Origin of the sequence: Flaviaestuariibacter flavus (genome assembly GCF_004337505.1) — a bacterium.
Lineage (GTDB): Bacteria > Bacteroidota > Bacteroidia > Chitinophagales > Chitinophagaceae > Flavisolibacter > Flavisolibacter flavus.
Genome location: NZ_SJZI01000050.1, coordinates 294,853 through 352,523 on the forward strand (window position 1 = coordinate 294,853; position 57,671 = coordinate 352,523).

The following is a 57,671-nucleotide window of genomic DNA, read 5'->3' on the forward strand; positions in this document are numbered from 1 at the left end:
CCGCGCGGCTCCTTTTTATTTTATCGTTTGCAGCATCAGATCATCTGAACGCTGCGCTCCACGAAGGCGGTAAGGTCGGCGCCCTTGAGCATGCCCTGCGACAGGAGCGCAAGGTCGAAGGCCTGGCGTGCCAGCTTCGTTTGCTCGTCGCCGCCGGCCTGCAGGATGCGCTCAATGAGCTTGTGGTTGGCATTTACGGCCACCTTGTAGTTGTCGGGCAGCGAGCCGTAAAACTGCATGCCGCCACCACCGAGCTTCGCCATGTCTTTCATGCGGCGCATCCATTCGTCCATAGTGATGGTAACGGGCAGCTCGCTGTCGCCCAGCGCTTCTACTTCTACCTGCATCGACGGGTTGCCGATGGCTTTTTCAAACACTTCCTTCACGCTTGCGCTTTGCTCCTCGGTGAGGCTGTGCGTTTTGCTGTCGTCTTTTACGATCAGCTTGTCGAGCACATCGGAATCAACGCGCTTGAACGAGGTCTTTTCAAGCTTCATCTCCAGGTGCTGCATGAAGTGGTTGTCGAGCGGGGCATTCATCAGCAGCACATCGTAGTCGCGCTTGCGGGCCGCCTGGATAAAGGCATCCTGGCGGTCGGCGTCATTCGTATAGAGGTAAATCAGCTTGCCATCTTTATCGGTCTGGAAGTCCTTCACTTTCGCGTTGTATTCTTCCAGGGTGTAACGCTCTTTCTGCGTATTCTCGAGCAACACAAAATCTTTCGCCTTCTCATAGAACTTCTCATCGGAAAGGGCGCCGTACTTGACGAAAATGCTGATGTCATCCCACTTCTCTTCGAACGACTTGCGGTCTTTGCGGAACAGCTCCTGCAGCTTGTCGGCCACCTTCTTGGTGATGTGCGCGTTGATCTTCTTCACGTTCGAGTCGGCCTGGAGGAAGGAGCGGCTCACGTTGAGCGGGATGTCGGGCGAATCGATGACACCATGAAGCAGCATCAGGAACTCGGGCACGATGTCCTTCACCTCGTCGGTGATGAATACCTGGCGCGAGAAGAGCTTGATCTTGTTGCGCTGCAGCTCGAAGTCGTTTTTGATCTTGGGGAAGTAGAGCACGCCCGTCAGGTTGAAGGGATAGTCTACGTTGAGGTGGATCCAGAAAAGCGGGTCTTCGGAAAGCGGGTAGAGCTCGCGGTAGAAGTTGAGGTAGTCCTCGTCTTTCAGCTCCGAGGGCGCCTTCGTCCAGATCGGGTTCGTGTTGTTGATGATATTCGGGATCTCGACCGTCTTGTAGCGCGGCTCGCCCGACTCGTCGGTGCCGTCTTCTTCCGAAGTGTTGCGGGTGCCGAACTGGATGGGCACGGGCATGAACTTGGCGTATTTGTCGAGGATGGCCTGGATGCGCGACTCCTCGAGGAATTCTTCCGACTCGGTGTTGATATACAGGATGATGTCGGTGCCGCGCTCGGTGCGGTTGCCTTCCGTCAGCTCAAACTCCGTGGAGCCGTCGCAGATCCAGCGTGCCGGCTCGGCGCCTTCCTGGTAGCTGAGGGTCTGGATTTCCACCTTGTCGGCCACCATAAAAGCCGAGTAGAAGCCCAGGCCGAAGCGGCCGATGATCTCGTTGGCGTCGCGGGCTTCCTTGAATTTCTCCATGAATTCCGTAGCGCCCGAGAAAGCGATCTGGTTGATGTATTTCTTCACCTCTTCGGCGGTCATGCCGATGCCGCGGTCGGAGATGGTGAGGGTCCTGGCCTCCTTGTTTACCGACACCTGGATGGTGGTGTCGCCGAGCTCGCTGCCGTACTTGCCCAGGGCGGCGAGGCGGCGGATCTTCTGCGTGGCGTCGACGGCATTGCTCACCAGCTCGCGCAGGAAGATCTCGTTATCGGAGTAAAGGAATTTTTTAATGATGGGGAAGATGTTCTCGGTGTGGATCGAGATGGTTCCTTTTTCTTGTACCATGGTATTCGATTCGTTTTGGATCGACCCACCTGAGCAAGGGCCATTCCAAACGCGGGCGGCTTGCCAGATTGTCAGCGGGGAAGCGGCCTGCGCCACCGGCGGCTGCGTATCCCGGAAGAAAAAGCCGCTCCCGCACGACGAAACGACCGGGGAAGGAGCGGGCCCGACAGCTTTTCTGCCCCCGATGGGTGGCGTCCGCCGGACCCTTGCGCTTTACGTTCATCCGGATGCGCGGGTAACGCGCGGAGCTGTCCAATCGGTATGGACAAGGCCCCGCGCCGTTCGCGGTACCGTCCAAACGGTATGGACAGCTCCGCGCGCCATTCGGGGAATAGGTGAAAGGGATCAGACGCTTTTGCGCGTTGTTCGCCCCATCGTCCAAACCCATTGGACGACGCCGCGCAAAACGCGCGGTGCGGGTTAAACCGATTGGACGCTTCCGCGCACCGTTCGCGGGGCTGTCGGAAGCGCCTGTTGAGCGCCCCGAATCGTTCGGCCGCTGAGCCGGAGCGACGGCAGGAATTGCAACGGAATGGCGGGTGGGCTTTCGAAGAGGCAGTTAAGGGCTTTTCTTTGCGGCATGGACGACATTGCGCTGCAACGGGTGGCGGTGCCCTTGGGCAACCGCAGTTTCGAGCTGCTCGTGCCCGAACCGGGCGGCGTCGAGGCGCGTTTCCGGCGGCGGCAGGAGGCGGGCGAACAGCCTGAGCTTCCCTATTGGAGCCGCATCTGGCATTCGGCCACCGCGCTCGCGGCTTTTTTGCTGCAGCGCCCCGAACTCATCGCGGGGAAGCGGGTGCTGGAGCTTGCGGCGGGCCTCGGCCTGCCGGGGCTTGTGGCGGCGGAGGCCGCGGCTGCCGTAGTCGTGAGCGATTACCTGCCCGAGGCGGTGGACCTGCTGGAGCGCAATATCGCGTTCTCGGGAATGAAGAACGTCAGCGCGCGCCGCCTCGACTGGAACGCGCTGCCCGAAGACCTGCGGGCCGATGTGCTGCTGCTGAGCGATGTCAACTACGAGCCGGCGGCTTTCGCGCAACTGCTGGTGGTCATCAAAAAATTCCTGGGGCAAAATACAGCGGTGATCCTGGCCACTCCCCAGCGCCTTATGGCCGGGCCCTTTATCGGGCAGCTGGCACCGCTGGTGCGGGAGCGGAACGATATGCCGGTAGCCGATTCAATTATCAGCATCTTGCTTTTGGGAAAATAGCGGCCGCAAGCGGCCCTGCTCGCGACGGCACGACGACGCGGCGGCACGACGAAAAAACGTTCTTGTGTGTCGCTGCCAGGAGACTTTATCCAAAACCTGTTGTCGGAATAAGAAAGAATAAACGTTGTGTCGTGGTGCCGTCGTGAAAAAGAGGGCCGGCAGGCCCACTCTAGGTAAGCTCCCTCCGGGCGCGCCATTCGTCTTCGAGGATGCTCATTTCCAGCAGGCTCCAGTAGTGGTCTTCGTAGCGCAGTATGTCGCGCTGCACACCTTCGCGCACAAAGCCGCATTTTTCGTAGCAGCGGATGGCGCCATGGTTGAAGTCGTAAACGCCGAGGCTGATGCGGTGCAGCCCGATCTCTTCGAAGCCGATGCGCAGCAGCGCATTGATCATGGCCGTGCAGAGCCCGCGGCCTTTTTGTGCCGCGTCGCCCACCAGCACCCGGCTGATACGGCCCGAGCGGTTCTTGCGGCTGATGCTTCCGAGCGACACATGCCCGACGGTTTTGTCGGTGACGGTATCTACCACCTTATACACCAGCGCGTCGGACTCCCCGAGGTCGTTGGTGTCGCGGATATACCACTCGAGGCTGTCTTTGGTAAGCGGGAAGCGAAACAGGGAGCCGGCCCAGTTGGTGAGCAGGTGCTCGTTGTGGATCCAGTCTATCAGTTGTTGAAAATCGTCGCGGGTGAAATATTCCAGTCTGATCATAGTAGTGGGTGGGGCGAATGTACTGCCAATGCACGTTACCGCCGGGGCGGACAACATTTATCTTTGGCCCCGATGAAAAACACCTTCCTTTTCCTTTTCTTCTTTTTCCCGTTGTGGGTTTGCGCGCAAACCGGCCTGAAGGCCGGCTTCGATGCCGCTGAATTCGGCGATGTGCTGGCGCTCAACTTCGGGCGCTACGATAGCATCGTGAAGGCGGAGGGCCGTCCTGGCGGCTATCGCCGCATCTATACCTCGCCCGTCACGGGGCTCGACAACCGCTGGACCGCCTGGCAGCACGCCGATACCCGCACTGTTGTGATCGGGGTGCGTGGCACGGTGGGCAGCACCAAAAGCTGGCTCGCCAATATCTACTCGGTAATGCAGCCCGCTGCCGGCGTGCTTCAGCTGAACGACAGCACCCGGGTGCCTTACCGCCTGGCCGCCCGCGAAGGCGCAGCCGTGCATACCGGCTGGCTCATCGCTCTTTGCTCGATGACAGCCGATGTGGAGCGCAAGATCCGGGAGCTGTACGACAAGGGCGCCCGGCAATTCATCATCAGCGGGCACAGCCAGGGAGGCGCCATCGCCTACCTGCTGCGGGCTTATCTGTACTACCGCACACAGGAAGGCGCGCTGCCCGCCGACATTACGTATAAAACCTACTGCAGCGCGGCGCCCAAGCCGGGCAACCTGGACTTTGCCTACGATTACGACTACATCACGCGCGGCGGCTGGTCGCATACCGTGGTCAACGCGGCGGACTGGGTGCCGGAGACCCCCCTCAGCCTGCAGCAGATCAGCGACCTTAACCCGGTGAACCCGCTGGTAAACCTGAAGGGCGCGCTGCGCCGGCAAAAGCTGCCGGTGCGGGTTTACGGCAGTATGGTGTACAACAAGCTCACGCACTCGGGGCGGAAGGCGGTGGCGAAATACCAGAAATACCTCGGCGAGCGGGTGGGAAAGGAAGTGCGTAAGGTCTTCCCGCAGTTGCAGTTGCCCGGCACCCAACCGGGGCTCGATTATATGCGCGCCGGCAGCCCGGTGGTGCTGATGCCGGATTCGGCGTACACCGCGCGCTTCCCCTTTGATGCGGCGCACCCGCACGGCGTGTGGATCCATCATTCCTTTGAGGCCTACTATTATTTGCTGCGTAAAGACTGGGGCCACCCGGGGTGATGGCATCATTCTTTCTCCGTTTCGGGGAAAAGCAACAAGATGGAACAGAACAAAAAGGACGAGCGCCAGCAGAACCAGAAGCTCCCCGAAGACGTGCTCAATGCGTCGCAGGAACCGAACAGCATGCGCGACCCCCTGCAACAGCAGCTGGAAAAATCCGAGGGCCAGAACGGGCCGGAAGAGCGTCGTACGCTCGATAAGCTGCGCCAGGCTTATGGCGATGACGGTACTCCGCAAAAGCCCTGATTTTCTGGCAATGCCTTTGCCGGCTTAAGGGAAAGAACCCGTTATGAAGAAGCTGATACTGAGTGCAGGAATAATGGCGTTGCTGTGCGCGGGGGCGGCCGCCCAGGAAAAGAAAAAGGCGAAGCCGTTAAAGAGCCCGGAAAGCCCTGCCATCCGGATGGAGCATACGTCTGCCAACGCGGCGAAGGCTCCTGCCGCGGGTAGCAGCACCTATGAGATATCCGACCCCGTGGTCAATTTTTATAACGGGCGGGTGAGCGGTGCCATCCCGGACGAGGATGTCTGGCGCCCGATCATCGGGATGCCGAAACTGCGCTACGGCGTGGCCCATGGGCGCCTGCTTTTCATGAATACGATAGGGAACAGTAATGGCGGTAATACGGGCGGTGGCGCGGTCGGCACCGGTACCAGCCCGGGTGCGGTGGGCATCAGTGGTGTTGCGCCGGGTGTTAATGGTAAGAATTTCTATGCGGGCCCGGGCATCTATGGCAACCGGGTGCGGCTCAGCGGCAGCCCCGTAACGCTGCCGCCCTCGCGCTTACGCGACCGCGACGCAGATAATCATAAGCCCTGATAGTTGCCACCGGGGCCATCCTTTGAGTAGGAGGAGGGGTAATAGATGGGTTGCGCGGGCACCGTAGGCGTGCCTGCGATATTGCGGGTAATCGCTTTTTCCGTGTGCACCACCGAATGCACTACTTTAAGAGAGCTGCTCGTCACCTGGATCGCTTCATTGATGGAGTTTACGGAAGGCTTTGTCATACACATAGAAGAGCAAAAAGCGTTCCTGCCTCATCCATACGCGCCGGAATATTTTTCAAAGGCCTGTTTCCGCAGTCCCGGCGCGAAATCCGCCCCCGGCGCCGTTTTCCATCTATCGCCGCCGCCGGGAAGTTGTGGATTATTCTCCCTAACTTTTTCCGGACGGAAACAATTGGCCCGGCGGCAGCAATTTTCCGGCGCCCCGGAAATGACGGCAACGGCACCTTAAAAAAGCGTCCGGTACTTTATTGTAGAATTACGGGCAGGCTGGTTTTTATTTACCGATGAGTCCTTGTAGGCATCATCCTTGTTTTACACTGGCAGTCATTGAATTCTTAACAAAAAACTGATCTATGAAAAAGTCGATTCTTGCACTGGTTGCCCTCTTTGGAACCGGCGCAATGTGTTGGGCGCAGGATACAACGCTGAGAACCAATACAACCAGCACCACGCTGCAAAGCTCCGGCAACTATGCCGCCTTCGGCACCGCAGCCAATGTGCCCTCCAACCTGCAAACCAATCTGCAGACCACTTACCCGAGTGCTTTCAGCCCTACCTGGGAGCAGCGCGGCGACTGGTACCGGGCCTCGTTCAACAACATGAACCGCAACATGCAGGTGTACTACGCGCCCAATGGTGACAACTACACCGTGGCGCTGCCTGTGGTGCAGAGCTTTGTTCCCGAAGAGGTCGTGACCAAAGCGCTCAGCATGTATGGCAGCAACGTTTACTCCATTAACCGGGTTCGCGGCGCCAACGGCCTCGACAACTACCAGGTGACCATTATCGAAAATGGCATGTCGCGCTCCGAATTTATCGGTGAGGACGGTTCCTCGGTGGCCGCGGTAAATGTTTTCCGCAGCGACGTGAACGACATGGGTAATATGAACAACTCTTCGAGCAATGCGGCCAATGCCGAGATGAACAGCAACTCGAACATGAACAGCACCGACACGAGCGGTACGATGAACAACAGCTCGGCCACGTCGGGAACGAACAGCAATATGAGCACGCCGGTAACGGATCCCAATGTGAAGACCAAGCATAAGGTAAAGACGGATGATGGCAAGCTGATGAAGACGAAGACCAAGAATGGCAAGACCAAGGTAAAGGGTGATGCCGTTGAAGTCAAGGCCACCGGCGGTGGTATGTAAAGAAGGCAGGAGTTAGGCATACATAGACAAAAGCGCCTTGGGGTTTTCCCGGGCGCTTTTGCTTTTAATGTGGTACGCGCCTTGCATCAGCTAGGAAAAATAGCTAAATGAAAAACATGCTGATCGCCGCAGGGCTCGTGGGAGCCGCCATTGCAGGACTCCTCCTGATGACACAGGGCAACCGCCTGGCCGCCTCCCGGAACAATAAGCTGGTAACCGCCCGCGGCAGCCACGCCATGGGCTAATATAAAAAATCACCACACATGCATTACCTCTACGAGCGCCGGCTGAATATGCTGGAGATTGCGATACACGAGCTCAAAGACGAGCAGCTGGCCGACTTCGGTCTTCCTGACCAGCTTTTGAAGGAATATTCCATCACGGTGCCCGACATCGACCGCGAAAAGCTGAAAGAAGACTACCACGAAAAAGACCTCGCGCCCGGCGAAGGGCCCGAGGACTTTCGCCTGCGTAAGAAAACGAAGGCGTACTACTATACGGCCAGGGCCGGATTTCTTTTCGATGAGTTCGTGGAAGACCTGCTGCCGATGCGTACCTGCATGGAAGGTCTTTCGATCGCGAAGAACGGGCTGACGTATACTGAATGGAGCCATGAGCCGCTGGGTAAGGATGTACCCGATAAGCAACGCCTTCGCGCCAATGCGGAAAAAGCATTTTCCGATGTGCAGCTCACCCTCGATGAGTTTGCCGCCAACTCGGCTGAATTCAACCAGCTGATTTTGCCGGTGGCCATCCAGGAAAAAATCCAGGCCGAGCGCCTCTTTCGCTTTGAGGTACAGGCGCTCAAAGCAGAAGGCCGGCCCGTTTATTCGGCCTGAGCTTCCGTTACGCGCGGGTCGAGCTCCAGCACTTTGTCGAGGTCGAAGTGAACTTCGAGCAGGCAACCCTCGCCGGGCAGTGCGCGCAGGTGCAGCTCACCATGGTAGATGTCGGCGCGGTTGGTGATATTGGTGAGCCCCATGCCCCGCCGCACCTGCTGCGGGTCGAAGCCAACCCCGTTGTCGGATACGCCCAGGTAAAGGTGACTCCCTTCCTGGCGCAGCTCGATCCTGGTTTCCGTGGCCTTTGCATACTTGAGGATGTTGGTGGTCTGCTCTTGTATGATGCGCAACACCGTCAGCTTCAGCCCGGCCGGCAACACGTCTTCTTCAAAGCCTTCGAGTTTGAAAAGTACCTGCATCCCGCCCAGGGTGTTGATGCCTTCCGCCAGGTCGGCGATCGACGGAATGAGTCCCACGTCATCGAGGGTTGGCGGCACCAGCGAGCGCGACAGGCGACGGATCTCCTGGATCACCGATGATACCATATTCAGGCTGATGCCCCGGTGTTTTTCGGTGTCGGCGCCCGGCTGCCCCATGAATTCGAGGTGGAGCTTCACCGAAGTGAGAATCTGGTTGACGTTGTCGTGGAGTTCGCGCCCGATCTCGTTGCGTTCCTTTTCCTGCACCGTAATGCTCGCACGGGCAATATCGCGCTGGTGGGCGATCTTCTCGCCGAGGAGGGCCCGCTGCAACTCGATATTGCGGGTTATATCCTTCGCCAGCGCCAGCACCGCCGGCCTGCCGTTGTAATCAATGCCGTGTGAAGAAATCTCTACGAAAATTTGCTGCCCGTCTTTTTTGATGTGCGTCCATTCCCCGGTGACCTGCACAGCCATCTCGCCCGGTACGCCCCCGTCCAGGCGCTTGCGTTCGGTCTCCGGCCGGATATCAAGGATCGTCATTCCCCCGAATTCGGCGGCCGAGTAGCCATAGTGGGCGACGGCTGTCTGGTTCACTTCGAGAAAGCGGAGCGTCTCCGCGTCGAAGATCCACATTGGCTGCGGGCTCCGCTCAAACAGGTGCCGGTATTTGCGTTCCGAATGGTGGAGCAGGTCCTTCGTTTCGCGCACCTCTTCGAGGCTGCGCTGCAGCTCGTTGTAGTTACGGGCGCTCTGGCGGAAGACCGGGGCGATCACGAGGATGGCCAGGTAAAGAAGACACACAACATGCGAAATAATCAGCCCCTGGTTGATGTAGCCGATGCGGGACTCGGTGCGTATTTCCAGTTCATGAAAATGATCCTGTAGCCGCTTCATCTGCGCGAGGTAGGAGCCTGATGCGGCATACAGGTGCCCGGGCTCGGGCTCCTCCGTGCGGTTCACGCGCGATGCGCTCAGCAGCACCTGCGACTCACTGTAGATGAACCGGAAGGCCGCGTCGGTGCTATCATAAACGTCGCTGAAGCCTTTTTTTCCCAAAGCCTTCAGGTCGCCGGTCAGCTGCCGCAGCTCTTCGTGCCCGCGGCGAAAGCCGCCGGCGGCCGTCTTGAGGTATTCAAGCTGGTTGGTAAACTGCTCCTGCGAAAAGTGGTGGTGAATGGCCAGAGCGGCGATCTTTCCCACGATCTGCTGCACGTAGATCTGCTGGCTGGCGGCGTTGTTTTCTCCTTCCTCGGTGATGCGGTTCTGCACGCTGAGGCCGTTGATCAGGAAAAAGCCCGCCACATTGAACAGGAGTACGGCGAACAGTAAAAAGAAGGTAAAACGAATCAGTCGTTTGAGCGGGGGCATAGCGTTTTGGTTTGACGGCCCGGGTACCGTTTCCGGTACTGGCGCTCCGTATCCAAAATAAATTAAAATTTGCTGGTGCGTCATCGATTCTTTTCAGGGTGCTGCGTCCGCCTGCCCGCTTACCTTTGCCGGCCTCATGCGAAAAGAAGCGATCCAGACCCTGCGGCTCGCCGGCCCCATCATCGTGGGCGAGCTGGCGCAAATGGGCTTACACATCATCGACACGGCCATGATCGGCGCCCTCGACTACCGGCAGCTGGCCGCGGCGGCGCTGGTCATCAACGCTATGAATATTCCCTTTGTGCTGGGTATCGGCATGACGATCTCCGTGTCGCAGCTTGTGGCCATGGCGCATGGCCGGGGCGATGAGCGCGCGGTGACGCACTACGCGTTCAACGGCTTCGTGCTGTGCGGGCTCACGGCGGTACTTATCGCAGCACTGCTGCTGGCGGGCAGCCCGCTGCTGCTGCACCTCGGCCAGGATCCCGATGTGGCCGTGGCTGCCGTGCCTTTCATGCGGCTTATGGGCTTCTCCATCCTGCCCATGTTGCTCTTTATGACCTTGAAGCAGTTCGCCGATGGCCTTGAGTATACCCGTACCGCCATGATCTTTTCGCTGCTGGCGCTGCCTGTGAATGCGGGTCTCAACTGGATCCTGATCTACGGTCATTGGGGCGCGCCCCGGCTTGGGCTGAACGGCGCCGGCTGGGCGACGCTGGTGACCCGGAGCATCATGTGCGTCCTGCTGGCGATCGTGGTACTGCGGCACCGGGCATTCCGTCCCTACGTGGCCCTGCGCGAAGAGTGGGTGCTCCGCGCCAAAACGCTCAAGGCCCTGCTGGGCATCGGCATTCCGAGCGCGCTCCAGGTGGGCATGGAGGCGGGCGCCTTTGCCGTTACCGGCATCCTGATCGGCACGCTGGGCGCGGTGGCACAGGCGGCGCACCAGATTGCGCTGAGCTGCGCGGCCTTCACCTTCATGGTGTCGATGGGGCTGGCACAGGCCGGCTCGATCCGCGTTTCCAACGCTTTCGGGCGTGGCAGCAGCAGGCAGATCATACAGATCGGAAACGGCACGCTCCTCATTGCGCTTGCTTACGGGATTACCTGTGCGCTGGGCTTCGTCGCCTTCCGGCAACAGCTGCCGCTCTTTTTCAACAACAACCCCGAGGTAGCGGCCCTTGCGGCACTGCTGCTCCTTTTCGCGGCCATCTTCCAGGTGTCCGACGCAACGCAGGCGGTAGGGGCCGGGCTTCTGCGGGGTATTAAAGACGTCAAGGTTCCTACCTGGCTCATCTTCGTTGCTTACTGGATCATCGGCTTGCCGGTGGGCTGCCTGCTCGGGTTCCGCCTCGCGATGGGCGCGGCCGGCTTCTGGCTCGGACTCATCCTCGGGCTCTCCTTCGCATCGTTTTTCCTGTATGCACGCTTTCGCCGCCGCAGCCTGGTGGCCCCGTAGGAATACGGAAAAGGCCGCACCCACAGGTGCGGCCTTGCAGGAGATGGTGGTTCGTAGCTTAGGGCCGCGGCGGGTAGAGACCCTCTACGGCAATGATATAGTTCATTCCCAGGTAGGGCATCATATTGTCGTGCGGCTGGCTGCCACCGGCAGGCTGCACTGAAGCTGGGTTCAGCGGTGTGTTGGGCGTGCCGCTGGCCAGGTAGGCCGGGTGTTGCTCCGGTTCGCGTCCGCCGGTATTTACAACGGCAAGCACGGCGCCGGCAGCGGGCACCGTCGTGTCGCCATTGGTGTTTGATACGGCAAAGCCGTGCGTATGCGCAGGCATCTGGTTACTCAGCAGCGTTACGCTTTCCGTGCCGCCCATCTGGCCAAGTTCTTTGCGGCTGAGGCCGGGTCCCTGGCCGGTGCCAACGGGAACACGGCCGGCCAGGTTGGGTAGGCCGAAGGTCGATACCCCGTCGCCGCCGTAATTGGTGCCGAGAATAGAAAACAGCGCGGAGTTTTGCGCAATTGAAAGCAGTTGTCCCGTGCAGAACATCCAGCCGCGGGGTGCGAAGGTGCCGGCAAACATCCGGATTTCGCCAATGTAAGGATCCATAAGCTTTGGTAGTTATTGGTGATTGAAATGATGAAAGCTATTTATCAGGGGCGCGGCGGGAAAACGCCGTTCGTGGCGATGATGAACATCGTGCCGATGAAGGGTTGGCGGTTTTCGTGTGGCTGGCTGCCCCCGGAAGGCTGCACCGTTGTCGGGTTCAGCGGGATCGACGGATTACCGCTGGCCAGGTAGGCCGGGTGCTGCTCCGGCTCGCGCCCGCCGGTATTTACAACGGCAAGCGATGCGCCCGCAACGGGCACTGTCGTGTCGCCGTTAACATTGGCCACGGCAAAGGTGTGATTGTGGGCCGGCATCTGGCTGTTGGTCAGGGTAACCGATTCAACGCCGCCGAGCTGTCCCTGCTCAATGCCGCTGAGGCCGGGGCCGGCGCCGATGCCTACGGGGACGCGGCCACGCAGGTCGGGTAATCCGAAGTTTGTACGGCCGTCGCCGCCGTACTTGTTACCGAGCAGCGAAAACAAAGCCTGGAATTGCGTGATCGGTACGAGGCGCCCGTCGCAGGGCAGCCAGCCATCCGGCGCGTAGCTAAATCCGATCATCTTGATCTCTCCAACATAAGGTTCCATTGTTAGTGGGTTTTAAAGTGAGGAATGAATAGCAGTAGTTATGCGTGGTTGCGCAGCAGGCTGTGCCTCGCCGAAGCGTTCGCCGCGGCCGAAGCCGAGCGCCACAAGCTTGGTCCCGGAAAAGGTGCCTTCGGGCATCCGGGCGATATTGATGCGCAGCAGCCCCCCGTCGCCGCAGCATACGAACAGGCCCTGCGCCGCATCGGCATGTACGATCGTGCCCGCGGGTGATTTCATGCGACCATCGGCGGGACTCACTTCGAGCACCTGGAGCGGAAGACCGCGGAAGTAGGTCCGGGCACCGCCGGCTATCGGGTTGCAGGCGTTGACCAGTGCTTCCACGGCATCGGCCTTTTGCTTCCAGTCGATGACCAGGTCGTTCTGCGCGGGACGCCGCTGGTAGCTCCGGTGATGGAGATCCTGTGCAGTCTCGGCCGGCCATTGCCCGCTGCTGCCGGCTTCGATGAGCGACAATACTAGGGCGGCCGCGGCCAAGCTGAGACGGGCCGAGTAGAGCCCATAATTTTCTCCGGGCATCAGGGCGATCTCCTGTCTCGCCGCTACAGGGCCGGCGTCAAAGCGCCCGGTCATGCGGTGGATGGTGATACCGCCACGACGGTCGCCGTTGCGGATCTGCCAGAAAAGCGGCACCGGGCCAGCATAGCGGGGCAGCAAGCTGAAATGAATATTGTAAACCCGGTTGGCGTCCGGGAGCAAGGAAGCCGGCAGCTTCCAGGAAAAGCCGATGCAAAGCACCAGGTGATCGGGGTGCAGCAGGGTGAAAGTGAGTAATTCCTCCTCCAGGCGCGCCTTCGAAACCGCCAGGAAGGGGATGCCGTGTGCAGCGGCAAACTGTTGCAGGTCGGGTGCGTCCTGCGGAAGCGGGTCGGTCGTGTAAAGAGCATGCAGGTCGCCGTGCTCGCGGATCTTCACCAGCGAGGGCAGGGCAATGGAACTCGTCGTCAGCAGAACGATTTTCATATCAGAATCTCCTTCGTCCTGCGCAGTAATGGTTTGGCTGTGCGGTAAGATAGAGAAAAGTTCTGATCGGCCAAACGGTAAGCACTATCCGAAAAATATTTACCGGGGGTAACGCATTTCGTTAAAATGGCGGCAAGAACCGTGGATGGGCTGACTGCCTGTATCGGGGAAAACGGAAATAGGTACATTTACACGTCAACCCTTTACCATGAGCGATAAGCCTTCTTTCTGGCAGCGACTTGGCCTCCACGACTGGTTTGTAAACAAGCCGGAGGCCGCTGTGCCCGAGCGGAATACGGGGCTCAGTCCCGAGCGGATCTACCAGTTCATCCAGGCACAGTTCGGGGAGTCGGTGCGCACGCTTTCCTTCGCCAACCGTGTTGTTTTTTACCAGGAATATATTGTGGTCTTTCACCCGGACGACTATGCCCGGTTTCAGCAGGAGCGCAAAGGACTTCTCGGGATGATCGCGCAGGAATGCGTCACCGAGTTTACCCGGGTGCTGCAGGAGGCAGCGCAGGCCGGCCGCACGGTAATGCCTGCCGGCGCGCGTTGGGTTTTTCGCTTTGTGTCGCACCCCGGCTATGCACCCGGCGACCTGGGCTTTATCGGTAAGCTGCTGCCCGAGGGCGGCGGGCAGGAAGCGCAGCCGAACCTGCGCGTCACCTATATCCCAAGGCAAACGGGGCGTGCCGAAACCTCGGAGCTCAGTGCCGATTCCCTGTCGGCTTTTACCTATTATAGTGAAGGATATTACGAGCTGCCTTTCCGGCTGGAGCTGCCGTCGGGCAAGGCTTCCGGGCCTTCGGGCAGCGCCGGCGCCAACGCCCGCTTCGAGGCCATCGTGCCCGACCGGGAATATGCCGGCAAGCGCATCGAGTTCCTGATGACCGGTGACGAGGTGATGCTTACCGGTCCGGCGGATCCGCGCAACGGCGGCGATGTGTTTCGCGTGCCTTCCGAATGGGTGGATACTCCCCACCTGCACATCCGCTTTTCACGTGCCGAGAACAAGTTTTACCTCGCCGCCTTCGGCGAAAAAACGGTCGTCAACGAAAAAGAAGCGCCCCGGAGCGCGCCGCAGCAGCCCGACTGGATCGAGCTTCCGCTCAACTCGCGGATTGTGCTCAACGGCATCGTTGGTGTGAATTTTTATAAAGCCTGAAACATGTCCGGCATTCTTTCCGTTCTCCTGCTGTTGCTGTGCGTCATCCTCGCGGTGTTGCACTTCCGCGATGTGCGCAGCTCAAACCGTACGCATGAGTGAATCGTATTTCGGCCTTACCGATACCGGCCTTGTCCGCACCAACAACGAGGATGCGTTCCTGTTGCAACCGCTTGAAGGCGGACGCCTGCTGGCCTGTGTCATCGACGGCGTGGGCGGCTATGAAGGAGGCGAGGTGGCCGCGCGGATTGCGCGGGATGCCTTCGCGGCCGCGGCAGGCTCCATCAAAGGCGGCGCAGGCGCGCTTGCCGCGGTTTTTCCGGTGATCGAAACCGCTATGGGCAATGCTAAAACCCGGCAGCCCGAACTCGCCCAGATGGCTTGTGTGCTGACGGCGCTGCTGGTGGACGAAGCCGCTGCCACCTTTTATTACGCGCATGTCGGTGACACACGGCTTTACCTCTATCGCGACGCTTCGCTGGTGAAGATCTCCCAGGATCATTCTTTTGTAGGGATGCTTGAAGACAGCGGGCGCATCACCGAGGCAGAGGCCCTTGCCCACCCGAAGCGCAACGAGGTAGACCGGGCGCTCGGTTTTGGAGCAATAGGCAATGACGCCGGGGCCTACGTGGAAACAGGGGACTCGCCTTTTCTTCCCGGCGATCTGCTGCTGCTGTGCAGCGACGGGCTTACCGACCTGCTGACACGTGCCGAGATCGCCGCACACCTGCAGGCGCCGGTTAGCCTGGAGCAAAAAGCCGGTGCGCTTGTGCGGGCCGCGAATGAAAAAGGCGGAAAAGATAATATCACGGTGGTGCTCGTAGCCCATCGCAGCGGACGTTCGGGGCCGGCTCCCGTGGGCCAGCCAAGAAAAGTGGAACGAAAGCCGGAGCCCGCGGAAATTCCGGAGAAGCCGGTTTATACTCCGGCCCCGGCGCGGCAGGCTCGGGTTTCACCCTGGCCCTGGATCGCCGCCGCGCTTCTGCTGGTGGTTGCAGCCTGGTGGCTGCTGCGAAAAAAAGATCCGGAGGTGCCGGTCGCCCCCGCGCCGTCGCAGCCGCCCACCCTGGTGCAGGCACTGGCTGCCGGAGGGGACACCTTATTACTTGACCAGGTAAATAATACATCGGGAATCGCGCTTCCGGATACGGTCCGCCTGGAGCGCGATACGCTGCACCTCGTAGGCCGCGATACCACTTTGCTTCGCCCGGAAGCCGGCCATACGGTACTCCAGGTGGCGCCCACGGTAAAGCTGCTTTCGTTCGGGCGGCTCGAATTACGCGATGCCGACATCCGTGTAAGCAGCAGCAACGTTTCGGCCCTGCGCTTTGATTCGGTGCGTCTTCGCAACGTGTCGATCGGGGTGGCGCATCCACTGTTTTTCCGCGACACCATTATCACCGGCGCTTTGTACAGCACATACAAAAAAGGAGGTGCCCGTGACTAAGCGCCGCACCGAACGGGTGTTACTGCTCGCCATCGCGCTGGTGCTCGGCGGGCTGTTCGCCTTGCTTTACCGGAAGCAGGAAGCCGACTTCGCCGCCGTACCGCAGCGGCTTTCGGAGGGCACCATGGTGAACCTCAACGCCGATCCCAACGGCGAGGCACTCGCCCGCCTGCTGCTGGATCAATATTATTTTGAAGACCCGCGCGATGTGCGCCTCATAAAAGAAGCGGTTGCATCGGGCCGCCAGTCGGTGACGGAGCTGGACAATACCGGCGCGCTCAACAAGCGGCCCTTCCTGGTGCCTGCCGGGGATGCCCTGGCGCGCGGCGGCACCGCGCTCCAGAAACGCGCGCGCCTGGCCAATCGCCTCATCGGCTTTGATGGACCGGATTCGATGCGTTACCTCCAGGAAAAGAAAGCGCCACCTCCGCTACCCGCGGTGCAGCAATTGGCGATGGGCCGTGGTGCTCTTGCCGGTACTATCCGCGATGCCGCGGGTCTGCCCGCGGCGGGCGTGCTGGTGCGGCTTGAGCGGGTGTTGCCGCAAGACAGCAGTGCCGGCACCGACGCCGAGGCGGCGGTTGATCTGCTGAAAGACGGACTGCGCTACCGCCGCGCACCGGGAGCGCAGCCGGTTTGGGTGGCGGCCTATGCCCGCACCGATGCTTCGGGCAACTGGCGCTTCGAAGGCCTTGCCGAAGGCGCCGCTTACGAGGTGCTGCCGCTGCAACCGGGGTATACTTTCGGGCCGGTAAAGGGTGTCGCTGAATTAAAGGGTACCGCCCGCCGAGCATTTACAAGAAGTCCCCTGACACTGCGGCTGTTCTCCGGCCGCGATTTCAACCTGCTGAAACGCGAAGGAGCGCTCATCGTGCGCACACCGGACGAAGCCCGGACCTGGTTCTGGGTTATTGGTGTCGGTATCCTGGTCATCTTCCTGTTGCTGCACCTGTTCCTGAGCGCGCGCCTGCCGGGCACCGACCCGTTTTTGTTACCGCTCCTGATGCTGCTCACCGGGCTTTCTTTCCTGACCCTGCTCAGCCTGCAGGATCCTTTACGCGACCGCTTCCTGGCACGCAGCACATTTTGGTATTTCCTGGCCGGGATGGTGGGCGTTTTCGTTGTGCTGCTATTCAATATGGCCCGCTTTACACCGGATGCCGGGGCTTACCGGATGTTTGCCGTAAAAGGCCGAAAGGGTGAGCGTGGCCTGCAATGGGGCCTTGCCGCGCTTGCCCTGCTGGTGGCCACTATCATTTTCGGTAGCGGCCCCGAGGGCAGCGGCGTCAAGGTAAACCTCTTCGGCTTCCAGCCCAGTGAGAGCATCCGCTTCCTGATCGTATTATTTCTTGCCGGTTTCTTTGCAGCCAACGAGCGGCTGATCTCCGAGTATGCAACCGCGCGCCGCAGATGGTCGTTCTTCTACCCGGCCCTCGCTGCGGTGGCCGGAACGATCCTGCTCTTTCTCATGCTTGGCGACCTGGGACCTGCGCTCGTTGTGTGCTTTACGTTTATCGTGCTGTTTTCCTTCAGCCGCGGCGATTTCTGGATCATGGCCGCCACCGTAGCACTCTTTGTGCTGGCCAACCTGGTTATCGGCAATCCGCTCATCGCCACGGGCGTTACCGTAGTTCTACTGTCTGTCTACCTGCGTTTCTTTTACAAGCGCCTTTCCGAATCCTCGGTGATTGCACTCACGGTGCTGGCCGGCTTCTTATTGCTCGACCAGGTGCCGATGCTTGACCGGCTGTTTCCCGGCCCCGTGCAGCGGCTTGTAGACCGTCGGGCGATCTGGCAAAACCCCTGGGACAACGAAGTGTTCGGCGGCGACCAGATCGCCAACGGCATCTGGGGCATGGCTTCCGGTGGTGCCAGCGGACAGGGGATCGGTGAAGGTTTTGCCAAGACAATCCCCGAAGCGCATACCGACATGATCCTTCCCGCGATCGGGGAGGAGCTCGGCTGGGCGGGTGTTGTTTGTCTCTTCCTGCTTTTCTTGGTTTACCTGCACCGCGCGCTGCTGATCGGCCGAGCCACGGGGCGGCCCTTCCTGTTCTATCTCTGTGCCGGTATCGGTATCAGCACTTTTATCCAGTTCCTGCTGATCGCGGGCGGCTCTACCGGCGCCCTGCCGCTCTCCGGTATCACCTTACCTTTTATCAGTTACGGAGGCTCATCGCTGATCATCAACCTGGTGGCCGCGGGCTTCCTGCTGTCCGCATCTTTCGTACGCGGCAGCGAGGCGCAACTCGATTACGTACGCCGGCGGCAGGACCACAACCTCGTGCCCGCGATGGCGGTGGCCCTGCTTGGAATCGTAGCGCTTTCCGTAAACCTGGGGCGCTACCTCTTTCAGCCCGCGCGCTGGGTGGTGCAGCCGGCACTGGTTGCTGATCGTTCGGGCGCCCGCATGTTCAGCTACAACCCGCGCATCGCCATCCTGATGAACCGCCTCGAAGCAGGTGCGTTGTACGACCGCGAGCATCGCCTGGTGGCAACGAGCCGGAGTGAGCACCTGCTGCGGCAGCGCGATACGCTGCTTAGCGGCGGCGTTACTCCCGGTGCGCTCACCCGCCTATCGCGGCGCCGTCTCGACCGCTATTATCCCTATGGCGACGAACTCTTTTTCTGGACCGGCGATGCCAACACCGGCGTGTTTACCGGCTCGCTCAACGGCTGGTTTGGCGAGTACCGGATGGCGGCCGAACTCCGCGGATTTTCCACACCTGAAACGACATACGAGGTGCGGGCGCATCATTACCGCGAAAGCCGCTTCCTGCCGCCTTCCGAGCGCGATATGACCGTGGTGGGGCGCGATTACAGTGCACTCGCCCCCTTGCTCCTCGCGGGTATCGACAGTAAGGAAGTAGAATCCTTTAAACAACGCAACCGCGATGTGCAGCTCAGTATCGATGCAGCCCTGCAAACCGCCTTGCAACGCGGCCTCGCGGCTTCAGATTCGCTGCGCGACAACCGCGTTTCGATCGTGGTGCTTTCCGATCGCAGCGGCGATGTGCTTGCTTCTGCCTGCTGGCCGCTGCCGCCCACCGAAGACTGGGAGGCGCTTACGATGACGCCGCGCGAGGCTGCGCGCCAGCCCTGGCTGCTCACCCTGCGCGACCTGGGTTTTTCGCATGCCACCCAGCCCGGATCTACAGCCAAGCTTGCAACGGCCCTCGCTGGATTGAACAAATACGGCCCCGAGCTGGCGGAAAAGAAATTGCTGATCCGTCCGCAGGACCTGATCCGCGTGCGCAGCGCCGAGCCCGACGAGCCGGGTATGATCGGGATGGAGCGCGCCATCGTTAAATCGAACAACAGCTATTTTATTAAGCTGGCCAACGAAATGAAGCTGCAGGAGGAGATGGCGACGATTTACCTGCAGACCGGGATGTTCTGGCGTGGTGTCGGTGGCTACTTTTATGAGCGCCCGATCAACAACGGTGCACGCGAAGAAAGCTGGCGCGACCTGTGGCGCCGCACGGAATTTACCAGCCTGCGCCGCTATAATCCGAATGATATCCGCCGCACGCGCGGGCAAGGCGTTTCCGGCGCCGCCTGGGGCCAGGGTGAGCTTACCGCAACGCCTGCCGCCGTGGCGCGGCTCGCCGCAGGTATTGCCAATGGCGGCGCACTGGTGCCCCATCGGATTGTTTTGAAGATCGCCGACTCAACGCTGCCGGTAAAAAACGCCGAGCCCATCGCGCACACGCCGCAGCTGGCACAACTCCTCACCGGCTTCATGAAAGCGCAAAGTGCAGGCAAGCGCGGCATACTCGGTCTCACCGTTGCCGGTAAAACCGGAACTCCGGAGCGGATTTTGCGGGGACAGCGCATCAACGACGGCTGGTACGTGTTTTTTGCCCCGGCATCCAGAGGCGACGGAAATATCGTGTGCTGCATTCGTATTGAAGCCACAAAGGGCTCGAGCGATGCGGTTCAGCTGGCGGGCAGGCTGGTGATCCCAGAACTGCTCCGCCGGGGATATGTACGTAGCTTTCCCGGCGCCGGCGCTACCGATTCAATGATCCGCATCCGTCCCCTGCCACCAAACGAATAAGCAACCATGGGTTTTTTTGACCGATTTAAAACAAACGAAGCCACCGACGCGAAGTCCATCCGCGAAGGGCTTTTATATGCGATCCGTAGCCGGCTTTCAGCGTTCCAGGGCAACGAAGGACAGGGGCTGCGCAGCCTGCACCTTTTCCTCACCCCGACGCCTGCCGGGCGTGCCGAATACGAGGCGGCCGTGTTTTTCCATGAGCCCGGGCGCCTGCATCAGGAGGTGGCGCGCATTGCCGACGACTACAACCTGGCGCTGCCCGCCGCCTGGGAGCTGAAGACACAGTTTTGCGAAACGCTACCGGAGGAGGCTGAGCCGGTGCCGGCGCTGGCAGCGGGTATCTGGATCGCCACGGGCTCGAAGGCCGCGCCGGCTGTGGGCGCCGCGCAGCTGCGGGTGCTCGCCGGCGTAGCGGAGCAGCAGCTCTACCCGCTGCCAACCGACGGTAGCCGGGTCAATATCGGGCGGGGCGCCCAGGCGCAGCTGCCCGACGGCTTTGCCCGTATTAATACGGTGGCGTTCACGGATGATGCAACGCTTGAAGCCAACCGCTTCGTGTCGCGCCAGCACGCACATATCCGCTACGACGCGGGGCTGGGGCAGTTCCTGCTTTTCGCCGACGCGGGCGGCCTGCCGCCGCACAACAAAACCAAGGTGAAGGGCGCCGGCGATGCGGCCGCGATCAAGCTGCAGAGCGCTGAAGTGCCACACCTGCTGCGGCATGGCGACCAGATCATCCTGGGCCACTCGGCCCTGCTCGAATTCATCACCGGTAAAGCAGAAGCGCATGGGTAAAGTGTTTACCATTACGGCAGGACTCGAGAACATGGGCGCGCTGAAGACCGGCGGACAAGGTTCTGTTTACAAAGGCCGGCGCGTAGGTGAGATCATCACCGCGGTAAAGCTGCTGCCAACGCCGATCCATTCCGAGTCGCCCGAAGACAAGCATTATATGGCCTTCCAAAACGAAGTGGCGAAGCTGCGTAAAGTGAATGAAGTGCCCAACCCGCACGTGGTGCGGATCCTGAGTTCTGGCCTTACGGAGAGCGGTTCCTTTCCATTCATCGAGATGGATTTCGTGGAAGGCCCCGACCTTGAGGAGTTGCTGAAAGCGCCGCATGATCCCGTATTCACCATCAAGGAAGCAGTCCGCCTCGCCGACCAGTTGTCGAATGCGCTGGCGCACTGCCACCGCGTAGGTGTGAAGCATGGCGATGTAAAAAGCAATAACGTAAAGTACAACGTTCATACCGGCAACTATGTACTGCTCGACTTCGGGATGGCCATTATGTCGGACGAGCAGCGCCGCACCAGCCTGCGGCATGCGGGTGCCATCGAGTTTATGGCGCCGGAGCAGAATAACGGCGAGATCCTTTTCCAGACCGACGTGTACAGTTTTGGTGTCATCCTCTTCGAGCTGGTTGCAGGTTCGGTGCCTTTCCCGCTCAGCGAGCGGGGTGAGACGGCGCGTACGCAGGTGATGCTGGCTCATATGGAAGCGCCGCCGCCCGACCTGATGGAATTACGCCGCAGGAACCTCCCCGCGGGTTGGAGCGAAGAGAAGCAGGCGCGCGAGCTGCAGGTGCCGCAGTGGCTCATCGACACGGTTTATATCTGCCTGCAGAAGGCACCGCAGAGCCGCTTTAGCGATGGCATGGTGTTGCACGATCATATCGTGCTCCGCAGCACCCAAAAGCCGGAGGCTGCCGAAGTGTTTCTTTCTGCTGCCCCCGCGGCGGCTTTTGAAAGCGAATTGCAGCAGTTGCGGCAGGAGAACGAAGAGCTGCGCCGGCGGGTGCAGCAACTACAGGCGCGCCAGGAAGAGCCACAAAGCTATACGCCTGCCTACGTGCCGCCACGCCGGCGCAGCAACGCAGGCCTTATTTCGGTGTTGCTGGTACTCGCCGTGCTGGGCGTTGCAGCCTGGCTGGTGATCAAAAAGCCAGGGATGGTGAATAAGGAAGCTGCCGCTCCCATAACCCAAACAGACAAAGGAACAGAAACGCTTGTAGCCGGCCAGTACATGGTGAAGGCGGCACGCGCTTACTTCTATGATCGCCCCGACGCAGCGTCACGGCGTAATGCGTATATGGTGCCTTCATCGGAAGTGGTGAATACGACGAAAGAAGACAACGGTTTCGTCTATACCGATTTCGTCAACAGCCGCGGGCAGCGTTCCAGGGGTTGGCTGCGGGTCCGCGACCTGATGACGCTGGACCAATGGAACGACCAAACGCGGAAGCAGGAAGAAGCCGCACTGACGCAGGAGGAGATCAACCGCCAGCTGACGGAGGCCCGCAGCCGACTTGAGTCGGGGCAACTGCAGGAAGCACTTTTCCTTTACCAGTTCCTGGCGGCAAAGGAGGTGCCGGAGGCGATGTATGAATACGGTAACCTGGGCCTCCAGGGACGCCACAGCGCTCTCAGCTGCAAAGACGCGTTTGTGCTGGTGCAGAAGGCCAGCGACAAACGATATGTGCCTGCAAAACGCACGCTCGGCTTTCTCTATGTGTTTGCCGACAACCCCGAGGTGCTGCGGGTGAATAATTACGACGGCTGCACCTACGACCGCGATGTATTCAAAGGCTCCAAGCTGCTGCTCGAGGCAGCGGCGAAAGGCGACGAGGCCGCGCGGAAGCTCGTGGAGGAATTTCACCTCGACGATCCGGCTACCAATGCTCCCAATAACAACCAGCAATACCTTCCCTGATGCGCATCAAACCCGTACGGATACTGGCGTTCGTGGCTGTTTTAATTACGGTGTTCGCGGCCTCTTGTTCCACCCCCGAATACCACCAGGGAAACAGCATTCTCTATTACCCGCAACGCGACGCCTACCGCGATGAGGAGAACGGCGTTTACCTCGTATTCGACAGCGTGGAGCAGCAATGGACGCGCAGGGATACGTTGGAAGGAAGCCCCGGGCCCGCGGTGCGTATTGCCGATCCAGGCGTGCCGGTGTACCGCGACAATGCCCAGCACCGGCTCATTTATGGTACAGCGCGCTTTGCCGACCGCGACGAGCTGGCACGAAAACGGGTCGAGGATTCACTTGCGGCCGTGCCGAAACTAGCGCCACCGCCCCCGCCTGAAGAGGCTCCAAAGCGGAAGACCCGCGTGGGCCGGTGGCTGGAGAAGATTTTCGGAAAGAAGGAAAAGCAATAAGGTCACATCCTTCGGCGGGAGCGCAAGCGGTAATTTTTTCCTAGATTAGAACTTTATTCGCTGCGTATTCCGTTCGCTATGCTTCCTTTTGCAACCATCAAACTGCGCTCAACAGGGCTTTTGCTGCTATGCCTGCTTTTCCTGCCGGCGGGGGCACAGGTGCCTGCACCGCCAATCGATTCGATGATCCGCGTCATACCCGGGCTCATGCGCAGCGACGAGCCGGCAGCGCGTATCCTGATCAGCGCCCTCGACCAAAGAGCTGTCCGTGAAAATCACCGCCATGGCATCATACAGGCGGCCTTTTTTAATTCCTGGCTTAGCTACCGGCACGAAGCGCCCGAGCGTTCAATTCAAAAGATCGACAGCGCACTCGGCAAGATCGCGGGCATCAACGACGATACCGCCCTGGTAAAATATTATATCCTGAAAGGTCAATGCTATGTGAAGCTGGCCGACTTCGGCAAGGCGCTGGCGGAATTCAACAATGCCCTTCGTGTGGCCCGGAAGCGCGGCGATGATGTGAGTGCAACGAGTACGATGATCAGCATCGGCTGGGCTTATATGGAGAGCGGAAAGCCGCTGGAGGCGATTCGCTTTTTCGACGAGGTGCTGCGGATCAACCCCGGCGCGCAATACGATCACCGGTCGGTGCTGTTGTGCAACATTGCTTCGTGCTACAATATGGTCGGCGATTTTAAGAAAGGGGAGCAGTACGCGCGGCAAGGCATCTCCATTGCGCGCAGCCGCGGCAACCATATCGACCTGGGCAACGGGCTCAATATCCTGGGGCGCAGCTATTATATGCAGGGACGGATGAAGGAAGCCCTGGCGATGCTCCAGGAAGCCGCCCTTACCCGTGAAAAGATTTCCGATCCATCTATGCTGGCATCCGACTACCTCGAGCTCGCCGACCTTTTTCGCAAAAACGGGCAGCCCGGGAAAGCTGTTTTGTGGGCAAGTAAATCGGAAGCCCTGAGCGCGCGCCTTGGCAACAACCTGAAGCTCACCGACGCCTATAAAGCGCTCGCCGAAAGCTACGAGTCGCTCGGCAACGACGCCATGGCGGCCCGCTACCTGAAGAAGCTTCTGGCGCAAAAAGACAGCGTGGAAGCCGATCGCTATAACCGTGCTTTTGCAGAAATGCAGGTGCAATTTGAAACGCAAAAGAAAACAACAGAGAACCTGCGCCTGAAAAAGGAGAACCTCGAGGCGAAGCTGCGCAACAGCCTGCAGCAACGCTGGCTCCTGCTGCTTGGCGCCGTGGCCTTGTTGCTGGCGGCCTCGGGTATTTATGTGTCGAAGCTGCTGAAAAGCCGCTACCAGACCCGGCTGGCGCTGGAGCAGATCGGTGAGCAGCGCCAGCGTACCATCGCGGTAATGCAGGCCGAAGAAGCCGAGCGTCGCCGCATCGCCGGTGAGCTGCACGACGGCGTAGCGCAAACGCTGGCCGCCGCAGCCTTGCAGCTGGCAAAAGCGCGCTCGGGCCAGGCCAGCCTCGACCGGGTGGAAAACCTGCTGGAGCAAGCCGGCACCGAGGTGCGCTCCCTGTCGCACCAGATGACACCCGAACTGCTGCTCCATTTTGGGTTGGCCAAAACAATGGCCCAGGCGGTGAATGAACTCAACGACGCGGGCCCGAAAACCCGCTTCACCCTCTTTACACATGTAGACGGGCCGCTCCACGACAACCTGCTATCGCTGGCCCTGTACCGTTCTTTCCAGGAATTGTGCACCAATATCCTGAAACACTCGGAAGCCACCGAAGCCACCGTGCAGCTGACGATCGACGGGGAGGAAGTGCAGTTGATCGTTGAAGACAACGGCAAGGGCTTTGACCCGGCTACCGCAGCTGCGGGTCTCGGGCTGAAGAACCTCCAAAGCCGTATGGCTTTTTACGAGGGAAGCGTAGCCGTGGATAGTACCCCGGCAAAAGGCAGCACCATCATCCTCCAGGTAAAACGTCCTCAAACCAATAAAGAAAATGGGCAACTTGGCTAATGCGAATCCAGTCACGATCGTTCTTGCGGACGATCACGAAATCCTGCTCGATGGCATCGGCTCGATCCTGGCGGAGCAGCCGTGGCTTCGTATTGTGGGCAAGGCCGCTTCGGCGGAGGCCGCCCTGGCACTCGTGGAAAAGCTGCAACCCGCACTGCTGATTACCGATGTGAGTATGGGGGAGCGATCGGGGCAATGGCTTACCGAGCAGGTTTCGAAACGTTTTCCATTGATGAAGATCATGGTGCTGTCGATGCATGAAGGCGTGCAGCATATTCATGCACTCCTGGAAGCCGGCGCCGATGCCTACCTCCTGAAAAGCGTCAAGCAGGACGAGCTGTTGCATGCCATCGGTCAGGTGATGAAAGGAGAGCGTTACCTGCAGCAATCCATCGCCGGAACTTACACGCGCGGGCTGCGCCAGCACCAGGAGGCAGAGCGCCAAAGCCGCCTCTCGCCCCGTGAGATCGAGGTGCTGCGCCTCGTGGTGGAAGGCCTGTCTTCCGCGGACATCAGCGCGCGCCTGTTCCTGTCGGAGCTCACGGTAGAAACCCATCGCAAGAACATCGGGCGCAAGACCGGCGCGAAGAATGCTATCAGTCTTGTTCGTTATGCGCAGGAGCACGGACTGCTGTAAAAACTGATTTTACCTACCCGTAGGTATTGACGGGGCTTGCCCTTCGCGGTTCTTTTGTAGTTCACCCACAAAAGCTATTTTATGAAGAAGGCGCTCCTTACGAAACTTACCTTTTGCCTGCTGGCGATCGGCTCCCTTTTTCTCATGCCCGCAACCGCGCAGGCTCAGTCGCGCGACGAAATCATACACGCCAGCTACTTTGTAGCTTTCGGGCGTTATGCGAATGCTGGTGAACTGGCCTATTGGCGCCAGAACCTCGGCAACCGCAATATCCAGCAGATGGTAGACAATCACAAGACCTACCTGCGCTCAACCCAATCGGAACGGGAGGAAACGGTGAAGCGCTCCTTCATGGATGCTTTCGGATGGAACCCGAGCAGCCAGGAGTTGCGCCAGTGGTCGGGCCAGAACAAGACCTACGCCGAGATGATGAGCTACCACATCAACAACTGGCTCAATGTATACCCCGACCGGAAGGCGCACGTGATCAAGCAATCCTATTACAAGGTTTTCGGACGCACTGCCAATGCCGACGAGCTCCGCTACTGGATGGCACAACCGACCTGTTCCTTTGCGCAGCTGGTGGCTATGCATACGACCTGGAAGCTGCAGAACCAGGGCTCGTCGAAGATGGGACAGATCAAGCCGAACATGCGCGAGAACGGTATTTCTACTGCCGCCCTCAGTTCCGGCGCGATGGCCGGCGTAGTGGCCGCGGGTGGCATGAACATCATTGCGCCCAATGGTGGCCAGGTGGTGGCGGCCGGAGGAATGAACGTGGTGGCACCGGGTGGCGGCAACTGATTGTCTTCCCTTTTATCAAACCCATAAACCAAGCGTATGAAACTGAAACTTTTTCTTCCGGTGCTGGCATCGATCTGCTTCACCGCCGCGCATGCCCAGAACTGCGATCCCTGGATCAAGCAGGCATACAAGGAGCTTTTCGGCCGCGAGCCCAACGGTACGGAGTGCAACATCCGGAACTACAACAATGGTTCCTGGAACAGCTACGACCAGTTAAAAGGGTATATCAAAACCTATAATAAAACCAGCGGCGGCACGCCCCAGTTTGCTTCCAATGGCAAGCAGCAGGCCATGGGCCACTGCGGCACGAGCGGCTACAACGGTATCTGCGCCATTACCGAATTTACCAACGACGACTTCCCGGTGCGCAACACCACCTGTGGGCAGGCAGCCGCGGTGACGGCCATGTGGCATGCCGGCCTCGGTGCCAGCTATGGCGATCCTAAGGCGCTTGCGAAAAGCTTCTACGGCTATGCGCCGCCGAAGATCACCGTCGGTGGACTCGTGGAAGCGAAAGGCTCGCTGGGTACCGACTGGCGCCAGATCAACTATGGCCTCGACGGGTACAAAAGCCAGGGCATCCGCTACAACTGGCAAAAAGGGATCGATGCGCTCAAAAACGAGCTGCGCAAGAACGTTCCCTGCCTGTTTATGCTCGACACGGGCACCCTGCCGCAGTATGGCTACAAATGGTTCACGGGCCACTGGGTAGTGGCGTACGGGTACGATTCAAAGTATGTGTATGTTACCAATTTTCCGGACAACAAAATGACCTGGGACGAGCTGAAAAAGGCCTGGGGCGGGGTTTGGAATGAAGGCAACCTGGCAAAGGCGCACGGTACCGCGGAAATGTTTGCGGCCGTTTGGAAACAGTAACGTTCTTGTGGAGACGGGTTTGTGCCGTCTCCATTTTTTATTAAAAAGTAATTTTCATGACCCGATTTTACTGCTGTTTGCTTGCCGGAATATTTGCCGGCTGCGGCAACGCACCAGGCGCTCCACATACGGCTGCTGCCGGTTCCGATGGGACCACACGCCGCTATCGCGGAGCCATCTCCAATGGTATGAAGGGCGACTCGCTTTTCTTCGATCTTTCTCCGGACGGCAAACAATTACGCAACCTGACCTTTAAAGGCTACTGGCGTTGCAGCGGCAAGCTGGAACAAATGACCGCCGGGCCAAAGGGCAGCTTTCCCGTTGCAAACGGAAAGGTAAAAGGATATCTTTCCGAACCTCCAGGAGGCGGCGCTACCGCCTGGCGCTTCGACATTGACGCGGCGATACAGAAGTCCACGGCCTCGGGAACCTTCCGGATGAATATCAACAACCTGGGTTGTGATACATACCTGCTTAAATGGACGGCCGCGGCCTATTGAGCTGCGCAAGCCGGCACTATTATCTCACACGTTTCAACCGAATCCAGTTATGCGCACAACACGGGCACTGCTGCTCTTATGCGGACTGCTTCCTTTGCTGACAGCATGCGGCCAATCCGCATCGTGGAAGGGGAAGTTCATTTACGAACACAGCACGGATATCAACGAATACGACCTGGCGGCAAAGAAGGACAAGATGCTGTTCCAGCAAGGCACCCATCCCTTTGTCACTTCCTCCGGCGAGATCATCTATATCAATTATGCGTTTCCCAAGCGCAACATCCTCGTGCGCAAGCGTACGGCCTCCGGCCAGTTTCGCGATGTGCTCGACCTGGGCAGCGATAACCCCGATTACAAAGAGGCACTTGAGGCCTACAGCGTGATTCGTGGCACCGGGATTTCCGCCGTTCTTTCCGGGATGAGCGACCCGCGCGTATCGCCGGACGGGCGTTTCCTGTCGCTTACGATTTACGGATACAAGGGCCAGGGCTTTGAAAAAAATTGCGTTGCTGTATTCGATATTGCCAGCCGGAAGCTGCTGTACAAATTTGAAGGCAAATACTATGGTCAGTGGATGCCCGACGGGCGCCTGCTGATGTCGGGCTGGCACAAAGCAGAGAGCTCCGACGGGACCCTGTACAAGGAGCCTGCGCCCGGCATCTTCCTCACCGACGCAGCGCTCGCCAACCCGCAGCGTATCGACAAAGACCTCGACGACCCGGCCCCGTACCACGCCACGCCAAGCCCCGACGGGAAACGCGTTGCATTTATTTTGAACGGGCATGTGTGGGTGATGAACATCGATGGTACGGGCGCGCATCAGGTAACCGACGTTGACCGCGACAATGTTGAAACCTACCCTGCATGGTCGCCCGACGGGAAGTCTGTGGCTTGCTGGACTTACAAAACATTCGAGCGCTCTTATTATACCGCGATCGCCATCGTGCCGGCATCGTCGAAGACGCCGGTTGTGCTGAGTGATAAAGCCGCGGTATGGCCGCGCGATCAGAAAGGATACCGGATCAGCGGCGGCGCACACCAATTCAGCTGGAGATAGGAGTCATATCTGGCACCAGCCGTTGCAGCAGAACCTTTACCAGCACCAAGGCGCGCCGGAATGGGCGCGCCTTGGTGTGTTATGTATATCCGGTTAATGTGCAATGACGATCAACCAGGGGTGGGCGAGCCGTAAAATAAAAAAGCCTCCCGACAAATGTCGGGAGGCTTTTTGTGCCCAAGACTGGATTCGAACCAGCACGCCCTTGCGAGCGCTACCACCTCAAGGTAGTGCGTCTACCAATTTCGCCACCTGGGCAACCTTAGAAAGATCTTATCCCCGATTGGGGAGTGCAAATGTAATTACTTTTTTAATACAATGCGAAAAGTTGTTCCTTTTCCCGGCTCAGAATTTTTTACAAAGAGCTGGCCGCGATGATATTGCTCCACGATCCGCTTGGAAAGACTAAGCCCGAGGCCCCAGCCACGCTTCTTTGTAGTAAAGCCGGGCTTGAAAACTTTGGCCACGTTTCCTTTGCTGATGCCCTTGCCGGTATCGGTGACGTCGAGCACGACATCGTTTGCGCGTTCCTGGATGTCGATACGCAGAAGGCCCCGGCCCTCGAGTGCATCCAGACCATTCTTGAGTAGGTTCTCAATCACCCAGTCGAAGAGCGGCCCCGACAACGGTACCAGGATCGTCTCGCGCCCGCCGGTTTCCAGGTCGAAACGCACACGCCCCGGGGCGCGCTTGCGCACATACTCCATCATCTGGTGCACCTGCTCCACCACATTGCGCGGCTCGAGTTTGGGTGTCGAGCCGATCTTGCCAAAACGGTCGCTCACGAGGCGGAGACGGCTCACGTCTTTTTCAATCTCCGCCACGAAGTCTTCTTCAGGGTGCGTTTCCTTCAGTAGTTCCACCCAGCCTTCGAGCGATGATACCGGTGTGCCGAGCTGGTGGGCCGTTTCCTTGGCCATGCCGGCCCACACCTGGTTTTGGGTGGAGCGATAAGAGCTGCGCAAAGAGAGAATGGCAAGCCCGATAAATAGCGCCACGATCACCAGTTGTACATAGGGATAATACCGCACCTCGTCGAGCAGGCGGCTGTTACCATAGTAATAATGGTTCTGCCGGCTCGGGTCGATCGGGTCCTGGTAGAGGAGGGGCTGGTGCGCGGCGCGGAACGACTTCAGCCGCTCTTTCAGGTAAGCCGAATCGTTCAGGCGCGTTGAATCGAGGTTCTTCACTTCCATGATCCGGCCCCGCTCGTCGGTGATGATGATCGGGATGTCGGTGTTGTCGCGCTGGATCTTCAGCGCCAGCGTTGTTTCCTTATTGTTGATATTAAGGATGCTGTTGCTGGCTTCAATCCATTCTTCCACCTTGAGGCGTTCCTCCCGTTCGATCTTGGCCGCGAGGTAAGACGAATACCAGACCGTGCCGCTTACAATGAGGATAGCGATCAGGGCCAGCAGGGAGCGGATATTCAACAGCGAGCGCAACATGCACCGAAGATAATGTGGTAATGTGCTAATGGAATAATGTGCTGATGCAGTAATAGGATAATGCGGTAATCCGGTAATGCGGGAATAGGAGAGACCGAAAGAAAAAGAGCCCGAGAAAAAGAATGAAAACAAGGAAGAGTATGCTCAATAAAGTGTGTCAATTTAAAACTGATTAAATTGATATACGATGGAAAAGAAATCATTTGATTTTGATGCTTTTGTAAAGGAGGCTGGTGAGCAGCTTCGCTCCGGCAAGCCTTTAGTTGGAGCGGAAGGTGTTTTTACGCCGCTTTTAAAGCGCGTTATTGAAGCTTCTTTAGAAGGTGAGATGGACGAGCACCTTAAGGAGAAGAAAAGGCCGGGCGGCAACCGGCGCAACGGCCACACACAAAAAAATATACAAAGCTCGTTGGGCGGCTTTGATATTTTTTCTCCCCGCGACCGCGACGCCTCCTTCGAGCCACAGACAGTGGCCAAGCGTCAGCGGGTCATCTCCGAGGATATGGACCAGAAGATCCTGAGCCTGTATGGCATGGGCCTGTCTTATTCAGACATTCAGAAGCACCTGAAGGAGATTTATGACTTCGACATCTCGGATGGCACGCTGACGGCCATTACCGACCGGATCATCCCGGCGATCAAGGAGTGGCAGAACCGGGTACTGGAGAGCGTTTACCCGGTGGTGTGGCTCGATGCCATCCACTTCAAAGTCCGCCAGGACGGCGTGGTGAAGACCCGGGCCATCTATTCCATACTGGCCGTTTCCACGGAAGGGCAAAAGGAAGTGATCGGCATTTACTTTGGAGAAAACGAGGGAGCGGCTTTCTGGCGCTCGGTGCTCGCTGATCTCAGGCACCGGGGCGTGGAAGACATCTGCATTGCCTGCATCGATAACCTGAAGGGGTTTGCAGAAGCCATAGAAGACTTATTCCCTCAGACCGAAGTGCAGCTGTGCCTGGTGCACCAGATGCGCAACTCGATGAAGTATATGAACTGGAAGGACCTGAAGCCTTTTGTGCGTGATCTGAAGCAGGTCTATAAAGCTGTCAATGCCGCCATGGGCCTGCACTACCTGGAGGAAGCAGAAAAGAAGTGGGGTGCCAGGTACAGCATCATATTCAAAAGCTGGCGGGCCAATTGGGAGCGGCTCAGCACGTTCTTCAACTATTCACCTGCCATCCGTAAGATCATATACACGACCAACCCCATCGAAAGTTATCATCGCATGGTGCGCAAGGTCACCAAGACGAAAGGCGCCTTCTCTTCCGAAGATGCTATCGTCAAACAAATCTACCTGGCTACCATAAATGCAAACACCAGGTGGCAAGGCACCATGTTCGCATGGACCACCGTCCGCACAGAGTTAACTTTGAAGTACGGAGACAGGCTGAATAAATAAATGACACACTTAACTGAGCACTACCCGAAATCGGTCTCCTTGTTGCAAAATCCCATCTCCCCACACTATAATTCCATCTCCGCCCGCCAAAATTGCATCTCTGCCTGCCATAATTACAACTCCGCGGGCTATAATCCGGTCTCCGCAGGCTGTAATTCCATCTCTTCACCCTATAATCCGATCTCCGCACGCTATTATTCTTCCTCCACGCTTCATTATTCCATCTCCGCCCTCTATAATTCCATTTTCCACCTTTATTATTCCTCCTCCGCCCTCCATTAACCCTTCTCCGCACCCCATAAACCCAATCCAATTGAAAAACAATCACTTGCAAAAACATCCAAATTTTCCTTCCCAAATCTTTCTCAAAGCCCGGCAATAAGAGTAGATTAGTAACACATCAAAACCTTTCCCCATGAATCAAGAGCAAGACAACTTTTTGGAGATGCTGGGAAATACCCAACTGCATTGCGACGCGCACCGGCCCTACTGGACGCACCTTCTCCCGGTCTCCGAATCCGTACAGGCCCTCACCGAAACGAAGCGCGAGATCGACCTCTGCGCCCTCGTGCAGACCGACGGCACCTCGGGATCGAAGGCGGCCAAAGACATGGCCCTCGAACTGTCGGCCGGCAAATCGTACACCATGGGCCGCCGCGTGCTGGCCTGGGCCAAGAAAACCGGCAGGGCCGACGTAGTGGCCGCCGTCGACTTCAGCAAAAGCGACCTGCTGCAGGGCGCCGAAGCCGACCTGCTGCAACGCCACCGCCTCATTCACCGCTACGCCAGCGATAACAAAGCCGAACTGGCCGCCTACCAGGTGACCGACGAGGCCCTCACCGCGCTCGAAACCGCCATCAACACATTCGACGCCCTCCGCGGCGGCTACAAGGAAAAGGGCAACCACCGCATCTACTGCACGGGCCGCATTGACGAATTGATCGGCAAAGCCCGCGAAATACTCGACATCCTCGACGACGAAGTCGAAGGCCTTATCGAGAACAAAGAATTCATCGAAACCTATTTCATCGCCCGCCGCAAAACCGACCGCCGCGCCACGCGCAGCACCGCCGCTGCCGGCAGCACCGCCGCAACGGGCGCATGAGCGCAGTTTTATGGTTATTGAATGATAACGGCCGGGAGTTTTTACTCCCGGCTTTTTTTGCTCGTTCCCGCGCCGGTGTTGCGGCTACTTCAGAGCCGTCATTGCGAGGGACGGAACGAAGTGGAGGACAGAAGCAATCTCCCCATCTATGGCAGTGCGCTAACCGAAACAAGGGAGTTGCCCCATAGATGGGGAGGTTGCTTCGTCGCTACGCTCCTCGCAATGACAGTACTATGGGGGCAGTCGCCTCCTCGCAATGACGGCTTGGTAAACGCAGCCATTGCTCCCACAAAAGGAGGGCAGAATACATGATCACAGAACAAATGAGCAAATGAATACATGAGGGTGCTCCCCCTCTATAATCATGTATTCAGGTACTCTGTGATTATTTGCTCTGCAATCCCTCCCGGCTACAGGGTGGGTTGAGGGTCTGGGCCCAACTTTTGAAATAACTCCCCCGGAAGGTCGCTCTCAAACCCGCTTCTCACCTCCGCCATGAAAAAAGAGCAGAAAAAGCAAATGCAATCCCTCTACGTCGAGCTCGTAAAGCTGCAGAAGGAGGTCATCGCCTCGGGGCTCAAGCTCCTGTTGATCCTCGAGGGGCGCGACGCCGCCGGCAAGGACGGCACGGTAAAGCGGATCATCAGGCACCTGAGCCCGCGGGAGACACGCGTGGTGGCCCTCAACAAGCCCTCCGACCGCCAGCAGAGCCAGTGGTACTTCCAGCGCTTCAGCAAATTCCTGCCCGCCAGCGGCGAGTTCGTCATCTTCAACCGCAGCTGGTACAACCGCGCCGGGGTGGAAAAGGTGATGGGCTTTTGCACCGAGGCAGAATACCAGGCTTTCTTCAAAGAGGTGGAGCTCTTCGAGCGCATGCTCACCGACTCCGGCATCATCCTCCTCAAGTATTACCTCGACATCAGCAAGGAAGAGCAGGCCGCCCGCCTCGCCGACCGCCGCGAAGACCCGCTGAAGCAGTGGAAGATCAGCCCGATCGACGAAAAGGCCCAGCGGCTGTGGGACGAATACTCCGCCGCCCGCAACAAGATGCTGCGCAAGACCAGCTTCGACCGCGCACCCTGGTACGTGGCCAACGCCGAAGACAAGAACGAAATGCACATTGCCCTCATTTCCCACCTGCTCCGCCACGTGGAGTACGGCGGCAAGGACCCGGAAGTGCTCGGGCACAAAAGCAAGCTGGTGTACCCGGCTACGCAGGAGCACCTGGAGCAGGAGCTGTACCGGTAAGGGAGAGTAAGAGCCAGGAGCATCTTTTCTTACCTGGTTGCGCTGCGCCCGAGCGCAGTGCCGGCACCTTAACTTTATGAGCATGACCACCGAGCTGCGCTCCATCATCCCCGTATTGCCTTCCGCCGACATCGCCCGCGACATTAACTGGTATGCCGCCCACACCGGCTTCACACACCGCTACTCCGACGGCATGTACGCCGTGCTCCAGCGCGACGGGCTCGTGCTGCACCTGCAGTGGCATGCCGACACGCCCGGCGATCCGCTGCTCGGCGGATCGGTGATCCGGGTCTGGGTTAAGAACATCAGGCCCCTCTTCGATGAGTTCGTACAGCGCGGCACCGTTGCCGCCGATGACTTCCGCGCCAGCACACCCTGGGGCACCAACGAGTTCGGATTTTTCGATCCCAATAAGAATGCGGTGTTCCTGTTTGAAGACTGCGGGTGAAAGGCAGCCGCGCAATACAAGCCGTCATCGCGGGCACACGAAGCAATCGCAGGTGCCGTTGGACGCGATCCCGATGCTGCGCATCGGGATGACAAGAAGCAAAAGAGGATTTAGCGGGCGGCCCGACAGGCATTTCCCGGCCCGCAGCGCCACCACGGGCCGCCTCATTGTTTTCCCTTGCCCCTGTCATCCCGGTCGCAGGGAACGGGGATCTTAAACCCTTACTCCTTCAGGGCCGTCATTGCGAGGGACGGAACGAAGTGGAGTCCCGAAGCAATCTCCCCATCTATGGCACTGCCCTATCCCGAAGCAAAGGGTGTCCCCATAGAAAGGGAGATTGCTTCGTCGTCTCCTTACAGTCGCCTCCTCGCAATGACGGCATTATTAGGGCGGCCGGGTTCTCTGCTCCCTTCTCCGCTCCGGAGAGGGGCTGGGGGTGAGGTCACTCGCCTCCTCGCAATGACGACTACTAAAGAGGGCTTGCCTGCCCGCATCTTTTGTCAAACAAACCATCAGCCCCGTAGACGCCCAGCGGATGGACGCCTACGCCATTCCCTACCTCACCAAGCCCGGGTCTTTCCAGGAGCTTTGCACGACGCTGGAGAAGCTGATCGAGGAGATCGGGGGGAATTAAGCAGTCGGTACAAACGAAAGAACGCCGGACCGGTTCTCCTGGCAACCACCCACCGCGGATACCACTACGACGAATTCGACCGCACCATCATACCCGTTACCGGGCTCGAGATGGGCCTCGTGCGAATGAAGCCAGGGAGCGGGCAGGCCCGGCCGGCGCGGCGCACCCCGAAATACAGCCGCTCCGGACCACCCGGCACAAACCGGGACGATGGCCGGTACTTACTGCAGCATTATTAAAGCGTCGGTTGAACCAGGGGCAGCAAAACGGTCAGTTGCCATCCGCGGTCGCCCTCACGGGCCAGCGAAACCCTGCCGTTCATGTAGGCGACCCGTTGGCGCACATCCGCCAGGGCGGGTATATACGCATCAGGTAGCGCACCTTCATGACTTGCCCGGCCGGTTATTTGCAGGCGGGCACTGTCCTGCTCCTTTTCCACACGGATGCTCACTTCATCAACCGGAGAGCCCCTTTCAATGGCGCCCAGCACCTCCTGGCAGATCCTGAAAAAGTCCAGGGAGGCCTCCTGCGTCAGCAGGCCCGGCTCGAGGCGGCAGTGGAGCGAGCAGCGAATGCCTTTCAGCGTACTGAACTCGCGGCACAGCACGGCCAGGGTTTCTTTCAGTCCAAGGTCTTCGAGCATCGCCGGGCTGAAGGAGAACGCTATTTCCCGGATCGTATGGATCATGCGCTCCGTAAGACTGGAAATGTGGGCCATCCGGGCACGGGCGCTTTCCGGGAGCTCGTCCTGCCAGCTGCTCAGCCAATCGGTATTCATTTTGATCAAGGAAGCCAGCTGGGCCAGTTCTTCGTGCAGTTCAACGGCCACGTATTTCCGGTCGCGCTCCATGGTTTGTTTGAAATACCGCGCGAGGCTTTCGAACTCCTTGTAGCGTTCTTCCATTTCCTGCTCCAGTATCTTCTTTTCGGTGATGTCTTTGGCAATGGCAAATACTACTTCCTGTTCCGGGAAGTAAACAGAGGTCCATTGCAGCCACACGACCTTGCCGCTTTTGGCCAGATAGCGGTTCTGAAAGTTGGTCAGTGTCTCCCCGGCCAGCAGCTTTTCGCGTTTGGCGCCCGTGCGCTCGCGGTCGTCCGGGTGTATAAAAGTGGCAATTGGCTGGCTGAAGAGCTCTTCCTCCGAATATTCCAGCTTAGCCGCCACCGCGTTGTTTACTTTCTTGAAATAACCGTCCCTGCCGGCGATGCAAACGAGGTCCGGTGTTCGCTCAAAAAAGCTGCTAATGTCGAAGTCGCTGGTTTTCAGTGGGAGCATCCCACAAATTTACCCCGGAAAGGGGTTGCAGGGAGCCGCCTTTCCGCGAACCATGCAAACTGTTCCGGTACAAATGAAACAGGTACTTGCAGGTCGTCGGAAAAGCACAAAGCCGAACGATTTCGTTCGGCTTTGTGTGTAAGGGATGGCATTGCTTATGGCCGCATCGTCTTCACGGGCGCCTTCGGCTGCGGTGCCTGCGGCAGCGGGTGGGCCTTCAGTTCATCCAGCGCAATCTGGATCGCTTTCTCCAGCTGCGGGTCGTGGCCGGCGATAACGGCGGAGGGCCACTGCTCCACCTCCACGTCGGGCGGTGTACCCACGTTTTCGATGCCGAAGCCCTTCTCGTCGAAGAAGGCTACGTTGGGAGCGGTCACCACGCCGCCGTCGATGAACTCGGGGTAGCCGAGCACACCCACGAGGCCGCCCCAGGTGGTCTTGCCCACGAGGGTGCCCAGCCTGGCCTGGCGGAACAGGTAGGGGAGGTAGTCGCCACCCGAGCCGGCGGTCTCGTCAATCAGCATCACCTTGGGTCCCTGGATGGAGGCGTTGGGCGCCTTCTGGTCTTTGCCGTAGCGGTAGCGCCAGTACGAGTTGAGCGGCCGCTTCAGCAGGTCGATATAGTAGTCGGCCAGCTGCCCGCCGCCATTGAAGCGCTCGTCCACGATGATGCCGGCCTTGTTGGCCTGCGGGTAGAAGTACCGCTTGAAATATTCGTGGCCGAGGGCCGCGGTGTTGGGCACGTACACGTAGGCGATCTGCCCGTTGGTGGCCTCATTCACCTTGCGCATATTGCCTTCCACCCAGTCGCGGTTGCGGAGCGCCGCCTCGCTGGCCACGGGCACCACCTTCACGGTACGCGTATTGGCGCCGTCGGCGGAGGAAGCCACGGTGAGGGTCACGATCTTGTCGGCCGTGTTTTCGAAGTAGCTGTAGAAATTCTTGTCGGCCGTTACGTCGGCGCCGTTCACCTTCAGGATGAAGTCGCCCACCTGCACGTTGGCGCCCGGCTCGGTCAGCGGCGAGCGCAGCTCGGGTGTCCAGTTGAGACCGCCGTAGATCTTCTTGATGCGGTAGCGGTTGCCCACGGTCTCATAGTCGGCACCCAGCAGGCCGCCCGGCACCGTCTCCGGATTGGCGCGGCGGTCGCCGGCGGCATCAAAGCGGTGATGGCCCACGGAGAGCTCGCTGAACATCCACTGCATCACGCGGTAGAGGTCGTTGTTGCTCGCAACATCCGGCAGCAGCGCTTCGTACTTTTTCTTCATCGCCGCCCAGTTCACCCCGTGCATATTGGGATCGTAAAAGAAGTCGCGGTTCACGCGCCAGGCTTCGTTGAAGATGTTCTTCCATTCTTCCTTCGGATTGATCTTCACCTGCAGCGCCGCGGTGTTGATCATCGACTCGGGCACGGGCTTCTGGCCGGTGGCGGCGATGCCCCATTTGCCTTTCGTAACAAAGAGGGTCTTCTCGCCCTTGGCCGCGATGTTGTAGCCGTCGGCGGGCATGATGCTTTCCTCCTTGCGCTTTTTGAGCGAATACATATTGAGCATCGTGGGCGTGGCGTTGTGCGGCGCGGCGGCGAGGTAAAAGAGCTCGCCTTCCTTTACGGCCGATAGCGAACTAAAGCGCCCCTTCGCCAGCGGCAGCGGCACGATGCGGTTCTGGATGCCATCCCAGTCGATGCGGAGGCGGGTGCGGCTCGAGTCGGCTTTGTAGGGTGCCTTGGTGGTGCTGTCGGGGATCAGCTCCAGCTCGTTCTCCTTGGCAAAGGGCGAGGGCACGCTCTTTTGCAGGGTGATGAGGTAGATGCCGTTGGTGGATTCCATGTCGTTGTTCGACTGGTCGAACCAGTTCACCACCGGGCCCGCGTCGGTGCTGCTCAGCACGTAGAGGTATTTGCCCGAAGGATCGAAGGTGGGTTCGGTAACGTTGGAGAGCGCATCGGTAACGGGGCTTGACTTGCCCTCGGCCAGCGAGTAGATCCAGGCGCGCTCGAAGTTGGTTTCGGTGATGGTGGTGTAGGCGATGTGATTGGCATCGGCCGACCAGCTGCCGAACAGGTCGCGGAAGGTGCCGGGCACAAAGTGCGTGTCTTCGGCGATCCTGGTCACCTTGCCCGTGGTTACATCGGCCATATAGAGGCGGCGGCCGTTGTCCACAAAGGCGATCTTCTTACTGTCGGGCGACCAGTGCGGGGCATTGTAAAAGCCCGAGCCATTCGGTTTGATCACGCGCGTTTCGCCGCTGCCGTCCTGGTTCTTCACGTGCAGCTCGTATTCACCGGATGCGTCGCTGAAATAGCAAATGAGCTTTCCGTCGGGCGACCAGGAAGGCGACTTTTCATGCACGCCCGGGGTGTTGGTGAGGTTGAACACGTCGCCCTTCTGCGCGGGCAGGGTGAGGATCTCGCCGCGGTAATCCATCACCACGCGGGCGCCCGAGGGAGAGATGTCGCCGCCGCGGATGTACTGCTCGCCCTTCACGTAGCGCTCGCGCTGGTCGAGCAGGTCGGCGGCGATGCCGATTTTCAATTTAGATGCATTGCCGGTGGCCGGGTTGAGCAGGTGCAGGTATCCGGCCTGGGAGAACACGATGGCGTCATTGCTGCCCTCGAGGCTGGAGACGGGGAAGTCGGTGAATTTGGTATGCTGGGTAACAGCCTTCGTGGCCACATCGTAGCTGTAGATGTTGAATTCCCCGTTGCGGTCGCTGCGGAAGTACACCTTGTTGCCTTTCCACACCGGCTTGGAGTCGTTGGCGCCCCCCTTGGGTTTGGGGATCTCGGTTACGTTGTGCGATTTGGTGTCGTACACCCAGATGCGCGACGCGGTGCCGCCACGGTAGTTCTTCCACTGCTCAAAGCGGTCGGGGATGGTGGTGTAGGCGATGCTGTTGCCGTCGGGACTGTAGGAGGCCCAGAAGGCGTTGGGGATGGGCAGCTGCTGCTCGGCGCCGGTTTGTATATCTACGGTATAGAGCTGGTAGTAGCGGTTGGTGAAGGAGCTGCGCTGCGAGGCGAAGAGGATCTTCCTGCCGTCGGGGGTGAAGTCGCGCACGAGGTCGGCGCCCGGGTGCCAGGTAAGACGGCGGGGCACGCCGCCGGCCGCGGGCACCACAAATACGTCGGTGTTGCCGTCGTACTGCGCCGTGAAGGCGATGGTGCTGCCGTCGGGCGAGAACACGGGGTTCGACTCGGCGCCTTCGCTGACGGTGATGCGGCGCGGGTAGGAGCCGTCGCGGGCCGCTACCCAGAGGTCTTCGGCGTAGATGAAGGCGATGGCATTCTTGCTGACGGCGGGTTGCCAGAGGAGGCGGGTGTCCGTCGTGTTCTGCGCGGATGCCGGCGCGGCGGCCGCCAGCAGGAGGGCGGCCAGCAGGGAGCGTTGTGGGTTAAGCATGTGGTATGTGTTGGCGTGAATGGTAGGAGCGGGCGCGAAAGATGGTTGATGCGACTTCCGGCCGCGTACAACAAAATACGGCGAATAAAACAAGCAGCGTAGCCGGGAAAAAGAAAAGCCCGGTATTGCTACCAGGCCGTTCTAAAGTTTTAATAGGGAGATGCCAAAGCTAGGTGTTCCGGTTTATCGTAGCGAAACGATTTGGGCTTAATGCGGGTTATCACTTAGTTGTTTCCGGTAGTCGGGTGCAACCGGAACGCTTCTTTTACCAGCGTGCGGAAGGTGGCCGGGAGCTGTGCTGGCGCTTCGGGGATACGGTCCGGCTAGCAGGGAAATGCCGGCTTGCAAAAAAAATCCCGCAAAAAAACGCGAAACCGGTTAGTTGCGCTTATATTTGCAACTGAATGGTTTCACAATTAAAAACCGGCAACATGCGACGCGACATATTCCAGGCCATTGCAGACCCCACGCGGCGGGCGATCCTGACGCTGATTGCCCTGCAGGCGATGACGCCCAATGCCATCGCCGAAAATTTCAACAGCACCCGGCAGGCCATTTCCAAGCACCTCCGCATCCTTACGGAATGCGACCTGGTGAAGCCCGAGCAGCAGGGCCGCGAGATCTATTATTCACTTGAACTGAAGAAAATGAAGGAGATCGACAAGTGGCTGGAGCAGTTCCGGAAACTCTGGGAAACCCGTTACAATCAACTCGACGACGTATTATCAAACCTTAAAAAATCAAAGAAATGACAACCGATCTGCTGTTCGATTTCATCGTAGACAAGGAAGCCAGGACGGCTACTATCACGCGGGAGTTTGCCGCCGAGCCTTCCCTTGTATGGGACGCGTACACCAAGCCGGAGCTGCTCGACCAATGGTGGGCGCCGAAACCCTGGTCTTCGCGAACGAAGGTGATGGACTTCAAGCCCGGCGGCCGCCGGTTCTATGCCATGGTAAGCCCCGAGGGCGTAGAGCGCTGGTCGCTGCAGCAGTATCTGTCCATTTCCCCGAAGACGCACTTCAAGCTGCTCAACACGTTTGCCGACGAGCACGAAAACCCCGAATTGCCCGGCTCGGAGTGGGACCTGCATTTCAGCGAGCTGGAGAACGGCAATACGCTGGTGCGTGTCTCCATCTACAACGAATCGCGTGAGCGGATGGAAAAAATGCTGGAGATGGGCTTCAGGGAAGGCTTCACCATGACGCAGAAAAACCTGGAAGAGCTGCTGGCGCGCTTGTCGGGGAAATAGCTTTCTGCCTTGTTTTAAAGAAAACAAATGCGAAACAGAAAGGTCGAACCATTGGTTCGACCTTTTTTATATTAAGCTTAGTTCGTCTCCATTCGTCGCCTGGCTTCCACGCACCAGAAAAACTCGTCCAAAAATGTTTTGACCCTTTTGTCTGTTATTTCCTTTTCTGCGGGAACTCCATTTTCATCGTAGGCGTTCTGCACTGTAGGCACACGATAAACGGCAGGGGCGACCCAAGCGCCAATCTTCAGAAATGTAAATGACAAAGAAGTCCCTACCTGTGAACCACCGAACGAACCTGCCGAAACAGTAGAAATTCCAACCGGCTTTCTTTTCCATTCGGCATATAAAAGGTCAACGGCATTTTTCACGGCTGCCGGGTAACCACCATTGTATTCCGGTGTTACCACGATGACACCATCAGCCTCCTTTATTTTCTCTGCAAATTGTAGAACATTATCGGGTTGGTTTTGCAGGTATTGCAATCGTTCGCTAAATAGTGGGAACTGGTACTCGTACAGGTCCAGGATTTCCACATTGCCAAGCTTATTGTCCGCGATGTACTTTTTCAGATATAACGCAACCCGGTGACTTTTCCTTCCTGTTCTGACGCTTCCGGAAATAATGACGATGTTATACATGGCACTTTCAAATGTTTAATTTACGAAGCTGATTGCATATCGTTATCAATCGGCAACAATTGTCCGGAGGTCGATTTGCCGCATCGGATGCGAGAAATACCGCTAGCACTGCAATGTCTTTGGGGTCAGCAAATTGTTTAATCGACCGCACTTGCATGGTATTTCTGCTTCCAAGTCACCCAGGGCATAAAAAGCTTTTGCAATTTCTTTCCCGATACCTGCTGCGCCTGCTGTGATGGAAATCCTTTTGTTCACGAAACCTATTTTGATTGTTATTACTGCGCGCTTCAATCAATTAGCCAACTATTCAGATCCCGAACCACTTCGCTGCTGATTTGGTGCCCCAGGGTGTATTCATGGTAGCTTACTTTAATGCCCAAACTTTCAATGTAGTGCTTCGCTTCCCTTGCGTAATGGATGGGCAAGGTGTTGTCCTGCATTCCATGTGCAACGAAAACTTTCAGTTCCTGAAGGTAGCCACCTTTTTTAACCAGCGGTTTTAACTCTTCAAGCAATCTGCCGCTAAAGGCGATAACGCCCTTTACTTCATTTGGGTATAATAAGCCAATGCTGTAGCTCATGATGGCACCCTGGCTGAAACCGCCCAGGTATATTTCGTCAAGATCGTATTTCTCTTTCACCTGCCTGATAAATGATCCGATGGCTTTTCTGCTGGAAAGTTCCTGGTCTGTATTGTAAACAGGTTTTCCAGTTGAAAAATCTACATTGTACCAGGCGTACCTGCCTGCACCTAACGTGTATTGACCGCGAGGCGCGATGATATAAAAATCATTTGGCAGTTGACTTGCCAGACTGAATAGATCCTGCTCGTTACTTCCCACACCGTGCAGCAGGATAATTGCCTTATTTTTTGGCGATTTTACCTGTGGTTCTCGAACCAGGTATTGCAATGCCGCACTATCTGAGATTTCGGTCGCCTGCTTTATCGTTGCGTCTGTCATTTTAATATTGTTTGTTGAATGAACGTTGAAGGCAAGGAATATCAATAAAAAGGCAGTGCTGCCACTCATTATCCAATCTTTACTGATGTCATTGTCAATGAACCGCCCACTGCTTTGTCATTGAAAAATGAGATATTGTCTTTAGTGCCTTTTACTCCCAATGTATACATCAACGGCAGGTAGTGTTCCGGTGTCGGGATAGCCAACATGGCATCTCTGCCTAACGTGCTGTAGTTGATCAGTGGTTTGTGGTCGCCATCCTGTATCAAAGCCTTGAACTTTCCGTTGATGTTCTTTGCCCAATCGTAGCCATACTCATTGTCGTTCAGCCTGTCCCAGGCTACCATCCGAAGGTTGTGAACCATGTTGCCGCTGCCAATAATCAGCACCCCCTTTTTCCGTAATGCACTCAGTTCCTTTGCCAGGTCATAGTGGTATTGCGGTCCTTTTGTATAGTCGATACTCAATTGCAATACCGGTATGTCGGCTTCGGGATACATGTGTCTGATGATAGTCCATGCACCGTGGTCCAAACCCCAATCGTGGTCTAACTCAACGTGAGCTGAATGCAGTAATCCTGCCGTTTCTTTCGCCAACGCCGGGTTCCCGGGTGCAGGATACTGCACGTCGAAAAGTTCCTGCGGAAAGCCGCCAAAATCATGAATGGTTTTCGGAAAGTCCATTGCTGTGATTTTTGTTCCCTTCGTGAACCAGTGGGCGGATACCACCAACACGGCTTTAGGCTTTGTAATTTCTTTGGCCATCTGCGTCCACCTGCGACTGAACTCTGTATCTTCTATGCCATTCATGGGCGAGCCGTGACCGATGAACAGAACCGGCATTACCTGATCCTGTTCTGGCAAGCCATTGGTGAAACCTCTGAATGCGGATAATGTTGTCATACCTGCTACTCCTGTTACTATTGTTTTTATGAATTGTTTTCTTCTCATGTCAGCACCATTAACTGATTTTACAATTCGTTATGCGCTAACGCCGGACTGGTCGCTTTTCTATTGCTTGTCACCTTGGTAATGGCTGCATCGATACTTGCTTTACCGCCGCCGGCAATAAGCGATACGATTGCCAGGCCGAATAGAAGAACGAAGTACTCAAGGCCTTCTCCTTTGTTTGCCTGACTGTACCAGTTCATAAAAAAACAGTTGTTTACGTGTGATGTCAGTACCACTCCCAAGAAGTTACCTATGATACCAATGGCAGCGAAACGTGTGGCAAAGCCTGCAATGAGAAACAGGGCGCCAAAAAACTCAATCAGAATTACCGATAGTGCAATAACCGATGGCAGACCGGCTGTTCCTGTGAGAAAGCCCATTGTTCCCTCGAAGCCATACCCGCCGAACCAGCCCAATAATTTTTGAGCACCGTGCGGAAATACAGTGATACCCAATGCAAGCCGTGCAATTAAGGCTGTGTTGTTTTCTGGATTTGTTGCGAATAGCGTTTTCATTTTATAATGTTTTATTGGTTGTTGTGAATGTTTTTTAATTGTGTAAGATTTTCCAGCCTGCCAACCAGTTGTAGTGGTACTTCATCCCTAACTGAATCAGCAAAAGCTGCATGTTTTCCAGTGTTCTGCTTACGGATAAATCGCCCGCGACAATTGGGTTAAAGCCTGCGGTTTTCACCAGTTCTGAAACGGTGTTTACAGCTTCTTCATCGTTGCCGGCGACAAAGGCATCGGCCTGTTTGCCGTCAATAACGGGTGTTGAAAAGTCGGCCGCGAAAGTTGTATTGAACGCCTTGACCACTTTGGAGTTGGGCAGGAGCTTTTGCAATTCTTCGGCTGCGCTGGTATCAGTTGCTGTTACCATTCCGTTGAATGTTGCGTTCAATGGATTGGCGATGCTGATAACAATTTTCTGATTGGCCACTTCCCGGATTTTTTCAGCGAGTTCTTTTTCTGCCTGGAAGGGAACGGCCAGGATAATGACGTCTGCTTCCCAGCTTGCATCGGTAGGACATTCCAGTGCTTCCACATCCGCTGCGGCATTGCCGCTTTTAATGTCCTTTACGACTGCTTCTGCCTTTTCTTTTTCGTTGGCGAAAAGTAACAATCGGTTGTTTCCTTTTGAAAGACTTTTAGAAATCGCGGAGCCCATATTTCCTGAAGCCCCGATTATCGCTATGGTTTGTTTTGTGTTCATTTTTATTGTTTTCGATAACACAAAACTACCGCCATACCCTGCCCTGTTCCATTACGTTCAGGCAAGAAAAACCATTGACTTTTGTCAATGAGACGGGCAGTGAAAGCCGTTATTTACGGGAAGACATTCGACTTCTCACACGGCTTAATGTCTCGGGTGTGAGTCCCATGTAGGAAGCAATCATGTGCTGGGGTACACGTTGGGCTATATCGGGATAAAGGGCAAGGAAGTTCCTGTATCTTTCTTCTAAGGGCAGGCTTATTATAGAAGTAAGCCGTTTCTGCAAAGCGATGTACGCCCCTGTGATTTGTATTCGTATGTATGTTTCGTATTTAGGAAGGATTTGCAGGAGCTTTTCATGTGCTGCTTTGCTGATCAAAACCAGTTCTGTATCCTCTAAGGCATCGATATTATAGGTAGCAGGTTCTCCGGTAAGAAAGCTATACAGGTCAGAGATGATCCAGCCTTCCAGTGCGAACTGTACAATGCTTTCCGTTCCTGCTTCAGCAACAACGTATGCCTTCAATGCACCCTTTTCCACAAACGCAACATATTTGCATACGTCACCTTCTTGCAGGAGATATTGCTTCTTCCGTAACTTCTTGGGTGTAAGATGTTGCTTTATCAGCGCTTCTTCTTCCTTTGATAGGCCGACTTTTTCGTTGAATTTCTGGAAGAAGAGTTCGTACATCAACTGTTTCAGTTATTGTACAAAAATAAAGTTCTGAAGCACAGGCCTGAAAAAGCGCATCAGTAAAAGTGAGGGGTGCGTATAAAGGCTTTGCCCCAGCCTTCCCGTTTTTGTCAAAACGGCCATTTTGTAGCCCGGACAGGAATCGAACCTGTATCTAGAGTTTAGGAAACTCCTATTCTATCCATTGAACTACCGGGCCGGTACTCCCGGCCAAAGCATTCGCGAAGGCCGGGTCGGCAAAAATAGGAGTTCCCGGCGTTTCGGCGGCAGGAGAGCTGTGGCAACCGATGCAGGGACGATTCAGCTTCGTCGGGGCCCGCTATTACTATGCCTGCCTGCTGTGGCGGAAAGAGGGGGTAGAAGAAGCCGCCGGCATCTTTGAAGCGCTCGTAGCTGAAGGGCGGCAGCTTTCCGGCGCCGGGCGGGGCGCTGCCCGCGAATGGGTACGCCGCGCCCGGGAGCAGCTCAAGGCCGGCGCGGCCTCCTGATGCTTTTCCCCGATATTGCAGCCGTGGCATTCCGGTATTTTATCCTCTATAAGCCCTTCGACGTGCTGTCGCAGTTTACACCCGACGCTCCCGGCGACCGCACCCTTGCCGACCTGGGCTTCTCCTTTCCGCCCGACGTGTACCCGGTGGGCCGCCTCGACCGCGACAGCGAGGGGCTGCTGCTGCTTACCAACGACAACGCGCTCAAGACCCGCTACCTGGAGCCGAAATTCAAGCTGCCGAAAACCTACTGGGCGCAGGTGGAAGGGTTGCCCACCGCGGAAGCCATCGCGAGGCTCGCTGCCGGCGTCACCATCCGGATCAACGGCAAGGAGCACCGTACAGCGCCGGCCCGGGTGCGGCTGCTGGAGGCGGAGCCACGGCTTCCCGAGCGCAACCCGCCGATCCGCTACCGCAAAAGCATCCCAACCGCATGGATCGAGCTCACGATAACCGAAGGAAAGAACCGCCAGGTGCGCCGCATGACGGCCGCCGCGGGCCTGCCCACGCTGCGCCTTGTGCGCGTGGCCATCGGCTCCGTTCGCCTTGGTGACCTGGCGCCCGGCGAGGTCCGCGCCATCGACCGGCCCGGCGGCTTAATAATCTAATCCCGTACTAATACAGAAGAAAGGTGTTGTAAATCATCGCATTTAAACGATCGGCGGTCCCGGGAACCAGCGTAGAAATACGGAGTTATTTAGGGGTATAGTATTAGTGAAAAATAAAAAAGCTCGTCAGGCTTTTGCCGTATCGATTATTTTGATTGTCTTTGCAGTCTGATATTCTGTAAGGTGCCACTATGCTGCCTCTGACAACCAACTAAACTGCCAACCTAAGCTTGCACCTGTCAGACCAAGGTCTGATTATCCTTGATTTACGATCACAGCTAAGACGCGATTGGTAATCGCCAGCGCCCTGTCTGCTGACAGCCAGGCTGGTAGTTCCATGCCGGGACGATGACCCGTTGCTATCGGCTGCGCGAAAATATTGTTGCGCACGGCGGACCCGTACCCGCCTGCGCACGAAAGCTGTTTCAATACGTGGAACCTGACCAATGAAAACACTGCATTTAACACTAAAACCCTTCTAATTATGAGAAGTTCTCTACCCGCCTTCGATTTGCTGCGGCGAACATGGCAGCGAAGCAAAATGGTGCTCAGTACCTTGCTACTGATCCTCCTCTTCAACCTGACTGCTTCGGCGCACGCCGTACAGGTTGGGTATTATGTGCTCCCCAACGGGTTTATTCGTGTTTACATCGAGCATTGGCACGGTGATCAAACCACTGCTACCCTGGTAAACAACGGGATGAGCATCACCACCACCTATGGCTCCACTACGGTTACGCAAAACGTCAACCCCACCGGTGCGGTCAACAACACTGCCTGGAATGCGTTGCCTTTTTCGGGTCCGAACCTGCACATCCTTTCCGCGGGCCCTAGTGCCAACCAGTATAATGATTGGGCTTATTACGATTTCGCCCCCGCTGCATGTAATGTACCGGTGCAGATCGTACTTAACGGCGGCCTGACGGTCGTTCTCGAAGAAGAAAGCGCGAATATCTGGCCCCAGACCATTTCGGGCACCTTCAACGACAACGCCGGACCGACCATCATGCCCCAGAACACCACTGCTACCGTAGGCTGCGGCAGCACGGGTACGAACGTAAACTTCTCCGCCACTTCGGTAGATAACTGTACGGCCAACCCTTCGGTCAGCTTTAACATTGCACCGGGCTCTTTCTTCCCGGTGGGTACAACCAACGTAACCGCAACTTCTTCCGACGCCAACGGCAATACCTCCACGCTCACTTTCCCGGTGACAGTAACGGTTATTGACAACGTAGCGCCGGTACCGAACGTAGCCAGCCTTCCGACGCTTACGGGCGAGTGCGGTGTCACTGCTACCGCGCCCACCGCAACCGACAACTGCTCGGGTACCATCACTGCAACAACGAGCAGCCCGCTGGTTTACAACCAGCAAGGCACCTATACCATCCAATGGGTGTATAAGGATGCAACCGGCAATACCTCCACGCAGAGCCAGACGGTGATCGTGAAGGACGTAACACCGCCGGTGATTGCCTGTCCGTTCAACATCACGGTGAATGCCGCTGCCAACAGCTGCGGTGCCGTGGTAACCTACAATACGCCTTCCGCTACCGACAACTGCGGTAACGGCACGCTGCCCACCAGCCTTCCGGGTTACACCTACAAAGGCACCTTTGGTGGTCATACCTATTTCATCTCGAACACGGCTACCACTCCTGAAGATGCGCACGCCAAGGCAATCGCCCTCGGCGGTCACCTCGTGACCATCAGCAGCCTGGCGGAAAACCAGTTCGTATCGGCCATGAGCCCGGCCTACATCTGGATCGGTTATACGGACCGCGCCGTTGAAGGCAGCTTCAAGTGGGTGACCAGCGAGCCGGTTTCCTATACCAACTGGAACTCCGGTGAGCCGAACAATGCCGGTGACGAAGACTGGGCTGTTATCAACTGGGGCCCCAACGGCACCTGGAACGACTGGACCTATAATTCTTCGGCGCTTTTCGTTGTCGAGTTCGAAGGTGGTAACATCCCCACCACGCTCGTGAGCGGCCCTGCCAGCGGCTCTACTTTCCCCATCGGCAACACGGTGGTGACATATGAAGCTGTTGATGCCGGCGGTAACCGCGCCACCTGCTCTTTCACGGTTACCGTGTTAGACAACCAGAACCCGACGATCACGGCACCTGCTGCCGTTACGGTAAATACGAATGCCAACGCCTGCGTTGCCACCAATGTTGCCCTCGGCAGCCCGGTTGCCAACGACAACTGCACCGGCTTCATCGTATCGAACAACGCCCCCGCTACTTTCGCTAAAGGCACTACTGTAGTGACCTGGACCGTTAAAGACGCTTCCGGCAGAACGGCAACTGCTACGCAGCTGGTGACTGTAGCAGACAACCAGGCGCCCGCCATCACTGCTCCTGCAGCAGTTACGGTAAGCACCAACCCCGGTCAGTGTTCCGCAACCAACGTAGCGCTCGGCAATGCCGTCGCTTCTGACAACTGCGGTTCCGTGACCATCAGCAACAACGCTCCGGCCGTATTCCCCAAGGGTACCACTCTGGTTACCTGGACGGCGAAAGACGGTGCTGGTCTTACAACTACCGCTACCCAGAACGTTACGGTGGTAGACAATGAAAGCCCCGTTATCACAGCTCCTGCAGCTGTTGCGGTCAACACCGACGCGGGCGCTTGCTCTGCTTCGAATGTCGCCCTCGGCAACGCCGTGGCCACCGACAACTGCGGAAGCGTAATTGTCAGCAACGATGCTCCGGCAATCTTCCCCAAGGGCACGACGATCGTAACCTGGACGGCAAAAGACGCCGCCGGTAAGATCGCTACGGCTACCCAGACGGTTGTTGTAACCGACAAGGAAGCGCCGTCGCTTTCCGCTGTCGCCCCGATGAACGTAAACACCGATGCCGGCCAGTGCGGCGCCGTGGTTATGTTCCCCGCTCCCGTTGCTTCCGACAACTGCGGTGCCGTTACGGTAGCGCAGATCGGCGGCCCCGCTTCGGGCTCGGTGTTCCCGGTAGGCACGACCACCGTTACTTTCGAGGCTACCGACGCAGCCGGCAACAAGTCGACCGGCAGCTTTACGGTAACCGTTACCGACAACGAAGCTCCTGTTCCCACCGTGGGCACCGGCACCAGCCAGTCGAACGGTTCGGTTACCATCGGTCTTCCCAGCGGTTATTCGTATAACTGGGTAATGTACCAGCACAACTTCCAGGATCCCCTGCCCGCAGGTGCGACTGTAACAGATGCTTCCATGAGCTGGTCGGGTCACGACCAGGGCTGGGGTGGTACCGGTGCCTGGGCCCGCATGATCGTTTCGGGCACGCACATTGGCTCCGGTCAGTACTTCGGCTGGAACCAGGGCTTCTCCATCAATTACAGCGGCGCTATCGCCGGCTATAACTATGGCGGCACCAACTATGTGCGCCAGGACTTCGACACCTACCCGGGCTGGGTTGGCTACTTCAACGGTGGCAGCCTCACGCTCAACTACACGGCTCAGTCGGCAGGCACACTGCCGGATGTAAACGCGGAGTGCTCGGTAACCGTACCGGCGCCCACCGCCACCGACAACTGTGGCGCTATCATCACGGGTACTACCAGCGACGCTACGACCTATTCGCAGCAGGGCACCTATATCATCCACTGGACCTACACCGATGCTGCCGGCAACCGCACATCGCAGGATCAGAAAGTGGTGATCAAGGACGTTACCGCTCCTGTACTCGTGGGCGTTCCGGCCAACGAGACCGTGGAATGCGACGCTGTTCCCGCGGCTGCCGTGGTAACCGCTACCGACAACTGCGAAGCCGGCCCCGTATCGTACAATGAAGTACGCACCAACGGCAACTGCATCTCCAACTACACACTGACCCGCACCTGGAGTGTAACCGACATCGGCGGCAACACAACAGTAGCTACCCAGGTAGTTACTGTACAGGACACGAAGGCTCCGGCCCTGAACGTTCAGGATGTTACCGTTACCAATGATGCCGGCCAGTGCGGCGCTGCTGTTGCTTTCGCAGCTACTGCGTCCGACAACTGCGGTGATGTTACTGTAGCCTACAGCCAGAATCCCGGCACCTACTTCCCTGTGGGTACTACCACGGTGACTGCTACTGCCACCGATGCCTGCGGTAACCAGACGGTGAAGACCTTCATCGTGACGGTTAATGATACCGAAGTGCCTGTTGTTCGCACACAGAACCTGACCATCCAGCTGGATGCCTCGGGTGCTGCTTCGATCACGGCGGCACAGGTAGACAACGCTTCTACCGACAACTGCGGTGTGGCTGCTATCTCTGTAGACAAGACCTCCTTCAACTGCTCCAACGTGGGCGCCAACACCGTTACCCTGTCGGTTACCGACATCCACGGCAACGTGAACAGCGCTACGGCAGTTGTTACGGTTGAAGACAACGTAGCTCCTGTGATCACCAATGTGACCGGTGACCTGGACCGCACCGTTGAGTGCTCCGATGCAAAAGCCATCGCTGCAACCCTGGCCCTTGCCCCGGCTGCTACCGATAACTGCGCGCCGGTAAGCATCCACCTGGTAAGCGATGTGACAACTGCCAATTGCGGCACGACTTATACCCGCGTTCGCCAGTGGAACTTCACTGATCCCTCGGGCAACACCTCCGCCCTGTTTACGCAGACCGTGAATGTGGTTGACCGCACGGCTCCCGTGGTAACGGTTAATGCCGGTGCCATCGAGCGTTGCTTCGACACAACGGCTGCCGCCACCTATGCCGTGGCGCCGCTCCAGGCCACGGACAATTGCAATGCCGTGAACTATAGCTTCTCGGTTAAGAATGCATCCGGTAACCTGCTGCGCAGCGGTACGGGTAACAACGCCTCCGGAACCTTCCCGCTCGGCGCCAACACGATCCTTTGGACCGTAACGGATGCCTGCGGCAATGTAACGACGGCCACGACCCTCGTTACCATCAACCCGCTGCCGGCAGCATCACTGACGGCCTCGGGCGCTGATGCCTTCTGTAACGGCGTTACGTTAAGTGGCGCCTCCACGCTGAGCGGTCCCTTCGGCTACCAATGGTACTTCAGTGGTGCACAGGTCGGCAGCAGCCAGGCCCTTACCCTGGGCAACGCATCGGCATCCGGCGTATATACGCTGTTTGTGACAGATGGAAAGGGCTGCCGCAGCCCGCAGGCGGCTTCCTATACCTATATCAAGGAAACCGCACCGGGTAACTATACCGTTATCGGAATCGACAAGGTGTCGCTTGGTGAATACAACAGCGTGCGCAGCGGAAGCGTGGGCGTAATGAGCCCCGGTGGCTATGCCTACTTCCGCAACCGCGACTCGGTTGTCGCACCCGGAGCTTTTGTGATGGCCCCGAATATCTATGCCCAGTACGGATACTATATCCCCCAGAAGGTATATGGTCCCGCACCGGTGATCTTACCCGCCATGCAGTCCTTTACGGGTAGCTACTACGGTCTGCCCAGCACCACCATCGGGGCTACGGCAACCGGTACGGTAGCGGGCGACTACAATAGCCTTTACATCCGCCGCGGCGCCAACGTGACCCTGAACGGCACCACCTTCCGCACCCTGACCCTGGAAGAAGGCGCCCGCGTCCGGTTCTCCTCGACGGTGCTCAACATGGAGTCGCTTTTCATCGGCAACAACACGAGTGCCACCGCTGTGGCAGAAGTTCGCTTCGCCCCCGGCACCGCCCTTCGTGTGAGCCGCCAGGTGAAGGTGGAGGAGATGGCCCAGGTAAACCCCGAGGGCGTGGCGCTGAACATCTATGTCAACGACGCACCCTGCACGGAAGAGAAGTTTATCGTAAAGGGCAACGGCACCCGCGTGACGGCCAACCTGCTGATGCCGGGTGGCAAGCTCTCGGTGCAGTATAACTGCCGCAGCAACTCAAGTGGCTGGCACGATTGCCACGATGACGACGACGACGACCGTCGCCGCACCGGCGGCACTGCGACCGCCCATTACAGCCCGGGCGATATCCTGAGCACCCTGCTCGGCCAGTTCAAAAGCACCTGCGCGCCCACTTATATGACCGGCCGCTTTATCGCCGGAGAAGTGGAAAGCGGTGTCAGCGTGATTTGGAGCAGCAACCAGTGCAGTGCTGAAACCCCCACTGTCGACTCGGTCAGCCCGCAGTTCGATTGTCCTGCACCGCAGGAGTTCTGTCAGTCGGCTTCCGGTATATATACCCTGACCCCGGCAGTGGCCACCGATAACTCCGGCGTGGTTACGATCAGCTACAAGCTGACCGGTGCCACCGTACGCAGCGGCGCAGGCGCCAACGCGAGCGGCAGCTTCAACCCGGGGATCACCACGATCACCTGGACAGCCACCGATGCATCGGGTAATAAGCGTACCTGCAGCCAGGTGGTGCGGGTAAATGCGACGCCCGTGGTGACGATCCGTACCGACAACAGCTTCTGTACTTCGATCACCCTGACGGCGCAATCCGGCGCCCAGGGCCCGCTTGCCTTTGCCTGGACGCTCAACAACAACGTCTATTCGTCGGCCGCAACCCTCAACCTTTCTTCGGCCAGCACCGACGGTACGTACCGGGTGAGCGTAACCGATGTCAATGGTTGTACGTCGGTAGCGGCGGCCGCTTATGCATTCTCCGCTCAGAATCTGGTGGGTAACTATACCATCGTCGGCCTCAAGGAAGTGAACCTGGGTGAGAACAACACCGTGGTGAAGGGCGGCGTAGGCGTAGTAGCTTCCAATGGCGAAGCGCGCATCAAGAAGAACTCCAGCGTGGCCGGTTTTGTAAAAGCCAAATACATTACCACCATCTCCTCGCCGGTAACCATCGGCAGCCGCATCTACGCCCCCGCCTCGGTGTCGCTGCCTGCCATGCAGGTGTACAGCGGCTCCTTCAGCGGCCTTGCTAACTACACCGTGCCGGACAACGCCACCGTGACGCTCACGGGCAACTACGCTACGCTTACCGTACGCAAAGGCGCCCAGGCGACGCTCAACGGAACCGTGTTCCGCTCCATCAAGCTCGAAGAAGGCGCCCGTGTAACCTTCACGCAGCCCGTGGTGAACCTCGAGTCGCTGGTAATGTCGAAGGGTAAATCCAATAAGATCACGACCATTTCGTTCGCCGGTGCCACCAGCGTCCGCGTATCGCAGCAGGTGCTCATCGAGGAATATAGCCGCGTCAACGGCGAAGGCCGCGACGTGACCTTCTATGTCGGCGACCAGCAGTGTGATGACGAGAAGTTCCGTGTCGACGGAAACGGTACGACCGTTACGGCTAATGTTTTGCTCCCCAACGGCACCATCCGGGTAGACGGCGGCAGCATTGCCTGCCAGATGACCGGGGTGTTCATCGCCGAAGAGGTGCGGAGCGAAAACAAGAACATCACCTGGAATGGCGGCTTCTCCTGCGCTCCGGCCCCCATCGCCCGCACTACTTCTGTGCCGGCAACAACCGAGGCGCGCACCATCAACGGCCAGCAGCCTGAGGTGGAAGCTACGGTAGACGCTTCGGTAGTGGCTTATCCCAACCCGAGCCGCGGTATCGTTAACCTGCGCATCGCCGGCATCACCGGACAAGTGCAGCTCGCAGTGGTAGACAGCCGTGGCAACACCGTTGCCCGCCGCGCTGCCAACGTCAGCAGCAAGCAGGAAAACCTACAGCTCGACCTGCAGTCGGCCGCCGCCGGTATCTACACGATCCGCATCTCCGATGGCACGCAGGTACTCCAGGCCCGCGTTGTTATCGCACGATAGTTTTGTTTGGTTAGTTTCAGAAATCAAAGGCCCCTCCTCGGAGGGGCTTTTTTTATTGCTGCCGGTGTCGGTTATTGAAGCACAGCGTCTTGATAGGCCTGCTTCCCGACACTTACTGTTGCCCGGTACAGTCGGCCAGCCGGTTTTCCTGTAAATTCACCGCGGCATTGTCCTTGCGCATCCGCCCTTAACTGACCTTTTTATGATCCTTATCGTTGACGATAAGCCGGAAAATATTTTTTCACTGGAGCGTATCCTGGCGTTGAACGGTTTTGCAACCGACTCAGCCCCCTCGGGTGAAGATGCGCTCAAGAAAGTGCTGCGCCAGGAATATGCGCTCATCATCCTCGACGTGCAGATGCCCGGAATGGATGGTTTCGAGGTGGCCGAAGCCATCACCAGCCTCAACAAGACCCGCGATACGCCGATCATCTTCCTCTCGGCCGTCAATACGCATAAGCGGTTTGTAACCAAAGGATTCGAGACCGGTGCGGTGGATTATATCACCAAGCCGGTCGACCCCGACATCCTCATCCTCAAGGTGCGCAACTTTTACCGCCTCTATGAGAAAACCCAGGCCCTGAAGGCAGCCGAGCGCGAGCTCAAGTTGCTTAATGAAGGGCTGGAGCGGCGCGTGGCCGAGCGGACGCGCGAGCTGCTGGAAACCAACCGCGAACTCGAGATCAGCAACCACGACCTGCAGCAGTTTGCTTCCGTAGCCTCGCACGACCTGAAGGAGCCCCTGCGCAAGATCCAGCTTTTCGGAAATATGATCAAGGACGCCGATGTGCTGCACGGGCGGCCCGCAAGCCATCTTGAGAAGATCATCGGGTCGGCGGAGCGGATGAGCAACCTGATCCAGGACCTGCTGAGCGTTACCCGGCTTTCGGAGAGCGTGCACTTCGCACGGGCCGACCTGGCGACGCTCGTGGACGAGGTGTTGTCTGACCTGGAGCTCGTTATCCGCGAAAAGGGCGCGACAATCGATATCGGGCCGCTTCCGCAATTGTATGTAATCCCCGGGCTTATCCGCCAGCTTTTCCTCAACATCATCGGCAACGCGCTCAAGTTTTCGCGGCCCGGGGTGCCACCGCTCATCCAGGTGCGCGCCGGCTTTACTGAAACTCCCGACCCGGAAGCACCCCTTGCCGGTTCGGGCGCCTATTGCCGCATCGAGATCTCCGACAACGGGATCGGCTTCGATGAGAAGTATGCCGGCAAGATCTTCACCCTCTTTCAGCGCCTGCATGCCCGCGAGGAATACGAAGGCACCGGCATCGGGCTCGCCATCGTGAAAAAGATCGTTGAAAAACACAAGGGCCTCATCTTCCCGCGGAGCACGCCGGGAGAAGGCGCCCGCTTTATCATCTTCCTTCCCGCCACCGGCGGCCAGCAGCCTGTCCCGCCTGCCGCCGCCACCTTTAACGACCAGACGACATGAAGAACCTGCTCCGACGATTGCCCCTGCCGCTGAAACTTTTACTGGTGGCCGCGCTTCCCATGGTGCTGCTGCTGTTTTTTGCCATCCAGATCTTTCGCGAGAAGCAGGACCGCATGCAGTTGCTGCAGGGCTACCAGACCAGCATCAACCGCTCGGCGGCCCTCAGCATGCTGGCCGACGGCCTGCAGGCAGAGCGGCGCTATGCCTTCGTTTATGCCCTCCGCCACGAATACCGCCGCGAGCTGCTCGAACAGCGCCGCATCACCGACTCGGCGCTGGAGCACCTGCAGGAGGTGGATACCGTATTAACACGGCTACAGGAGTACACCTTTCTTGATAGTCTTTCCGCCGTCCGGCGCAGCGTGGACGCCGACCAGCTGGCGCCGCAGCTGATCATGAACTATTACACCAACGCGATCTTCCGGATCAACTCCCTCAACGGTCTCTCCATCGGCTACAACCAGATGCTCAAGCCGGTCAGCCGCGAGCTGGTGGGCCAAAGGCTTCTTTCGGAGATGGTTATCTATTTCGGTATTCTCCGCTCCAGCCTGTATATGTCGATGCAGCTCCGCCAGCTCAACAGCTCCTCCATCGAGGGAATGCGGAGCCTGTATGAGATCTACCGCAGCTATGAAAAGGAATTTCTCATTCGTTCCTCGCAGCAGTCGATCAGCCAGTACCGGCAGCTGCAGCAGGCCTCGCTTCTGCGCCCGGCCAATGTGTACCTCGACTCCCTCTTCAACGGCACGCGTGTCGACAGCAGCCTGCAGGCCGAGCGCTGGTGGGAGCTTTCCAGCGCGGCCGTAGACCAGCTGCGCCAGCTGCAGCGGCGGACCCTTAACCGGGCACAGGAAGGGGTGCAGCAGATTTATGAAGAAGAAAAAGACAGCCGCAACCGCACCCTGGTATACCTCGTTATTTGCCTCATGGCGGCGGGCATCGTGGTGTCGGCCGTCATCTATAATATCAGCGGCAACCTGAAGGATGTCAACGCGGCGGCCCGCCAGATTGCGCGTGGCGGCAGCGGGGTGCACATCAGGCGGGAGGCCAATGATGTGGTGGGCAGCCTTAGCCAGTCGGTACTAGACCTGGATGCCGCCAACCACCGCATGGCGCAGGCGGCCGATGCCATCGGCTCGGGTAATTTCAACGTAGCCATCGAGCCGCGGGGCGCAGACGATATACTGGGAAATGCCCTCGTGCGCATGCGCGACGACCTGCAGCATTACCACGCAGAGAACGAGGATAAGCTCTGGCTGCACGGCGGTATGGAAGCCGTGAACAACAGCCTGCGCGGCGAGAAAGAGCTGGACCAGGTTGCCAAAGACGTATTGGCCGCGATCGCCGACTATGTCAATGCGCGCGCCGGCCTGCTTTACGTACGCCAGGCCGATGTGCTGCATCACACCGCTTCCTATGCGCTGACATCTAACCTGGATATACCGCAGCGGCTGGCATTCGGAGAGACGCTGGTGGGCGAGGCCGCTCAGAAGCGCCGCATCACGCAGCTGAAGAATGTTCCGGGCAACTTTATTCGGGTGAGCACCGGGCTGGGCGACGCGCCGCCCGCACATATGGTGCTGTTGCCGGCACTGTTCAACGACAGTACGGAAGGCGTGCTCGAGCTGGCCTTCCTTATCGAGGTGCCGCCGCGTACCA

47 protein-coding genes and 2 tRNA genes (1 of these 49 running past the window's edge) are annotated in these 57,671 nt (G+C 58.0%); 31 read left to right on the top strand and 18 right to left on the bottom strand.

Annotated elements, in window-relative coordinates; genetic code table 11:
* Nucleotides 1–35 precede the first annotated feature (35 nt).
* Nucleotides 36–1,922, bottom strand: coding sequence for a molecular chaperone HtpG (gene htpG, locus EPD60_RS15310; protein WP_131450388.1), 1,887 nt, complete (start codon nt 1,920–1,922; stop codon nt 36–38).
* A gap of 580 nt (nt 1,923–2,502) precedes the next feature.
* Between htpG and EPD60_RS15315 the strand changes: the two genes are divergently transcribed.
* Nucleotides 2,503–3,129, top strand: coding sequence for a class I SAM-dependent methyltransferase (locus EPD60_RS15315; RefSeq protein WP_165871567.1), 627 nt, complete (start codon nt 2,503–2,505; stop codon nt 3,127–3,129).
* Between the two features lie 169 nt (nt 3,130–3,298).
* On the opposite strand, the gene EPD60_RS15320 is transcribed toward EPD60_RS15315, so the two are convergent.
* Entirely contained in the window at nt 3,299–3,841 is a 543-nt protein-coding gene (locus EPD60_RS15320) for a GNAT family N-acetyltransferase (RefSeq protein ID WP_131450390.1), read from the bottom strand.
* Nucleotides 3,842–3,913: 72 nt separating this feature from the next.
* On the opposite strand from EPD60_RS15320, the gene EPD60_RS15325 reads away from it, so the two are divergent.
* From EPD60_RS15325 to EPD60_RS15335, 3 genes are read left to right on the top strand one after another with little or no spacing between them, the layout of a single operon-like run.
* Nucleotides 3,914–5,017 carry a lipase family protein gene (locus EPD60_RS15325; protein WP_131450391.1) on the top strand — a complete coding sequence of 368 codons (1,104 nt, stop codon included), beginning with the start codon at nt 3,914–3,916 and terminating at the stop codon, nt 5,015–5,017.
* Nucleotides 5,018–5,056: 39 nt separating this feature from the next.
* Nucleotides 5,057–5,263 carry a hypothetical protein gene (locus tag EPD60_RS15330; RefSeq protein WP_131450392.1) on the top strand — a complete coding sequence of 69 codons (207 nt, stop codon included), beginning with the start codon at nt 5,057–5,059 and terminating at the stop codon, nt 5,261–5,263.
* 43 nt (nt 5,264–5,306) lie between these two features.
* Nucleotides 5,307–5,837: a hypothetical protein gene (locus tag EPD60_RS15335; RefSeq protein ID WP_131450393.1), complete on the top strand. Its 531-nt coding sequence runs from the start codon at nt 5,307–5,309 to the stop codon at nt 5,835–5,837.
* Here EPD60_RS15335 and EPD60_RS15340 read toward each other — a convergent pair.
* A complete protein-coding gene (locus tag EPD60_RS15340; RefSeq protein WP_131450394.1) occupies nt 5,825–6,025 on the bottom strand; it encodes a hypothetical protein in 201 nt (66 codons plus the stop codon). The genes EPD60_RS15335 and EPD60_RS15340 overlap by 13 nt on opposite strands.
* Nucleotides 6,026–6,378: 353 nt before the next feature.
* On the opposite strand from EPD60_RS15340, the gene EPD60_RS15345 reads away from it, so the two are divergent.
* The 3 genes from EPD60_RS15345 (at nt 6,379) to EPD60_RS15350 (ending at nt 8,018) form a co-directional block, all read left to right on the top strand.
* On the top strand, nt 6,379–7,179 hold the full coding sequence (locus tag EPD60_RS15345) for a hypothetical protein (RefSeq protein WP_131450395.1): 801 nt from the start codon (nt 6,379–6,381) through the stop codon (nt 7,177–7,179).
* Nucleotides 7,180–7,286: 107 nt separating this feature from the next.
* A complete protein-coding gene (locus tag EPD60_RS17045; RefSeq protein ID WP_165871568.1) occupies nt 7,287–7,424 on the top strand; it encodes a hypothetical protein in 138 nt (45 codons plus the stop codon).
* 18 nt (nt 7,425–7,442) lie between these two features.
* Nucleotides 7,443–8,018, top strand: a complete 576-nt coding sequence (locus EPD60_RS15350; RefSeq protein ID WP_131450396.1) for a hypothetical protein — start codon at nt 7,443–7,445, stop codon at nt 8,016–8,018.
* Here the strand turns inward: EPD60_RS15350 and EPD60_RS15355 are convergent.
* Nucleotides 8,006–9,751 carry a PAS domain-containing sensor histidine kinase gene (locus EPD60_RS15355; protein WP_165871569.1) on the bottom strand — a complete coding sequence of 582 codons (1,746 nt, stop codon included), beginning with the start codon at nt 9,749–9,751 and terminating at the stop codon, nt 8,006–8,008. The genes EPD60_RS15350 and EPD60_RS15355 overlap by 13 nt on opposite strands.
* Before the next feature lie 136 nt (nt 9,752–9,887).
* Here EPD60_RS15355 and EPD60_RS15360 point away from each other — a divergent pair, with 136 nt between their 5' ends.
* The gene (locus tag EPD60_RS15360) at nt 9,888–11,210 is read left to right on the top strand and encodes an MATE family efflux transporter (protein WP_131450398.1); all 1,323 of its coding nucleotides are present in this window, start codon (nt 9,888–9,890) and stop codon (nt 11,208–11,210) included.
* 58 nt (nt 11,211–11,268) lie between these two features.
* On the opposite strand, the gene EPD60_RS15365 is transcribed toward EPD60_RS15360, so the two are convergent.
* Genes EPD60_RS15365 through EPD60_RS15375 form a run of 3 tightly spaced genes read right to left on the bottom strand, consistent with a single transcriptional unit; the run spans nt 11,269 to nt 13,379 of the window.
* Nucleotides 11,269–11,811: a phage tail protein gene (locus EPD60_RS15365; RefSeq protein ID WP_131450399.1), complete on the bottom strand. Its 543-nt coding sequence runs from the start codon at nt 11,809–11,811 to the stop codon at nt 11,269–11,271.
* A gap of 44 nt (nt 11,812–11,855) precedes the next feature.
* Nucleotides 11,856–12,398: a phage tail protein gene (locus EPD60_RS15370; protein ID WP_131450400.1), complete on the bottom strand. Its 543-nt coding sequence runs from the start codon at nt 12,396–12,398 to the stop codon at nt 11,856–11,858.
* Nucleotides 12,399–12,410: 12 nt separating this feature from the next.
* Nucleotides 12,411–13,379 (bottom strand): methionyl-tRNA formyltransferase, encoded by a 969-nt coding sequence (locus EPD60_RS15375; protein ID WP_131450401.1) that lies wholly within the window; start codon nt 13,377–13,379, stop codon nt 12,411–12,413.
* Between the two features lie 208 nt (nt 13,380–13,587).
* Between EPD60_RS15375 and EPD60_RS15380 the strand changes: the two genes are divergently transcribed.
* The 12 genes from EPD60_RS15380 to EPD60_RS15435 all read left to right on the top strand — a co-directional run bounded on the left by EPD60_RS15380 (nt 13,588) and on the right by EPD60_RS15435 (nt 29,094).
* Nucleotides 13,588–14,544, top strand: a complete 957-nt coding sequence (locus EPD60_RS15380) for a hypothetical protein (RefSeq protein WP_131450402.1) — start codon at nt 13,588–13,590, stop codon at nt 14,542–14,544.
* Between the two features lie 94 nt (nt 14,545–14,638).
* Nucleotides 14,639–15,991 carry a PP2C family protein-serine/threonine phosphatase gene (locus EPD60_RS15385; RefSeq protein WP_165871570.1) on the top strand — a complete coding sequence of 451 codons (1,353 nt, stop codon included), beginning with the start codon at nt 14,639–14,641 and terminating at the stop codon, nt 15,989–15,991.
* On the top strand, nt 15,984–20,051 hold the full coding sequence (locus EPD60_RS15390) for an FtsW/RodA/SpoVE family cell cycle protein (protein WP_207896702.1): 4,068 nt from the start codon (nt 15,984–15,986) through the stop codon (nt 20,049–20,051). Before EPD60_RS15385 ends, EPD60_RS15390 begins: the two co-directional genes overlap by 8 nt.
* A 6-nt stretch (nt 20,052–20,057) precedes the next feature.
* Entirely contained in the window at nt 20,058–20,849 is a 792-nt protein-coding gene (locus EPD60_RS15395; protein WP_131450404.1) for an FHA domain-containing protein, read from the top strand.
* The gene (locus EPD60_RS15400; RefSeq protein ID WP_131450405.1) at nt 20,842–22,764 is read left to right on the top strand and encodes a protein kinase domain-containing protein; all 1,923 of its coding nucleotides are present in this window, start codon (nt 20,842–20,844) and stop codon (nt 22,762–22,764) included. The genes EPD60_RS15395 and EPD60_RS15400 overlap by 8 nt, the downstream gene beginning before the upstream one ends.
* Nucleotides 22,764–23,219 carry a hypothetical protein gene (locus tag EPD60_RS15405; protein ID WP_131450406.1) on the top strand — a complete coding sequence of 152 codons (456 nt, stop codon included), beginning with the start codon at nt 22,764–22,766 and terminating at the stop codon, nt 23,217–23,219. The genes EPD60_RS15400 and EPD60_RS15405 overlap by 1 nt, the downstream gene beginning before the upstream one ends.
* A 78-nt stretch (nt 23,220–23,297) precedes the next feature.
* A complete protein-coding gene (locus EPD60_RS15410; RefSeq protein ID WP_131450407.1) occupies nt 23,298–25,220 on the top strand; it encodes a tetratricopeptide repeat-containing sensor histidine kinase in 1,923 nt (640 codons plus the stop codon).
* Complete coding sequence (locus EPD60_RS15415; protein ID WP_165871572.1) at nt 25,213–25,857, top strand: response regulator; 645 nt, start codon at nt 25,213–25,215, stop codon at nt 25,855–25,857. Before EPD60_RS15410 ends, EPD60_RS15415 begins: the two co-directional genes overlap by 8 nt.
* Before the next feature lie 81 nt (nt 25,858–25,938).
* Nucleotides 25,939–26,661 carry a hypothetical protein gene (locus EPD60_RS15420; RefSeq protein ID WP_131450409.1) on the top strand — a complete coding sequence of 241 codons (723 nt, stop codon included), beginning with the start codon at nt 25,939–25,941 and terminating at the stop codon, nt 26,659–26,661.
* A gap of 36 nt (nt 26,662–26,697) precedes the next feature.
* Nucleotides 26,698–27,537 carry a C39 family peptidase gene (locus tag EPD60_RS15425; protein ID WP_131450410.1) on the top strand — a complete coding sequence of 280 codons (840 nt, stop codon included), beginning with the start codon at nt 26,698–26,700 and terminating at the stop codon, nt 27,535–27,537.
* A 56-nt stretch (nt 27,538–27,593) separates the two neighbouring features.
* Nucleotides 27,594–28,037, top strand: a complete 444-nt coding sequence (locus EPD60_RS15430) for a hypothetical protein (RefSeq protein WP_131450411.1) — start codon at nt 27,594–27,596, stop codon at nt 28,035–28,037.
* Between the two features lie 49 nt (nt 28,038–28,086).
* On the top strand, nt 28,087–29,094 hold the full coding sequence (locus tag EPD60_RS15435) for a TolB family protein (RefSeq protein WP_131450412.1): 1,008 nt from the start codon (nt 28,087–28,089) through the stop codon (nt 29,092–29,094).
* Between the two features lie 174 nt (nt 29,095–29,268).
* Here EPD60_RS15435 and EPD60_RS15440 read toward each other — a convergent pair.
* Both EPD60_RS15440 and EPD60_RS15445 read right to left on the bottom strand, forming a co-directional pair.
* Nucleotides 29,269–29,352: transfer RNA gene (locus EPD60_RS15440), tRNA-Leu, on the bottom strand.
* 44 nt (nt 29,353–29,396) lie between these two features.
* Complete coding sequence (locus tag EPD60_RS15445) at nt 29,397–30,542, bottom strand: sensor histidine kinase (protein WP_131450413.1); 1,146 nt, start codon at nt 30,540–30,542, stop codon at nt 29,397–29,399.
* Between the two features lie 187 nt (nt 30,543–30,729).
* On the opposite strand from EPD60_RS15445, the gene EPD60_RS15450 reads away from it, so the two are divergent.
* The 4 genes from EPD60_RS15450 to EPD60_RS15465 all read left to right on the top strand — a co-directional run bounded on the left by EPD60_RS15450 (nt 30,730) and on the right by EPD60_RS15465 (nt 34,742).
* Nucleotides 30,730–31,941: an IS256 family transposase gene (locus tag EPD60_RS15450; RefSeq protein ID WP_131450414.1), complete on the top strand. Its 1,212-nt coding sequence runs from the start codon at nt 30,730–30,732 to the stop codon at nt 31,939–31,941.
* A gap of 415 nt (nt 31,942–32,356) precedes the next feature.
* On the top strand, nt 32,357–33,046 hold the full coding sequence (locus EPD60_RS15455) for a hypothetical protein (protein ID WP_131450415.1): 690 nt from the start codon (nt 32,357–32,359) through the stop codon (nt 33,044–33,046).
* A 495-nt stretch (nt 33,047–33,541) separates the two neighbouring features.
* On the top strand, nt 33,542–34,294 hold the full coding sequence (gene ppk2, locus EPD60_RS15460; protein WP_131450416.1) for a polyphosphate kinase 2: 753 nt from the start codon (nt 33,542–33,544) through the stop codon (nt 34,292–34,294).
* A gap of 82 nt (nt 34,295–34,376) precedes the next feature.
* On the top strand, nt 34,377–34,742 hold the full coding sequence (locus tag EPD60_RS15465; RefSeq protein WP_131450457.1) for a VOC family protein: 366 nt from the start codon (nt 34,377–34,379) through the stop codon (nt 34,740–34,742).
* A gap of 869 nt (nt 34,743–35,611) precedes the next feature.
* Here EPD60_RS15465 and EPD60_RS15470 read toward each other — a convergent pair.
* Together EPD60_RS15470 and EPD60_RS15475 are read right to left on the bottom strand one after the other, a co-directional pair.
* Complete coding sequence (locus EPD60_RS15470) at nt 35,612–36,655, bottom strand: sensor histidine kinase (protein ID WP_131450417.1); 1,044 nt, start codon at nt 36,653–36,655, stop codon at nt 35,612–35,614.
* Nucleotides 36,656–36,810: 155 nt separating this feature from the next.
* Nucleotides 36,811–40,056, bottom strand: a complete 3,246-nt coding sequence (locus EPD60_RS15475) for a S41 family peptidase (RefSeq protein WP_131450418.1) — start codon at nt 40,054–40,056, stop codon at nt 36,811–36,813.
* A gap of 431 nt (nt 40,057–40,487) precedes the next feature.
* Between EPD60_RS15475 and EPD60_RS15480 the strand changes: the two genes are divergently transcribed.
* Together EPD60_RS15480 and EPD60_RS15485 are read left to right on the top strand one after the other, a co-directional pair.
* The gene (locus tag EPD60_RS15480) at nt 40,488–40,808 is read left to right on the top strand and encodes an ArsR/SmtB family transcription factor (RefSeq protein ID WP_131450419.1); all 321 of its coding nucleotides are present in this window, start codon (nt 40,488–40,490) and stop codon (nt 40,806–40,808) included.
* Entirely contained in the window at nt 40,805–41,308 is a 504-nt protein-coding gene (locus EPD60_RS15485; protein ID WP_131450420.1) for an SRPBCC family protein, read from the top strand. The genes EPD60_RS15480 and EPD60_RS15485 overlap by 4 nt, the downstream gene beginning before the upstream one ends.
* 77 nt (nt 41,309–41,385) lie before the next feature.
* On the opposite strand, the gene EPD60_RS15490 is transcribed toward EPD60_RS15485, so the two are convergent.
* The 7 genes from EPD60_RS15490 to EPD60_RS15525 form a co-directional block, all read right to left on the bottom strand.
* Entirely contained in the window at nt 41,386–41,949 is a 564-nt protein-coding gene (locus tag EPD60_RS15490) for an NADPH-dependent FMN reductase (RefSeq protein ID WP_131450421.1), read from the bottom strand.
* A gap of 287 nt (nt 41,950–42,236) precedes the next feature.
* Complete coding sequence (locus EPD60_RS15500) at nt 42,237–42,980, bottom strand: alpha/beta hydrolase (RefSeq protein ID WP_207896706.1); 744 nt, start codon at nt 42,978–42,980, stop codon at nt 42,237–42,239.
* A complete protein-coding gene (ygiD, locus tag EPD60_RS15505; RefSeq protein ID WP_243647851.1) occupies nt 42,980–43,861 on the bottom strand; it encodes a 4,5-DOPA-extradiol-dioxygenase in 882 nt (293 codons plus the stop codon). Before ygiD ends, EPD60_RS15500 begins: the two co-directional genes overlap by 1 nt.
* Before the next feature lie 20 nt (nt 43,862–43,881).
* The gene (locus EPD60_RS15510; protein WP_131450422.1) at nt 43,882–44,376 is read right to left on the bottom strand and encodes a DoxX family protein; all 495 of its coding nucleotides are present in this window, start codon (nt 44,374–44,376) and stop codon (nt 43,882–43,884) included.
* Nucleotides 44,377–44,410: 34 nt separating this feature from the next.
* Nucleotides 44,411–45,073 (bottom strand): NADPH-dependent F420 reductase, encoded by a 663-nt coding sequence (locus EPD60_RS15515; RefSeq protein ID WP_131450423.1) that lies wholly within the window; start codon nt 45,071–45,073, stop codon nt 44,411–44,413.
* A gap of 109 nt (nt 45,074–45,182) precedes the next feature.
* Entirely contained in the window at nt 45,183–45,764 is a 582-nt protein-coding gene (locus EPD60_RS15520) for a Crp/Fnr family transcriptional regulator (protein WP_131450424.1), read from the bottom strand.
* A gap of 130 nt (nt 45,765–45,894) precedes the next feature.
* Nucleotides 45,895–45,966 (bottom strand) — tRNA-Arg (locus EPD60_RS15525).
* An 88-nt stretch (nt 45,967–46,054) separates the two neighbouring features.
* Between EPD60_RS15525 and EPD60_RS15530 the strand changes: the two genes are divergently transcribed.
* From EPD60_RS15530 to EPD60_RS15550, 5 genes are all read left to right on the top strand, one after another.
* Nucleotides 46,055–46,255 (top strand): hypothetical protein, encoded by a 201-nt coding sequence (locus EPD60_RS15530; protein WP_131450425.1) that lies wholly within the window; start codon nt 46,055–46,057, stop codon nt 46,253–46,255.
* Between the two features lie 23 nt (nt 46,256–46,278).
* Nucleotides 46,279–46,863, top strand: coding sequence for a pseudouridine synthase (locus EPD60_RS15535; RefSeq protein ID WP_243647852.1), 585 nt, complete (start codon nt 46,279–46,281; stop codon nt 46,861–46,863).
* 556 nt (nt 46,864–47,419) lie between these two features.
* Entirely contained in the window at nt 47,420–54,571 is a 7,152-nt protein-coding gene (locus EPD60_RS15540) for an HYR domain-containing protein (RefSeq protein WP_165871573.1), read from the top strand.
* Nucleotides 54,572–54,773: 202 nt separating this feature from the next.
* Nucleotides 54,774–56,012: a sensor histidine kinase gene (locus EPD60_RS15545; RefSeq protein ID WP_131450428.1), complete on the top strand. Its 1,239-nt coding sequence runs from the start codon at nt 54,774–54,776 to the stop codon at nt 56,010–56,012.
* A protein-coding gene (locus EPD60_RS15550) for a response regulator (RefSeq protein ID WP_207896710.1) crosses the window boundary here: on the top strand, nt 56,009–57,671 show its beginning. 2,378 nt of this gene lie beyond the right edge of the window; only the first 1,663 of its 4,041 coding nucleotides appear in the window; the start codon lies at nt 56,009–56,011; its stop codon lies beyond the right edge, outside the window. Before EPD60_RS15545 ends, EPD60_RS15550 begins: the two co-directional genes overlap by 4 nt.

Excerpts from the sequence above, each read along its gene's own strand:
- htpG (WP_131450388.1), bottom strand. The coding sequence starts at position 1,922 with ATGGTACAAGAAAAAGGAACCATCTCGATCCACACCGAGAACATCTTC.
- EPD60_RS15315 (WP_165871567.1), top strand. The coding sequence starts at position 2,503 with ATGGACGACATTGCGCTGCAACGGGTGGCGGTGCCCTTGGGCAACCGC.
- EPD60_RS15320 (WP_131450390.1), bottom strand. The coding sequence starts at position 3,841 with ATGATCAGACTGGAATATTTCACCCGCGACGATTTTCAACAACTGATA.
- EPD60_RS15325 (WP_131450391.1), top strand. The coding sequence starts at position 3,914 with ATGAAAAACACCTTCCTTTTCCTTTTCTTCTTTTTCCCGTTGTGGGTT.
- EPD60_RS15330 (WP_131450392.1), top strand. The coding sequence starts at position 5,057 with ATGGAACAGAACAAAAAGGACGAGCGCCAGCAGAACCAGAAGCTCCCC.
- EPD60_RS15335 (WP_131450393.1), top strand. The coding sequence starts at position 5,307 with ATGAAGAAGCTGATACTGAGTGCAGGAATAATGGCGTTGCTGTGCGCG.
- EPD60_RS15340 (WP_131450394.1), bottom strand. The coding sequence starts at position 6,025 with ATGACAAAGCCTTCCGTAAACTCCATCAATGAAGCGATCCAGGTGACG.
- EPD60_RS15345 (WP_131450395.1), top strand. The coding sequence starts at position 6,379 with ATGAAAAAGTCGATTCTTGCACTGGTTGCCCTCTTTGGAACCGGCGCA.
- EPD60_RS17045 (WP_165871568.1), top strand. The coding sequence starts at position 7,287 with ATGAAAAACATGCTGATCGCCGCAGGGCTCGTGGGAGCCGCCATTGCA.
- EPD60_RS15350 (WP_131450396.1), top strand. The coding sequence starts at position 7,443 with ATGCATTACCTCTACGAGCGCCGGCTGAATATGCTGGAGATTGCGATA.
- EPD60_RS15355 (WP_165871569.1), bottom strand. The coding sequence starts at position 9,751 with ATGCCCCCGCTCAAACGACTGATTCGTTTTACCTTCTTTTTACTGTTC.
- EPD60_RS15360 (WP_131450398.1), top strand. The coding sequence starts at position 9,888 with ATGCGAAAAGAAGCGATCCAGACCCTGCGGCTCGCCGGCCCCATCATC.
- EPD60_RS15365 (WP_131450399.1), bottom strand. The coding sequence starts at position 11,811 with ATGGATCCTTACATTGGCGAAATCCGGATGTTTGCCGGCACCTTCGCA.
- EPD60_RS15370 (WP_131450400.1), bottom strand. The coding sequence starts at position 12,398 with ATGGAACCTTATGTTGGAGAGATCAAGATGATCGGATTTAGCTACGCG.
- EPD60_RS15375 (WP_131450401.1), bottom strand. The coding sequence starts at position 13,379 with ATGAAAATCGTTCTGCTGACGACGAGTTCCATTGCCCTGCCCTCGCTG.
- EPD60_RS15380 (WP_131450402.1), top strand. The coding sequence starts at position 13,588 with ATGAGCGATAAGCCTTCTTTCTGGCAGCGACTTGGCCTCCACGACTGG.
- EPD60_RS15385 (WP_165871570.1), top strand. The coding sequence starts at position 14,639 with ATGAGTGAATCGTATTTCGGCCTTACCGATACCGGCCTTGTCCGCACC.
- EPD60_RS15395 (WP_131450404.1), top strand. The coding sequence starts at position 20,058 with ATGGGTTTTTTTGACCGATTTAAAACAAACGAAGCCACCGACGCGAAG.
- EPD60_RS15400 (WP_131450405.1), top strand. The coding sequence starts at position 20,842 with ATGGGTAAAGTGTTTACCATTACGGCAGGACTCGAGAACATGGGCGCG.
- EPD60_RS15405 (WP_131450406.1), top strand. The coding sequence starts at position 22,764 with ATGCGCATCAAACCCGTACGGATACTGGCGTTCGTGGCTGTTTTAATT.
- EPD60_RS15410 (WP_131450407.1), top strand. The coding sequence starts at position 23,298 with ATGCTTCCTTTTGCAACCATCAAACTGCGCTCAACAGGGCTTTTGCTG.
- EPD60_RS15420 (WP_131450409.1), top strand. The coding sequence starts at position 25,939 with ATGAAGAAGGCGCTCCTTACGAAACTTACCTTTTGCCTGCTGGCGATC.
- EPD60_RS15425 (WP_131450410.1), top strand. The coding sequence starts at position 26,698 with ATGAAACTGAAACTTTTTCTTCCGGTGCTGGCATCGATCTGCTTCACC.
- EPD60_RS15430 (WP_131450411.1), top strand. The coding sequence starts at position 27,594 with ATGACCCGATTTTACTGCTGTTTGCTTGCCGGAATATTTGCCGGCTGC.
- EPD60_RS15435 (WP_131450412.1), top strand. The coding sequence starts at position 28,087 with ATGCGCACAACACGGGCACTGCTGCTCTTATGCGGACTGCTTCCTTTG.
- EPD60_RS15445 (WP_131450413.1), bottom strand. The coding sequence starts at position 30,542 with ATGTTGCGCTCGCTGTTGAATATCCGCTCCCTGCTGGCCCTGATCGCT.
- EPD60_RS15450 (WP_131450414.1), top strand. The coding sequence starts at position 30,730 with ATGGAAAAGAAATCATTTGATTTTGATGCTTTTGTAAAGGAGGCTGGT.
- EPD60_RS15455 (WP_131450415.1), top strand. The coding sequence starts at position 32,357 with ATGAATCAAGAGCAAGACAACTTTTTGGAGATGCTGGGAAATACCCAA.
- ppk2 (WP_131450416.1), top strand. The coding sequence starts at position 33,542 with ATGAAAAAAGAGCAGAAAAAGCAAATGCAATCCCTCTACGTCGAGCTC.
- EPD60_RS15465 (WP_131450457.1), top strand. The coding sequence starts at position 34,377 with ATGACCACCGAGCTGCGCTCCATCATCCCCGTATTGCCTTCCGCCGAC.
- EPD60_RS15470 (WP_131450417.1), bottom strand. The coding sequence starts at position 36,655 with ATGCTCCCACTGAAAACCAGCGACTTCGACATTAGCAGCTTTTTTGAG.
- EPD60_RS15475 (WP_131450418.1), bottom strand. The coding sequence starts at position 40,056 with ATGCTTAACCCACAACGCTCCCTGCTGGCCGCCCTCCTGCTGGCGGCC.
- EPD60_RS15480 (WP_131450419.1), top strand. The coding sequence starts at position 40,488 with ATGCGACGCGACATATTCCAGGCCATTGCAGACCCCACGCGGCGGGCG.
- EPD60_RS15485 (WP_131450420.1), top strand. The coding sequence starts at position 40,805 with ATGACAACCGATCTGCTGTTCGATTTCATCGTAGACAAGGAAGCCAGG.
- EPD60_RS15490 (WP_131450421.1), bottom strand. The coding sequence starts at position 41,949 with ATGTATAACATCGTCATTATTTCCGGAAGCGTCAGAACAGGAAGGAAA.
- EPD60_RS15500 (WP_207896706.1), bottom strand. The coding sequence starts at position 42,980 with ATGAGTGGCAGCACTGCCTTTTTATTGATATTCCTTGCCTTCAACGTT.
- ygiD (WP_243647851.1), bottom strand. The coding sequence starts at position 43,861 with ATGAGAAGAAAACAATTCATAAAAACAATAGTAACAGGAGTAGCAGGT.
- EPD60_RS15510 (WP_131450422.1), bottom strand. The coding sequence starts at position 44,376 with ATGAAAACGCTATTCGCAACAAATCCAGAAAACAACACAGCCTTAATT.
- EPD60_RS15515 (WP_131450423.1), bottom strand. The coding sequence starts at position 45,073 with ATGAACACAAAACAAACCATAGCGATAATCGGGGCTTCAGGAAATATG.
- EPD60_RS15520 (WP_131450424.1), bottom strand. The coding sequence starts at position 45,764 with ATGTACGAACTCTTCTTCCAGAAATTCAACGAAAAAGTCGGCCTATCA.
- EPD60_RS15530 (WP_131450425.1), top strand. The coding sequence starts at position 46,055 with ATGCAGGGACGATTCAGCTTCGTCGGGGCCCGCTATTACTATGCCTGC.
- EPD60_RS15545 (WP_131450428.1), top strand. The coding sequence starts at position 54,774 with ATGATCCTTATCGTTGACGATAAGCCGGAAAATATTTTTTCACTGGAG.